Genomic DNA, 53,571 nt, shown 5'->3' on the forward strand with positions numbered 1-53,571 from the left:
GATTGATCCCGAGCGATTCGTAACAGCCACCGACGGGGGGCGGCTCCTCGCCGTTCGACACGACGACGGTCAGGGTTCCGCCGCGCGACGAGAGCTCGGTCAGGTTCGTGGTCCGGCACGTCGGATCGCCGATCCCGGCGGTCCGCCCGGAGACCGTTAGTTTCGACGCCCCCGTGAAGTCGACCGAAACCGCCTCGTTTTCGTCGTCGGAGGCGGCGTAGCCGTCCGCGTCGGCCGTCAGTTCGGCGTCGACTCCCGCCTCTTCGCACGTGCGGTCCGCGGCCGGCCCGCAGACCGTGAACGTGGACTCGCTCGGCACCTCATCGGTTTTCGGGGTCGCGTTCGCGAGACAGCCGCCGAGGCCCGACGCCGCCCCGAGCGAGACGAACCGACAGTACGTGCGACGTTTCACGCCCACCGGTTCGGCGCGCGGGCACCTCAGGGTTCGGTATACGCAAACGGTCGTTTGTCCCTCGGGGGGTCGCGGCGCTCGTCGGGTGAGAATGCAGGTGATGAACGCTCCCGTGAGCGAACTCGCTCAGCGATGGCTTCTGCGTTCGACGAGGAATCCGCGGATGCGCTGTCGACCACCTTACACGACCGGGGTTACGTCCACTACGTCGACGAGCAGCGCAGGAGTACGTCGATCGTGTACCTGCCTCAGTACTTTCAACGGCAGCGTTATCTCTGAATACAATGAAGTAACCCCAATGGCCTCCGCGAACGGAGATGAGGGTTCTCAGCGAAAGACCGGTACAGGAATGTCGACTGGGCTCGTCCTCGGCGTCGCCATCGGTCTCGCGATGAACGAGTTGGCTATGGGTATCGCTCTCGGCATCGTCCTCGGTGCGGGCATCGAAGCCGGGTGGCCTCGAAGACAGCAGTAGTCGGTGAAGAGTACAGTACCACCAGGCGGATGCCCCACGAACGGTCGTTCGTCCCTCGTTCGAGCGCCGCACGTCCGACTCGTCGCCCGATCGACGTCCCACCCGCTCACTCGGCGTCCGTTCTCGACCGCTCCCCGTCGACCGGCCGACCGCCGAGACCGGCGGACAGGTACAGCGAACAGACGCCGCCGACGAGGACGACCAGCCAGTACGTCGCGACGCGGTACAGCAGCACCGCGGCGGCGACCACGTCGACGGCCGTCCCCGTCAGGAGGACGATCGCGGCGGCCGCGCCGATCTCCGTCCCGCCGAGGCCGCCCGGTGTCGGCAGGAGCGTGGCCAGGCCGGCCGCCGGGACGACGAAGAGCGACAGCGCGAGCGGCGGATGGTGGCCGACGGCGAGAAAGCCGAGGTGCAGCGGCAGGGCGAACAGCAGCCACCCGCACAGCGCGAAGGCCGCGGCCCTGACGACCGTCCGGCGGTCCGCGGTCGCCCGGTCGAACGCCTCGAAGAAGTCCGCCAGCCCGCGGTCGATCGCGTCGGGCGCGAGTCGGCGACCCGCCCGCGGGAGGAGCCGTCCGACGGTCGCGCGACCGACGGCCCCGCCCGCGAGCGCCGACCGGCGGAGCGCCGACCGGCGGTGGCGAAGGCACCCTACCAGCGCGGCGACGACCGCGAGCACGGCCGCGAGGGCGACCGCGACGGTCCCAGTTCCGCCCCCGGCGGCGGGCGCGGCGGTCAGGACGAACCAGCCGAAGCCCGCGACGGCGACGACGAGCGATCCGAGGAAGATGACGAGTTCGCTCGCCGTCACCGCGGCGAACGTCCGGCGGTAGTCGAGTTCGAGATCCTCCGCGAGCACGTACGCGAGGAGCGGCACGCCGCCCGCGTGACCGAGCGGGAGCACCTGCTTCGCGAACGTCCCCGCGAGGTAGCCCACCCGAACGCGGTCCGTCGGAACGGATTCGACGGTCCCGAGGAACGTCGCCGTGACGCTGCTCCACGCCAACTGCGCCAGCAGGCTGGCGAGGAACGCCGCCGCGAGCAGCCGCGGGTCGGCCGCGACCACCTCGGCGGCGATCGCGCTCCAGTCGACGTCGGCGACGACCACGACCGCGAGGAGCGACGCGACGACGCCGAGGCCGAACGCGATCCGCCTTCGGCCGTTCGGCTTGGGTTCGACCGCGTAGCTCGCTTCCATGTTCCCCCAAAATCGATCAGAACCCATTACTGTTGGGATGAGTGAGAGATTCGCTAGCGTCATCGTGACGGGCGTCACCGGATAGCAAGGATCAAACCCGTCGCCGCCGTCGCGGACGACGATGCACGTCGACGCAGACCGCCTTCGGGCGGACATCGAGGCCAACGCGGCGTTCGGGGCGATCGAGACGGACGAGGGGCGCGGTCGAACCGTCCTTGCCGGGACCGACGCGAGTCGACGGGCGCGCGAGTACTTCGTCGAGCGGCTCCGCGACGCCGGACTCTCGGTGACCGTCGACGCCGTCGGCAACGTGTCGGGGACGTGGCTCCCCGAGAGCGCGGATCCGGACGCCGCGCCGGTCGCCGCCGGGAGTCACCTCGACTCGGTTCCCGAGGGCGGCATCTTCGACGGGCCGCTCGGCGTCTACGCCGCGCTGGAGAGCGTCCGGGCGGCGCAGGACGCCGGGCTCGACCCCGACCGTCCGATCTCGGTCGTGTGCTTCTCCGAGGAGGAGGGTCAGCGGTTCTCGAACGGACTGCTCGGCTCGTCGGTCGCGGTCGGCGAGCGGACGGTCGAGGAGGCGCTCGAGCTCGAAGACGACGCGGGCGTCGCCCTCGACGCTGCCCTCGACGAGATCGGTTTCCGGGGCGAAGGCCGCCTCGACGCGGCCGGGTGGGACGCCTGGTTCGAACTCCACGTCGAACAGGACACGCGGCTGGAGCGCGTGGGAGCGACCGAGGGAGCGTCGGCCGCCGAGGCGTCGTCCGACGAGACGACGTCCCCCGTGGGCGTCGTGACGACCATCACCGGCATCACCCACTGCGAGGTGACTGTCCGCGGCGAGGCGAACCACGCCGGCGCGACGCCGATGGACGATCGGACCGACGCCCTCGCCGCCGCGAGCGAGTTCGTCCTCGACGTGGAGGCGGCGGCGAACGACGTCGTCGCGGCGTCGAGCGAGACGGCGGTGGCGACCGTCGGCTCCCTCACCGTCCGGCCGAACGCGACGAACGTCGTCCCCGGGACCGTCGAGATGGGCGTGGACGTTCGGGACGTCTCCGCCGAGTCGATGGAGACGATCGTCGAGGCGGCCCGCGCGAGCCTCGCGCTGCTCGAACGCGGGCGCGGCGTCGAAACCGAGTTCTCGCGACCGTTCGACCTCGAACCGACGCCGATGAGCGACCGCCTTCGCCGGATCGCACACCGCGCGGGCGAGGGGGCGGGCGTCGACACCGTGGACCTCCACTCGGGGGCCGCACACGACACGATGCACGTCGCCGGCGCGACCGACGCCGCCCTGCTCTTCGCGCCCTCCCGCGACGGCGTCTCGCACAACCCCCGCGAGTGGACCGACTGGAGCGACTGCGCGGCCGCCGCGCGGGTGCTCGCCGGGTCGATCGCCGACGCGGCGGGGGCGCTGCCGTAGCCGACGCGGTCTCGGGTCGACTCGTCGTCGCCGCTCGAATCGGAGCCTCGCTCCGGGTGGCTTCAGAACGACAGATCGTCTGCGTAGTGCGGATTCCCCGCCCGATCGTCGTAGAACTTCCGGCCGACGTACGCGTCGGTCACGTGACAGAGGAGGACTTCGTACACGTCCTTCGCCGAGTAGAACCGCGACACCGAACAGCGGTCGACGACCTCGCCGATCGTCTCTTCGTCCCCGTTCGGCGACGCTATCGTCCGATCTCCCAGCTCCTCCGTCAGCCGTTCTGCGACGATGGGGAAGTCGAACGCTCGATCCACCGTCCGGTACGTTTCGCTGAGACGCATCGCCGCGCTCTTTTCGGACGCCCCAAAAAGCGACTCTGACCGAAACGTCGAAACGACGGGGCGCCGGCGAGGTCCGCCCTTAAAAAGCAAGGAGAGTGCCCGTGCCTCGAGGCGTCCTCGGAACGCTTCGCGTTCCGATGTGCGAACGAGACGCGACGCGTCTCGTCAACGCGGTATGGATCCGACAACCAAGAGACGGGCGTTCGCCGTCACGGCGGCCGCGACGGAATCGAAAGCCGAAAAGTCGTCCGACCCGTCGGATTCGCCGATGGAAACCGGCGCGATTCCCCTCGCCGATCTCGACGGCCCGTTCGACCTCCAGGCGACCCTCGAAAGCGGTCAGTCGTACCTCTGGGATCGCCCCGACGGTCGGATGTACGAGTCGACGGACGCCCGCGGCGGCGACGCCTGGTACGAGACGGTCGTTCCGTCGATCGAGGGCGTGACGGAGCGCCGCGAGGTCGTTCGCGTCCGCCAGACCGACGGCGCGCTGGAGTGGGAGTCGACGACCGACGCCGTCCCGATCCTCGCGCACCTGCTCCGGCTCGACGACGACCTCGACGCGATCCGCGCCGCGACGCCCGACGATCCGCTCCTCCGGCGAGCCTTCGAGGCGTACCGCGGGATGCGGCTCGTCCGCGACCCCGCCTTCACGTGTCTCGTCTCTTTCATCTGCTCCGCGCAGATGCGCGTCTCGCGCATCCACGGGATGCAGCGGGCGCTCTCACGGACCTACGGGGACACCGTGGTCGCGGGCGGCCGCGAGTTCCGCGCGTTCCCGTCGCCGGAGCGACTCGCCGCCCGAACGGAAGCCGAGCTCCGCGACCTCAACCTCGGCTACCGCGCGCCGTACGTCCGACGGACCGCGGAGATGGTCGCGGAAGAAGAGGCCGACCCGACGGCCGCCGCCGAACTGCCGTACGAGGACGCGCGCGAGTACCTCACCCGGTTCGTCGGCGTGGGTGACAAGGTGGCCGACTGCGTCCTCCTGTTCTCGCTCGGCTTCCTGGAGGCGGTGCCGCTCGACACGTGGATCAAGAGCGCCATCGCCGACAACTACCCCGACTGCGAGCGGGGAAACTACGCGGCCACCTCTCGGGCCATCCGCGAACGTTTCGGGGGCCGCTACGCCGGCTACGCGCAAACGTACGTGTTCTACTATCTCCGGGGCGGCGGCGCTTGAGACGGGTTTTTTCTTATCGAAGGGCAATTTTATTATCCCGCTCCCCGGGGTATTCAGGCGAAGGTTCATACAGCCGCGTGGACAACTAGCGCCCACAATGGATTGTAGAGTCGTCGTGGAAGCGGCGGTCCCCGTGTACGACGTGGAGACGCCGGACGAGGCGATTCGAATCGCCATCTCGAAGACGGGTGAGATGCTTAATCCGAAGCTCAATTACGTCGAGATAAATATGGGCTCCCGCGAGTCTCCGTCCGGCGACGAGCTTCCGCCGGCGTTCATCGCGGCCGACGAGGCGCTCGTCGCGCTGGAACTCGAAATGACCGTGTTCAACGTCGAACGCGAGGAGCACGCGAGCCGGATCGCCCGCAAGGAGATCGGCCAGCGACTCGCGAACATTCCGCTGAAAATCCTCTCCGTGGAGGAGCTCGAAGAGGACGGGGACGACGACGCCGAGGAGACGGATTCGGAGACCGAGGCGGACGCGGACGCCGACGAGAGCGCCGCGGAGGCCGCCGACGGCGACGATGAAGACGACCTCCTCCCCGAGTTCGAGGAGATGGTCGAGGAAGAGTCCGGCGGATAGCCGCCGCTACTGGCTGTGAGTTCCGGTAGGGGACGAGGACTTCGATTCAGTCGGCCTGTGGAGCGAGCGCTTCCGACTCGGCTTCTCCCATCGACGACGTAATCCCGCGCGCCAGCTCAAAAACGGCCGCCTTGTGGTCGGTCTTTGACTTGTGAATAGATGTCGGTCGTACGCCCAGCGTCTCGTACTCCGACATTTCGAACTCGCGTCCTTCCCATTTTTCGCACTGGTTCTGTACCTCTGCAAGCAGGCCGTGAAGGTGAATGAGCTCCTGCTTCTTCATGAGCAACCCATGCTTGCAACTGGAGGGTTATATTATTATCTTGAGCACCGTTAGCACACTCCTGCCCGCTCGGTGGCATCTGACGGCGGATTTCGCCCCCTCACGGCGGTGCGGTGTGAACGTTTTAGTTTCTTCTTACCCTGATAGTAAACGTCGGTTACTCCATTGTTCACGTCAGTTTCGTCGGTGAACTCACGGTCGAGCCGACGAGTCAGCGGACCACACTCGCCGCCGTCGACCATCGGCAGCGCGGCGCGGTATCCCGCCGCGCGTGATCGATCCGTCAAACCAAAGATGCCTCCGTGCGCCGGTCGGAGCGCGGACTCCCGAAGGCGCATCTCGCGAACGGGAAAACTCTCGTCCTCGCGTGCGGACCCGGGCGCGCACGCCGGGTTCCGGCCGGTGAACGCTACTGAAACTGTTTTACGATTTCGAGGTCGCGCTCGGTCCGCATGAACTCGGTCAGCCGGCGCGTGGCGTGGCAGTTCGGGCAATCGAAGTTGCGTCGCGTCGCCGGCAGATCGCTCGGGTTCGCTTCCCACTCCTTTCCGCACTCGGGGCACAACAGGCGGACGAACGCTTCGACCATGGTCACGACTGTCGCCTGCTACCTCAATAAAAGTTGTTGCGGGTTTCGTCCGTCTCGGGGCCGAACGCCGGTCGAACTCACGCGAACAGTCCGAGTTCCTCGGCTTCGAGGAGCTCCTTGTACCGGTTTCGGATGGTGACTTCGCTGATGTTCGCGACGTCGCTCACCTCGCTCTGGGTCACCTTCTCGTTGGTGAGCAGCGCCGCCGCGTAGACGGCGGCCGCCGCGAGCCCCACCGGACTCTTTCCGCTGTGGATCCCCGCCTCCTTCGCGGTTCGGAGGAGCTGTCGGGCGCGGCGTTCGGTCTCGTCGGAGAGGTCGAGGTCCGACGCGAACCGCGGGACGTACTGCTCGGGGTCCGCGGGCTGGATCTCGAGCTTCAGCTCGCGCACCACGTAGCGGTACGTCCGCGTCAGCTCCATCTTGTCGACGCGAGAGACGCTGGCGATTTCGTCGAGGCTGCGGGGCGTGCCGGCCTGTCGCGCGGCGGCGTACAGCGCGCTGGTGGCGACACCCTCGATCGAGCGTCCCGGGAGCAGATCCTCGCTCAGCGCGCGGCGGTAGATGACGCTGGCGGTCTCGCGGACGTTCTCGGGCAGCCCGAGCGCGCTCGCCATCCGGTCGATCTCCCCCAGCGCCTGCTTCAAGTTCCGCTCCTTCGAGTCGCGCGTGCGGAACCGCTCGTTCCACGTCCGAAGCCGCTGCATCTGCCGTCGCTGGCGGGCCGAGAGCGCCTTTCCGTAGGCGTCCTTGTCCTGCCAGCCGATGTTGGTCGACAGGCCCTTGTCGTGCATCATCTGCGTCGTCGGCGCGCCGACCCGCGACTTCGAGTTCCGCTCTTCGCCGTTGAAGGCGCGCCACTCGGGGCCGCGGTCGACCGAATCCTCCTCGACGACGAGCCCGCAGTCGGTGCAGACGGTTTCGCCGTGCTCCGTGTCGGTCACGAGCCGACCACCGCACTCCGGACACGTGCGGACCGACTCGGAGACCTCCCGCTCCGTGGTCTCTCGCTGCTGTTCACCGTTTTCCGTGTACGTGCGGATTGTCGTATCGCTCATGATCGTGTGGGGGACCCCGCTCTCACCGGTTCGAAGAGACGAAAGAAAACCCGGCGGGCGCGTCCTTACGAGTAGTAAAGGGCCGAAAAGTATATAAATGTTTCGCGGCTGTGCGAGACGAAAATCGACCGACTGGGCCGTCTTCGCCGCGGCGTCGTCCCGTTCTTCCGATGCGCCCTCGATACCCTCACGGTTCTTAACGGTTTCGTCGATTTGGCGGCGTTCCGTACCGTCGTCACCCGCGTCCGAACGCGCGTCAGAGCCACCCCTCGTTTCTGAAGTACGTCAACAGGATCACGGCCACGGCGGCCATCCCGATCATCACCGCCGGGTACCCGAACGTCCAGCGCAGCTCCGGCATGTTGTACGCGCCCTCGCCGAAGTTCATCCCGTACACGCCGACGACGAACGACAGCGGTAAAATGATCGTCGCGACGACTGTCAGCCGCTTCATCACCTCGTTCGTCGACTGCGACAGTGTGTTGAGGTAGATGTCCCGCGCGCCGCTCGCGAGGTCGCGGTACGTCTCCGTGAGGTCGACGAGCTGGACGAGGTGGTCGCCGACGTCGCGGTAGTACTTCTCCGTCGGCTCGCGGATCTCGTCGGGATCGCCCCGCGCGAGCGGGACGATCGCCTCGCGGGTCGGCCACAGGAGCTTTCGGACGGACAGCAGGTCGCGCCGGACGGCGTTGAGCGACCGGAGCACGTCCGGATCCGGCCCGTCGAGGATACCGTCCTCGACCTCCTCGATCGTCCGCTCGATCTCGTCGAGCAGGTCGAAGTAGCCGTCGACGATCCCGTCGAGGATCCGGTACGCGGCGAAGTCCGGACCGGACCGCAACAGGCGCTCGTCGCCCCGTCCGACGGCGTCCCAGGTTCGCTCGACCGGCTCGGGGGCGTGGGTCGACATCGTCACCAGCCAGTCCGAGCCGACGAACAGCCCAACCGGTCGCGTCAAAATTTCGTCCCGGAACGCCGTTTCGCCGCCGCGGAGCGTCGCGGTCTTCGCCAGCACGAACAGGTGCGCGGGGTAATCCTCCGACTTCGGTCGGACGCCCCGCCGGACGTCCTCGACCGACAGCGGGTGGATGCCGAAGACGTCGGCGACCGCCGCCAGTTCGTCGGCGTCCGCGTTCGACGCCCGGACCCACGTCGTTCCCGTCGCGGCCCTCGCGCGCTCGATATCCGCGTACGCCGTGGCTCCGTCGGCGTCGTAGACGACGGCGGAGATCACGATCGCTCCTCCCCGCCGTAGCCGACCGCGAGCAGCGTGACCCCGATCATCACGCCCGTGACGGAGAACGCCCGTCCGGGGTACGGCGCGACGAGGCCCACCGCGTAGCCGACGAGTCCCGCTCCGGTGAGGACGACGCCGGCCGTCAGCGCGCGATCCATATCTCCGGGCTTGCGCGCGCGGGTGAAAAGCGTTGCCGGGCCTCAGGCCGGGTGCTCGATCGCCTCCATCATCGAGACGACGTTCTCCTCCTCGTCCGCGTCCCGCGGGTAGACGCCGAGCGGGACGACGAAGTCGTCGTCCCGCGCCTTCGCGACGTGGACGAACACGTCCACCTCCTGCCCCTCGAAGGTCGCCGTCGCCTCGTACTTGCTCACCGTCTCGTCGCTCCCCAGCACCGTCGCGGACCGTTCGTCCACCTTCTCCGGATCGCTGAGCCCCTCGTAGTTGCTGGTGAGCATCTCGACGAGCTCGTCGTGGTCGTAGTCGCCGATCGGGTTGAACGTCTTCCCCGCCACCTCGACCGCCGGACTGGAGATGACCGCGAACACGCCGAGCTTCGCCTCGCCGACGACCGGGATGCGCATCGTCTTCTCGTAGGTCGCGATCTCGTTCGTCGCCTCCACCGTCCGCGTCTGCCCGGCCGCCGAGAACTCGCGCTCCACCGTCTGCGACTCCTCTTCCTCCAGTTCGTACCCGGCGTCCGACGCGGTCTCCTCGTCGGTCCTCGCCGGCTCCGCTTCGAACGTGAGCGCCTCCTCCCCGGTGACGAAGTCGAGACACCCGCCTCCCAGCGTCAGCGCCGCGAGCGCGCCCGTCGCCACACGTCTGCGTGTGTACATGTTCTCGCCTTTCAGACTCTCACGCCATAAGTTATGTGGCTCTCCCGTCCGGTATTCGGAGGTTCGAACGTCGTCGAAGTGTCTCCAAATGTTGACATCATCGGGACGTTTCCGAGACGCTGGGTGTCACGGTTAGTTGATGACCCTCGGCGACGTACGGTCTCTCACCCGCGGCGTTGACACGGCTGCCACGTGCCTCTGACAGTCACCGTGCCCGTGCCGCGGGGTTTTCAACGACCTCGCCACACCGGCTCGCGGTCCTCCAGAAACGCGTCGATTCCCTCGTCCTTATCTTCGGTAGCGAAGAGGCCGACGAACAGCTCGCGCTCGTAGTCGAGGCCGGCCTCCAGGTCCAGCCGCGAGGCGGCCCGAACGGCTTCCTTCGCCCGCCGGAGCGCCACGGGGCTCTTGTCGGCCATCTTCTGCGCGAGGTCGTTCACGCGATCGTCCAGCGCGTCGGCCGGCACCGCCGCCTCGACGAGGCCGATCTCGGCCGCCTCCGTCGCGTCGATCAGCTCGCCGGAGAGGACGAGCCGCATCGCCTGTCCGGGACCGACGAGCCGCACCAGCCGCTGCGTTCCGCCGCCGCCGGGAACGAGCCCGAGGTTGATCTCGGGCTGGCCGAGCTTCGCGTCGTCGCGGGCGAACCGCACGTCGCACGCCTGCGCGAGTTCGCAGCCGCCGCCGAGCGCGTGGCCGTTGATCCGCGCGATCACCGGCTTCGGACAGTCGGCGACCGTCTCGTACACGCGCGGTCGCTCGCTCGCCTCGCGCTGCTCGACGAGGCTCCGATCTCTGAGTTCCGTCACGTCCGCGCCCGCGACGAACGCTCGCGCCTCCTCCGACCCGGTGAGGACGACGACCCGAACCGCGTCGTCGTCGGCGACGGCCGCGAAGACGGCCTTCAGCTCCCGCCGAACCGCCGCGTTCATCGCGTTGCGCGCGTCCGGTCGGTCGATCGCGACGGTCGCTACCCCCTCGCCGCGCGCGCCGACCTCGGCCTCGACGTGTTCGCAGTCCGCGGCGACGGCGACGACGCTCGCTTCCTTTCCGCCGTCCGCTCTCTCACCGCCGTCACGCATCGTCCACCCCGCTCACGCCCGCGATCTCGCCGTCCTCCCAGACGTAGAACCCCTCGCCGGTCTTCTTGCCCAGCTTCCCGGCGCGTACCTTGTTCCGGAGGATCGTCGGCGGGCGGAACCGCTCGCCGAGTTCCTCGCGCAGGTGTTCGAGGATGCCGAGGCGCACGTCCAGCCCGACCACGTCGCCGAGTTCGATCGGTCCCACCGGGTGGTTGTACCCGAGTTCCATCGCGGCGTCGACGTCCCGCGGCTCCGCGACGCCCTCCTCGACCATCCGCATCGCCTCGACGCCGAGCGCGACGCCGAGCCGCGAGCTGGCGAACCCGGGCGCGTCGTTCACGACGACGGCGGTCTTTCCGATCCCGTCGACGAACGCCTCGGCGAACGCCCGCGTCTCCGCCGACGTCTGCTCCGCGAGGACGACCTCGACCAGCGCCATGATGTGCACCGGGTTGAAAAAGTGCAGTCCGATCGCCCGCGTCGGGTCCGACAGCGCGCTCGCGATGCCCGTCACCGGGAGCGAAGACGTGTTCGTCGCGATCGCGGCGTCGGCGGGCGCGACCTCCTCGACCTCGCCGAGCACCGTCCGCTTCAGTTCCTCGTCCTCCGGGACGGCCTCCACCACGAGATCCGCGTCGGACGCGGCCGCCGCGAGGTCCGTCGTTCCGACGATCCGGTCCAGCGCCTCCCGGGCCGCCTCGGCGGTGACCTTCCCGCGCTCGACCCCGCCGTCGAGGTTCGATTCGATCGCCTCGATCCCCTCGTCGACGATCCCCTCGTCGACGTCCCGGAGCGCCACCTCGTGGCCGGCCATCGCGCTCACCTGGGCGATGCCGTGGCCCATCGTCCCCGCGCCGAGTACACAGACGTTCATGAAGGATTCCGTGACCGGCGGGCGATTAAATCATTCCCTCCCGGCGTTCGCCTCGCTGTTCGGCCCGTAGAGTTACAGTCTCGTGCGGCGGACTTTCCGTCGAACATGTCAGACAAGACGATCACCGAGGAGAAGCTCGCGCGCGAGGAGGCCGCGGAGCGTCTCGAACGATTGGCGGCGGCGCTCCGCGACGGCGACGACGGCTGCGACGTTCGGGTCGGGAACAAGACCGTCAGGCTCCACCCGCCGAAGAGGGTGAACGTGGAGGTCGGCGTCCGCGAGCGCTCGTCGATCCTCCGCGGGAGCCGCGAATCCGTCACCGTCACGATCGACTGGAAGCCGAAGTAGGCGCGCGTCGGATCCGCCGTCCCGCGACCGTCGTCTCAGCGGACGGGTCGCGCCTTTCGCCCGTACCGCGTCACGCCCTCCTGCGTGTAGATCCGCCTGACCACCGCCTCGACGGCGTCGCCGGCTCCCACGCGCTCGGGGTCGGCGTCCGTCACCTGCATCGGCACGCTCGCGCGCCCCTCTTCTTCCTCCCTCTCCGCGTCGAACGCGACGATCGCCGTCGCGAACTCGCCGCCGCGCGCGCCCTGCCGTGCGAACTCCGGCGGCGCGCCCCCCGGGGAGACGGTCGTGACGGTCTCGACCGCTCCGCGCCGGGAGAGTTCGACGCGCTCGAATCCCGAGAGCGCGCCGCAGCTCGGGCACGCGCCCTCGGCGGGGAACGCGAGCGCCTCGCACGCCGGACAGCGACCGGCGACGAGGCGGTACCGCGCCTCGCGGCTCCGCCGCCACGACGGCACCGACACCATCGCGCCGCCGCCGGCCGGCGGGTCGCCGACGATCTCGCCACGCAGGCGGAGGTAGTCGGCGTAGCTCACCGACTCGCCGCCGCCGAGCGCGAGGTCGACCGGGGGCGCGTCGCCCGAAAAGAGGAGTGCGTCGGCGCCCGCGCCGTCGCCGTAGCCGACGACGAGCGTTCGCGTCGCGCCGCCGGCGAGCGCGCGGGCGAGGGAGAGGAGCGGCCCGGCCGCCCCGGCGTCGCCGAGGTCGTGGACGGCCGCGGCGCGACGAACCGCCTCCGGGTCGATATCGAGCGCCTTCGCGGCGCGGTACGGGAGTCTGCCGTCGGGTGCGCCCAGCGCGACCGCCCCCGCGGTCGCGTCCTCCAGCCCTTCGACCGCGCCGCGTACGGCTTCGGTGTACGCCTCGCGGTCGTACGCGGTGACGCCGAGGCCTTCGACGGACTCGCTCCCCGCCCGTCGGAAGCGCGTCCCCGGGTAGTCGACGCCGTACTCGGCGCGGTCTTCGAGTGTCGTCGGCCCGTCGTCGGTCAGGACGAACGCCGCCGCGCCCGCGCCCGCGGCGTGTCCTTCGGGGCTGTCCGGTTCGCCGCGGGGACAGTCGGCGGCGACAACGAGCGCCGGGAATCGACCCGCGTCGACGGCGGCGGCGAACGCCTCCGTCCCCGCCCGCGCGCTCCCGGTCAGGTACCGCCGGACCGCGGTCGCGGGAACCCCGAGGAACTCGCCGAGCCGCGGGGTGAGATCCGTCGCCGCCACCGGCGGCGTCGAGGTCCCGAACGCGAGCGCCTCGATCTCGCCCGCCGCGACCCCGGCGGCGTCGAGCGCGCGCTCCGCCGCCTCCGTCGCCATCGTCAGGGCGTCCTCGTCCGCCGCCGGGACGGCCGACGAGCGGATCCCGGCCGCATCGAACCGTCCCCACGCCTCCCGGACGGTTTCGGCGTCGACGCGGTACCTCGGGGCGTACGCCGCGACCCCGGCGACGCCGACGCGCCCGTCCGCCCGCGGCGCCGGCGGGCGCGGCTCCGCCCTCGTGCGCTCGCCCCTCATGCGCTCGTCCCTCCGTCGGCGGCGGCCGGCGGATCGGCGTCTTCCGTCTCGAACACGTGGACCACCGCCGCGCCGCCGCTGCCGCCGACGTTGTGCGTCAGGCCGCGCTGGGGGGCGGAGAGTTGGCGATCGCCCGCGTCGCCGGTGAGCTGTTCGAACGCCTCGACCGCCTGTCCGGCCCCGGTCGCGCCGATGGGGTGGCCTTTCGATTTCAGCCCGCCGGAGGTGTTGACGGGGAGCCGCCCGTCGATCTCCGTCGCGCCCGAGTCGATCATGCCGACGGCCCCGCCGCGTTCGCAGAGCCCGAGGTCCTCGTAGGCGAGCAGTTCCGCGATGGCGAAGCAGTCGTGGACCTCCGCGAAGTCCAGATCCGTCGGGTCGACGCCGGCCATCCGGTAGGCGGCCGTCGCCGCCCGTCTCGACGCCGGAATCGACGTGTACGTGTCGCGCTGGAACAGCCCGACCCGGTCGGTCGACGCGCCGACGCCCGCGACCCGGACGCGCCGATCGAACGACGCCGCGGCCTCCTCGCTCGCGACGAGCACCGCGGCCGCCCCGTCCGTGGTCGGACAGCAGTGGTACAGCGTGAGCGGGTCGGCGACGACGGGGGCCGATTCGGCGTCCTCCAGCGTGCAGGGGAAGCCGAGGTGGGCGTGTGGGTTCTTCGCACCGTTCGCGTGGTTCTTCACGGCGACCCGCGAGAGCGACTCCCGCGCCGCGCCGTGCTCGCGGAGGTACGCGTCCGCCATCTGCGCGTACACCCCCGAGAACGTCGTGCCGGCCATGCGCTCCCACTCGGTCTCGCCGCTGACGCCGAGCCAGTACCTCGTCGCCTCGCTCGACGCGTCGGTCATCACCTCGAACCCGCCCGCGAGGACGAGGTCGGCCATCCCGCTTTTCACCGCCATCACGGCGGATCGGATCGCGTAGCCGCTCGCCGCGCAGGCGTTCTCGACACGGGTACAGGGGACGCCTCGGAGGCCGACGTGCTCCGTAACCGCCGGTCCGGGGAGTCCCAGTTGCCGCCCTCCGACCCCCAGCGTTCCGACGTACGCCTCGTCCACGTCGCCCGGTTCGAGGCCGCCGGCGCTCTCCGCTGCGTCCTCGTACGCCGCCCGGAACAGCGATCGGTAGCTCTCGTTGGGAAACGACCCGTAGTCCGACTGGCCCGCTCCCACGAGATACGCGTCAGCCATGCCCGAACCATACGGGTCGATCGTGATATACCCCGCGGTGGCGGCGCTCGTCGCCCGCGCCGCCGCGACGCACCGAGGGACCGCAGGGTAACGGTTTTGTGGACTCTCGCCGAGGGTCGTTCATGGTTTACGATGAGGGAGAGTCGATCCCCCGACCCGAACTCCGCGAACTGCAAGGAGAGCGGCTCAGAGAGACCGTCGAGCACGCTTACGAGAACGTCCCGCACTACCGCGCCGCGCTCGACGAGGCGGGCGTGTCGCCCGACGACGTCCGGGGAATCGACGACGTGACGAAGCTCCCCTTCACGACGAAGGACGACTTCCGCGACACATACCCCGACGGCCTCGTCGCGGTCGACCAGTCCGAACTCCGGCGGATCCACGCCTCGTCGGGGACGACGGGAAAGCCGAAGATCGTCGCGTACACGGAGCGCGACCTCGGCGTCTGGTCGGAGGCGATGGCCCGCTCGCTCGTCGCCGCCGGCGTCGAGTCGGGCGATCTCGTCCAGAACGCCTACGGGTACGGCCTCTTCACGGGCGGGCTCGGCGTCCACATGGGCTGCGAGGAACTCGGGGCGAACGTCATCCCCATCGGCGGCGGGCAGACCGGCCGGCAGATCGAACTGCTCTCCGACCTCGGGGCCGACGTGCTGACCTGCACGCCCTCCTACGCGCTCTACCTCGCCGAGGCGGCCGAGGAGCGTGGCGTCGACCCGCGAGCGTGGAACCTCTCGACGGTCATCGTCGGGGCGGAGCCGTGCACGCCGCCGATGCGCCGGGAGATCGAGAAGGCGCTCGACGTGACCGCGCTCGACATCTACGGCCTCTCGGAGATCGTCGGACCGGGCGTCGCCATGGAGGGCGTCGAGAAGGGGGGCCTGTACGTCTGGGAGGACCACTTCTACCCGGAAGTGATCGACCCGGACACCGGCGAGCCGCTGCCCGAGGGCGAGGAGGGGGAACTCGTGTTCACGACCCTGACGAAGGAGGCGGTGCCGGTGCTGCGGTACCGAACCGGCGATCTGACGACGCTCACCCGCGAGCCGTCGGCGTCGGGGCGGACGGTGGCACGGATGGGCCACGTCACCGGGCGGAGCGACGACCTCCTCATCGTCCGCGGGGTGAACCTCTACCCGAGCGAGATCGAATCCGTCGTCGTGGAGTTCGAGGAAGTCGCCCCGCACTACCGGATCGACCTGCGCCGCGACGGACAACTCGACGCGATCGACATCACGGTCGAGCGGGACGACCACTTCGACGGGGACGTCGACGACCTCCGGGAGCGACTCTACGACCGGCTGAAGACCGTCCTCGGGTTCACGCCCGACTCGCTCGCCGTCGTCGATCCCGGCGGCATCGAGCGACAGGAGACCGGGAAGGTAAAGCGCGTGTTCGACCACCGGACGGGTGCCTAACCCTCGCCGTTTCGTTCCGCCCTCGGGTCCTCGATCTCGCCGCGTTCGACGGCGTCGCGGCGCTCGTTCTCCGCCCCGATCAGTCGCCCGCTGCGGAGGTAGTACGCGGGCGCGACGAACGGCAGCACGAGCGCCGCGAGGATCCACAGGTACCGGGTGCGACCCCACCGCAACCCCTGCCTGCGGAGCGAGGCGACGTCGGCGTAGACGAGGAGGGCGAAGAAGCCGTGGCTGCCGACGAGCACGCCGAGCACCGCCCCGATCCCGAGGGAGGACACGAGGAGGAGGATGACGCCGCCGATCACCCAGACGATCGGCAGGATCGACCGGTACCGTCCCTTCACGCGGGGTCGGCGCTTCGTCCGGTGGACCTCTGTGCCGCGTCGGTAGCCGTCCATGCCCGACGTAGGCCGCCGCCGGGTGAAAAGCGGTTCGTCCCGCGGAGGCGATTTCCCTCGCGTCCCCGCTCTTTCGTCGTTCGCCACTCCGTTCTTTCGTCGCTCGCGTCCCCGTTCTCTCGTCGCGTCCGGACGGTGCGACGGTCCCGATTGTCTCCTCGACGCCTGAATATCAAACCCACAGGTATATATGCCTAAACGCCGGAGTAAGTAACGGAGTTATTGCGAATGGCAAAAGGTACTGTCGCTTTCTTCAACGACACTGGCGGTTACGGATTCATCGACACTGAGGACGCGGACGAGGACGTGTTCTTCCACATGGAGGACGTCGGCGGCCCGGACCTCGAAGAGGGTCAGGAGGTCGAGTTCGACATCGAACAGGCCGACAAGGGCCCGCGCGCGAAGAACCTTCAGCGGCTGTAACGACACGAAAGACGGTTTTCAGTATTTTACCGGCCGACCAGCGGCAGTGCCGCCTCGACCGCGCGACGCCGCTCAGCCGAGCGGCTTGACGTCGACCTCGTGCGGCCCGTCCGGCGTTTCGAGCGCGACCGACCGGACGAGGTGTTCGCGCACCGCCGCCCGCCACCGTTCGACGGCCTCGACGTGCCGCGCGCGGTGTTCCTCCGGGGAGTAGTCCATTCTCGCCCCGAGCTCGTCCACCGTCTCGTCGACCTCCGGGTACGGCGGCGCGTCCGCGTCGACGAGGCGGCGCGGGTCGACGTGGATCGGCCGCTCGTCGCCCTCGTACGCTCCCTCGCCCCCTTCGACGTGGATTCGCGCGCGCATCCGCCCGTAGAAGGGCGGGGTGATCCGGAGGACGACCCGCCGGCCGCTCCGCTCGGTCGCTTCGAGCGCGGTCACGACGTCGTCGACCGTCACCGCGATCGACCTGATCGCCGCCGGATCCGCGCCGCCGACCCCGTCGCGTCGTCGGTTCGTTCCGTCGCTCATCCTTCGCTTCGGCTTCGCTTACGACGTCGATCCCTATTGCCCTTTAGCCGGTGCGCCGCCCCCGACGTCGATCGGGCGGCGTCTCCATCCGGGCGTCGCGGGGCGGAGTCCGCCCCCGCACTCCGGGCAGGCGGCGCGGTACGCCGCGGGGCTGACCTTGCAGTCGCAGGCGCGACAGACGTAGGAAGGGTGCTCTGGCATCGGACGGCGGTTCGGCGCGTTGGATGTTAAATGTTATCATGGAACGCTTACTCCGCGACGGAACGTACACAAATTTTTATCATCGTTACGTGAACTGGGGCCATGGCCTACAGCTACGAGCCGCACTACTTCGAGGACTTCGAGGTCGGCCAGGAGTTCCGGAGCGTCGGCCGGACGGTGACCGAGACGGACTTCGTGATGCACTCTGCGCTCTCTGGCGACTGGACGGAGCTTCACACCAACCGCCACTACGCCGAGGACGAGTACTTCGGCGAGCGCGTCGCCCACGGCCCGATGACGTTCGTCCTCGCAACCGGCTTCGTCTACCGCTGTGGCTTTCTAGAACGGACGGTGCTCGCCTTCCTCGGCATGAACTACATGGACATCCCCGCGCCGGTCCGGATGGGAGACTCCGTCTCGCTCGCGATGGAGGTGACCGAAACGAGGCCGTTCTCCAGCCGCGACGACGCCGGCCTCGTCGTCGTCGACACCGAGATGACGAGACAGGACGGCGAGGTCGTGTTCGCAGGCGACATGAAGTTCATGATCAAGACGAGGGGAGCGTAGTCTCCTCCCGGACGATCGCGCGCGAGGAATCCCCGCCCGGATCGTGCACCCGCGAGAGAGACGGCGCTCAGTTCGTCGGCGACGCCCCGATCTCGCCCCTGCCGCTCGCGTACTGACGGAGGAACACGACGGCGATGAGCGCCAGTCCCACGAGGTCGGTCGTCATCCCAGGTGCGATGAGCACGACCGCCCCCGCGACGAGGACGGCCCGTTCGACGACGTGCGTCGGGGCGTACAGGTACCCCTGCGTCCCCGCCGAGAGCGCGACCACCCCGACGAGCGCCGTCGCCGCGCCGACGACGACCTTCGTCGTCGAGCCGATGAGGAGCAGTTCGGGCCCGTACACGAACAGGTAGGGCACGAGAAAGCCCGCGGCGGCGAGGTTCACGGCCGTCAGGCCGGTCTTCCACGGATCGGACTCCGCGATGCTGCTCGTCGTGAACACCGCCAGCATGATCGGCGGCGTGATGGCGCTGATGATGCCGAAGTAGAAGATGAAGAGGTGCGCCGCGAGCGTTTCGACCCCGAGCTGCGTGAGCGCGGGCGCGCCGAGCGCGGCGAGCACGACGTAGGCGGCCGTCGTCGGCAGCCCCATCCCGAGAACGATCGAGGTCACCATCGTCAGCGCGAGCGCGACGATGAGCACGCCGCCGGACGCCGACGCGATGAGCGAGCTGAACTTCAGTCCGAGACCGGTGAGCGTCACCATCCCGACGACGATCCCGGCGGTGGCGCAGGCGACCGCGACCACGACGGTCATCCGCATCCCGCGGTCGAGCGCGCGCACGACGAGGCCGCCGGCGTCGGAGAGCAGCCCCAGCGCGGTCCCGACGTCGCCGTTCACCAGCGCCCCGACGAACCCCCGGACGGCGGAGAGGGGGATCGCGACGACGAGCGTGAGCACGATCCCGACGAACGCCGCGAGCATCGCGGAGTAGCCGAACACCAGCATGGCGACCAGCGCGACGATCGGGATCAGGTAGTGAACGCCGGTCCTGAGCAGGTGCCTCGGATCGGGCAGGTTCGCCCGCTCGATCCCTTCCAGCCCCTGTCGCTTCGCGCGGAAGTGGACCGCCGCGCCGACGCTCAGAAAGTACAGGAGCGCCGGGATCGCGGCCGCGGCGATGATCTCGACGTAGCTGATGCCCGTCCACGCCGACATGATGAACGCGCCCGCGCCCATCACCGGCGGCATGATCTGGCCGCCGCTGGACGCCGCGGACTCGACGGCCGCGGCGTAGCGGTTCTTGAACCCGGTGCGCTTCATCAGCGGGATGGTGAACGCGCCGGTTGTCGCCGCGTTGGCGACGGCGCTCCCGTTGAGGCTCGCGAGGAACCCGCTCGCGAGGACCGACGTCTTCGCCGGGCCGCCGGTGCTGCGCCCGGTCGCCCCGTACGCGAGGTCGATGAACCAGTCGCCGATCCCCGTCTCCTCGAGGAACGCCCCGAGGATGATGAACACGACGACGTACGTCGCGCTCACGTCGAGCGGGATGCCGAAGATCCCTTCCGTCGTCAGGTACGTGTGCGAGACGATCCGCTCGATCGAGTACCCCCGGTGGATGAGCGGCCCCGGCATGAACCGCCCGTAGTAGGCGTACGCGAGGAATCCCCCGGCGATGATGGGGAGCGCCCGGCCGGTCGCGCGGCGCGTTATTTCGAGCACGATCAGGATCGTGACCGCCCCGAACAGCAGGTCCTGCGGCAGCGGCGCGCCGGATCGCTGGGCCAACCCGCCGTACCTGATGGCGTACGCGATGTAGAGGACGCTCGGCACCCCGACCGCGATCAGCAGCCAGTCGTACCACGGGACGCCCTCTCGGTCCGCGGCTCGCGCCGGGAAGTACAGCATCGCCAGCACGGTGATCGCCGCCAGGTGGAGCGACCGGTTGGTGAACGCGCCCGGCGTTCCGAATCCGGCGATGAGCACGTGGTACGTTCCCGCCACGACCGCGACCGCGACCGCCGCGGTTCGGGCCCGCCCGGACAGGGTCCTCCCCGGCTTCGTCTCGGCGTCGCCTTTCGCTTCGTCGGTCAACTCTCCCTCGCTCAGTTCGCCGTCGGTCGGTGTCGTGTTCGTCATACGTGTGCCTCCGCCCGCAACCGGAGATAGTCGAGGTAGCTCACCCGCTGCACCGAGAACCGGATCGAGTCCCACCGATCCGCGTACTCGTACAGCGGCCGCTCTCGCCCGTCGGAGACGAGCGTCTGGTTCGTGTACTTCGCCACGCGGACGGTGAACGAGCCGAGATCGCGGTGCATCCGAAGCACCGTGAAGTTCCCCTCCCGGGTCCGGTTCGCCTCGGTGTATTCGAGGCCGATCGCGTGGTACCGGTACTCCTCGCGGACCTGCACGATCGACGTCCCGCGTACCTCGTACACCTCGTGAATCGGCGTCTCGTCGAACGAGTGGACGTAGTGTATCGCGAACCGATCTCCCTCGTGAACTCGCTCGACGCCGAGCGTCTCGCCGCTCCGCGGGTCCTCCATCGCTAGGACGGTCACGTCCGTCGCCGCGCCGGCAACGAGAAGCAGCGCGAAAACGGCCGCGACGACCCGCCGACCGCGCATCTCAGAGGTCCGCTTCGTCGAAGTACTTCCTCGCGCCCGGGTGCAGGTCGATCGGCGCGTCGCGGGCCGTCTCCTCGAACTGCTCCGCCGCCGGGTGGACCTCGACGAGGGCGTCGACGTTCTCGTAGATCGTCTTCACGACCTCGTACGCGAGGTCCTCGCCCATGTCCTCGCGCGCGACCATCGAGTTCGTCACGTCGGGGACGTTCACGTCCTCGTCCTGGCCCTGATACGTTTCGGCCGGGACGGTGCCCTTCACGTAGTAGTCGAACTCGCTCGTGAGTTCGTCGAGATCCTCCGCCGGGAAGTCGAGCATCCGGATGTTCCGCTGGCTCGCGAGATCCTGGATCGAGGAGGCGGGGTACGCGACGCTCCAGAAGCCGGCGTCGATCTGCCCGTCCTTGAGCGCGCTGGCGGTCTCGCCGAACGAGAGGCGCTGTTCGTCGATGTCGTCGTACGTGAGGTCGTAAAATTCGAGCAGCTCCTTCGCGATCACCTCGGTTCCGCTCCCGGGCGAGCCGACGCTCACCTTCCTGCCCTCCATGTCCGCGATCGACTCGATGTCGGTGTTTTCGAGCGTGATCACCTGCGTCGAGTTCTGGTACGCGCCGAACAGCGCGGCCAGCGGCAGCGGCTCGTCGAAGTCGCCCTCGCCGTCGACGGCGAGGAGCACCGAGTTGCCAAGCGCGAGCGCCATCGTCATCTCCTCGTCGGCGACGAGCCGGCAGTTCTCGACGCTCGCGCCCGTGGACTCGGCCGACGCTTCCACGCCGTCCATGTTCTCGTTGAGAACGTCGGCCATCCCGCCCCCGAGCGGGTAGTACACCCCGCCGGTGCCGCCGGTGCCGATGGTGACGAACTGTTGTCCCCCAGACCCTTCGTCGCCGGCCCCGGCGGGACCGCCGACGCACCCGGCGAGCCCGGCGATCGCGGCCCCCCCAGCTACCTTCGCGAACGTCCGTCTGTCCAGCCTCCGCGTGCCGCTGTCACGAGCCATACGCCCCCGTATCGATCATTGTTAATAAGCGTATTTTCGACGAATTTATTTATTCGCGAGTAAGATAGTTTTCACTCAGAATCCATATCTCGTATGCCGCCGTGCCCCCGCGTCCGCCTCCTCTCGCCTACCGCGGGGCGAACGCTTATGCGGCGGTGCTTCCGACGGTTTCCATGCTCGATCACGCGGACCGCGCGTCGGCGACGTCGATCCGTCGCCCCCTCGTCGAACGCGCCCCGATCGATAGTACCCCGAATCTGACAACACCGCCTTCGTCCCCGACGGATCATGGTCGGTGAGGCGCGCGACCCGTCCGGCGACGAGGGTCCCCTCTCGGGCGTGACCGTCCTCGACGCCTCCCGCGTGCTCGTCGGGCCGTTCTGCACGATGCAGCTCGGCGACCTCGGGGCCGAGGTGATCAAGGTCGAGCGTCCGGACGGCGGCGACCAGACCCGCGGGTGGCACCCGCCGACGTACGGGGACTCCGACGAGAGCGCTTACTACCTCAGCGTCAACCGGAACAAGCGCTCGATCGCGCTCGACCTCGCGTCGGAGGCGGGCAGGGAGGTGTTCCGCGACCTCGCCCGCGACGCCGACGTGCTCGTCCACAACTTCCGCGTCGGAAAGACGGCCGACTGGGGGCTTGACTACGAGCACCTCCGCGAGGAGAATCCGGGGCTCGTCTACTGCGCGCTGTCGGGGTACGGCGAGTGGGGGCCCGCGAAGGACCGTCCGGCGTACGACATCATGATGCAGGCCGAGGGCGGGCTGATGAGCATCACGGGCGAGGAGGGCGGCCCGCCGGTCCGGGTCGGCGTCGCCCTCGCGGACGTCGGCGCGGGGATGTACGCGGCGCAGGCGATCCTCGCGGCGCTGTTCGAGCGCGAACTCGGCGACGGGACCGGTCAGAAGATCGACGTGAGCCTGTTCGACGGGCAGGTCGCGTGGATGACGTACATGGCGTCGTACTACTTCGCCACGGGCGAATCGCCCGGCCGGATGGGGAGCAAACACCCGACCATCGCCCCGTACCAGGCGTTCGAGACGGCCGACGGCTACGTCGTCGTCGCCGTCTCCTCGGAGCACATCTGGCCGCGCTTTTGCGCCGCGATCGGGCGCGAGGCGCTCGCGGACGACCCGCGCTTTGCGGCGAACGCGGACCGCGTCGAGAACCGCACCGCCCTCGACCGCGTCCTCGAACCCGTCTTCGCCGAGCTGACGACGGCGGAGGCGCTCTCCCGCCTCGACGACCACGACGTGCCGGCGAGCGACGTGAAGGACGTGGCGGCCGTCTTCTCGCACCCGCAGGTCGAAGCGCGCGGCATGCTGCGGACGGTCGACCACCCGACGGCCGGCGAGGTGAAGATGCCCGGCAGCCCGATGTTCTTCTCGCGGACGCCGACCGACGTCCGCAGACACCCGCCGCTCCACGGCGAACACACGGCGGAGATCCTCCGCGAACGCGGCTACGACCGGGCGGAGATACGACGACTGCGCGAAGACGGCGTCGTCTGAGTCTCGAAGGCGGTGCAGACGGTTCCCACGCCTACGTTTTTGCCGATCCGCGACGAGGTGTCCGGCATGCTCCCCGACGTTCTCGCCGCCGCCGACGAACCGCGCGCGATCGACACCCACGCCCACCAGCCGACGCGAGAGTTCCTCCGCGACGCCGGCGGCGAGATGATGCGCGACGCCGCCAGCACGTTCGGGACGGAGCTGGAGACGTGGGACTACGACGAGATGCGGGCGGAGTACCGCGAGGCGGGCGTCGCCCGCGCCGTCCTCCTCGGCTGGGACGCCGAGACGAACACCGGCAACCCGCCCGTCCCGAACGACCACGTCGCCGAGGTGCGCGACGAGCACCCGGACTTCTTCGTCGGCTTCGGGAGCGTCGATCCCCTGAAGGAAGACTGCGTCGAGGAGGCCGAACGCTGCGTCGAGGATCTCGACCTCTCGGGGTTCAAGTTCCAGCAGATCGCCCAGGGGTTCGACCCCAGTTCGCCCCGGCACCGCGAGCTGTGGAACGCGATTGAGAGCCTCGGCGTCCCCGTGATCTTCCACGGCGGGAACTCGACGCTCGGCGCGGGCAGCCCGGGCGGTCGCGGCCTGCGCGTGAAGTACGGAAACCCGATGCTGATCGACGACGTGGCCGCCGAGCACCCCGCCCTCCCCATCCTCATCGCGCACCCGGCCTTCCCGTGGGAGAAAGAACAGCTCGCGATCTGCCAGCAGAAGGGCAACGTCCACATGGACCTGTCGGGGTGGCTCCCGAAGTACATCGACGAGCAGGTGCTCCACTACGCCGGGACCGTCCTCCGGGACAAGGTGATGTTCGGCACCGACTACCCGATGATCCGACCCGGACGCTGGCTGGCGCAGTTCGCGGCGCACACGGACTACGACGAGGAAACGCAGCGGAAACTGCTCTGGGAGAACGCGGAGGCGTTCCTCGGGCTGTAGCCGGCTCCGCCTGTCGCTCAGAACTCGGGCTCGCGCTTCTCCAGAAACGCGGAGACGCCCTCCTCGTGCTCGGGCGTGTCGTACGCCTGCGCCTGGAGCATCGCCTCGTAGTCCAGCGCGTCGCGCCAGTGTCGCCCGGCGTTGCCGTGTAGCGCCTGCTTCACGTGTCCGACGGTGCTCGTCGGACGCGCCCGCAGCGTCGCCAGCAGTTCCTCGACGGCCGCGTCCAACTCGTCGGCGTCGACGGCGCGGTTGATCAGCCCCATGTCGACCGCCTCCCTCGCGTCGACGAGCCGCCCGGTGATCGCGAGGTCCTTCGCGGCGCGAAGCCCGACGAGTTGCGGGAGCAGGAACGTCCCGCCGGTGTCGGGGACGAGACCCACTTTGACGAACGCCGCGCCGAACCGCGCGTCGTCGTCGGCGTACGCGAAGTCCGACACCGCGGTCAGCGCGAGCCCCGCGCCCACGGCGTCGCCGTTCACCTTCGCGACGATCGGCACCGACGACTCGATGGCCGCCGCCGCGACCCGCCCGAAGGTGGATCGCATCGTCTCGTACGACTCGCGGTTCGACGCCTCGCGCTCCGCCATCGCCTGCACGTCGCCGCCGGCGGAGAAGGCCCGTCCCTCGCCGGTCAGCACGCACGCGTCCAGTTCGTCGGGGTCGAGCGCCTCGATCGCGTCCGCCAGTTCCGCGGCGATCTCGGCGGTCATCGCGTTCATCGCCTCGGGTCGGTCGAAGGTGATCGTCCGGACGCCGTCCTCGTCGCTCGTTCGCATGGTGAATCTATCGCGGGCGATAACATAAACTCCGGCGGCGGTCGAACTCGTCGACGCGAGCCGCGGGCTCCGCCGGCGGTCGAGAACCCCGAGGTGTTCGAAACGGCCGTCCCCGTTTTGCCGCTGGCGGTCGCAGGTGGTCGTATGCTCGGGTCCCTCGCGGACGCCGCGGGCGTCGGGAGGGCGGTGCTCGCGGAGTTCAAAGCCAAGAACGTGACGTTCATGGCCGGCAGCATCGCCTACAACGCGTTCGTCTCGCTCGCGCCGCTGATCGTCCTCCTCGTGCTCGTCGTGTCGGCGTTCGGGAGCGGCGAGCTGGAAACGCGCGTCATCGCGCTCACGAAGCAGCACCTGACACCATCGGTGGGCGGCTTCGTCGAGAGCGCGCTCGGCGGGGAGAGCGGGCAGGCTGGGGCGTCGGTCGCCGGCCTCGTCGTGCTCGTCTGGGGGACGCTGAAGATCTTCCGCGGCCTCGACACGGCCTTCTCGGATATCTTCGAGTCCGAGGAGGAGAACGCCCTGACGGACCAGCTCCGCGACGGCCTCGTCGTCCTCGTCGCGCTCACGATCGCCATCGCGGCGCTCGTCGCGGCGAGCGCGGCGTTCGCGGCGTTCGATTCGTTGCCGTTCCTCGGGTGGCTGAACCCGATCCTCCTCGTCGTCGGCCTCAGCGTCGCGTTCTTTCCCCTGTACTACGTCTTCCCCGACGTCGACCTCTCGCCGCGGGAGGTCGTCCCCGGCGTCGTCGTCGCCGCGACCGGCTGGGCGGTCCTCCAGGGGCTGTTTCAGGTGTACCTCGAATACACCGGTCAGACCAGCCCGTCGGACGTCCTGAGCGGGATCGTCGTCCTGCTCACGTGGCTCTACTTCAGCGGCCTCGTGCTCCTCTTCGGCGCGGTCGTGAACGCCGTCCTCCACGGCCACGCGACCGCGTCGGACGAGGCCGTCGCGGTCGGCGGAAACGGCGACGGCCGCGCCGAACTGCTCGAAGACGCGCGCATGAACCGCGACGAGGGTGCGGCCTACCTTCGGCGGCTCAGGGAGGATCTCACCGGACGCTACGAGGGGATGCGACCGACGGCGACCGACGGCACGAAGGGCAGACGATCTATGCCCGAAGACAGCCGGCTCGAAGTGACCGAACGATCGTACACCGAAAACGGACGGGAGGTGCAGGAGGTGCGGCTCAGGTGGCCGGCGGAGCCTGACGAGTGAGTCGGGTTCGGGCGCGACGTCGCTGTCGACCGTCGCGCTCGATTATTCGACGCTCGATCGCCCGTCTTCTGCGCCGTCCCGCTGCCTCACCCGAAAGCCTGCGCGAACAGCCCCGCCTGCCCCCGTCGCAGGCGCTCAAGAAACGCCGACTTGCTGATCCCCAGCTCCGCCGCCACGTCGGACGCGGTCGCCCCTCGCGGCACCGCGAAGTAGCCCATCTCCAGCGCGGTCCGCAGCGCGGCTTCCTGCGAAGGCGTCACGTCCCACCGCCCCGACGCGGACGGCTCCCCCTCCGGCCCGACGGGGTAGAGGCGTTCGAGCCTGACGCCGACGGCCTCGCCCGCGGCTTCGAGCACGCCCTGGAGCACCCCGTACCCGACGACCGCGCCCGTGTGACGCTCGACTCCGGCGCGGTAGGTCAGCGTCTCCGCCATGAACCCGACGTTCGTCAATTCGTGGACGACGCAGGGCCGCTTCGAGAGGCAGCGGTAGGTGTCCCGGCCGTCGTCCGTCGTCCGGTGGAGGTAGCGGATGCGGTCGTCGGCGTCGAGCGCGCCGGCGAGGTCGTCGCTTCGCGGCGCGCTGAATCGCAGGAGGGCGTACCCGTCCGCGCGCAGTTGGGGCGGCTCGCACTCGACGTCGACCCCGGTCGTGTCCGAGGCGGCCGCGAGCGGGCAGTCGTCGCCCGTCACGCGGAACTCCACGGCGAGACACTCGTCGATCATCGACTCCACTACGCCGCCGTCGATTTATAAATGCCGTCTATGCGCGGGGTAACGGGTATGCGCCCGAATCTATAACTATCTTCCATGGACCTCGACACCGTCAAAGCGGAGGCCGGGCCGCGGCGGTTCAGCCCAAAGGACGACATGCCGGAGGAGTACCGCAAGGCGGCGACGCGGATGATCCAGTTCCACGCCAACTCGGAGGTGATGGGCGGCTACCTCGACAAGCAGTTCACCCGTCACGCGCCGAGTCTCGACCGGAAGCTCGCCTGCACGGCGAAGGTGCAGGACGAGATCGGGCACGCGCAGTTGCTCTACCGCGCGGCGGAGGCGCTCGGCGTCAAGACGCGCGAGCAGATGCTCGACGAACTCGAATCCGGCGAGGGGAAGTTCCTCAACTGCTTTCACTACCCGGTCGACTCGTGGTACGAAGCGCCGATGATCGACTTCTTCGTCGACGGCGGGGCGATGCGCCGGCAGGCGACGCTCAAGCGCACGAGCTGGGAGCCGTACGCCCACGCGATGGACAAGGTCTGCTTCGAGGAGGGCTTTCACGTCAAACACGGCGAGGACATCCTCCGGGAGCTGATGTCCGGCTCGAAGGCGACGCGGGAGCGGGTGCAGGCGGAGTTCGACGAGTGGTGGCCGCGCATCCTCCAGTTCTTCGGCCCGATGAACGAGGAGAGCACGCACAACGACTTCGCCCAGCAGGTCGGGCTGAAGACCGTGAGCAACAGCGAACTCAGGCAGGCGTTCCTGAACGCCTACGTCCCGAAGGCCGAAAAGCACGGCCTCGAAATCCCCGACGAACCCCGCATCGTCTACCACGAGGACGAGGGCCGCTACGAGGTGATCGAGGAGGACCTCGACTGGGACGAGTTCTGGACCGTCGCGAAAAACGACTACGAGGGGAGCTACGAGCAGATCGGCTCGCGCAGGCGGCGACAGGAGGCGGTCTCGTGGGTCCGAAGCGCCATGGATAGCTGGGAGAACGCGACCGCGGGGGCGGCCCCGCAGGCGGCCGACTGACCATGATCTGGGAAGTGTTCAGACAGGAGAAGCCGGGCGACTACCACAAACACTGCGGCAACGTTCACGCCCCCGACCGCGACATGGCGGAGCTGTTCGCGCAGATCCAGCACGGACGCAGGATGCAGACGCACAGCCTCTGGGTCGTCCCGCAGGGGGAGATCAGCGAGGTCGACGACGAGGAGGCGCGCTTCGGCGGCGCAACCGACAAGGCGTACCGGTGGGCGATGACGTACAACCGCGTCGACGCGAGCTTCGCCCGCGAGGTCGCGGAGTCGGAGCGCGAGCAGCGCGAAGCCGCCCGAAAGCGCACGGAGGCAGAGCCGTGATCGACGGACCGGGCGACCTCGCGGACCGCGAGCGCGAGGCGGTCGAGGAGTTGCTCTTCCGCCTCGCGGACGACGAGTTCGTCCTCGCCGAGCGCTACACGGAGTGGCAGATCTACGCGCCGACGCTCGAATCCGACCTCGCGCTGGCGAACGTCGCGCAGGACGAGTACGGCCACGCCCGCCTGTGGTACGACCTGCTGCAGGAACTCGGCTACGCCGAGGCGGACCTCATCTGGGAGCGCGACCCGGCGACGTGGACCCACTCGACGCTCGCCGAACTCGCCTTCGAGGAGGGCGACTGGGCGGACGCGATGGTCCGGAGCTACCTGTACGACGTGGCCGAACGACTGCGGCTGGAAGCCCTCGTCGACACGAGCTACGCGCCGATCGCCGACCGCGTCGGGAAGGCGCTCGCGGAGGAGGGATACCACCGCGAGCACGCGCAGAGCTGGCTCGATCGACTCGCCGTCGAGCCGGGATCGGAGAGCCACGATCGGGTACGGGCGGCCGTCGAGCGGCTGTTCCCGCACGCGCTGACGCTGTTCGAACCCGGCCCGCGCGAGGACGCGATCGTCGAGTTCGGCCTCCGGACGGAGACGCTCTCGGACCTCCGGACGGCGTGGCTCGAGACGGTGATCCCCTACCTGGAGGCGCTGGACCTCGACGTACCCGACCCGGACGACGCGTCGCTTCCGACGGTCCGCGGTCGCGACGGCTCCCACACCGACGACTGGTTCGACCTGTTCGAGTCGTTCACCGCCACGTACGACGAACTCGGAAGGCGCGAGCCGGCCCGGCTCCGGGGTGAGAACGCGTGAGCGCGGACGACGAGTTCGAACTCGACGCCGGCTCGGACGCGTGCGGGTACACCGACTACGCCGCCGGCGACGCGCCCGACGAGTACCCGAAGACGGGCGAGGGGGCCACCGGCGTCGAGCGCGAGATCTGGGACGCCCTCTACGAGGTCGAAGACCCCGAGATGCCCGTGAGCGTCGTCGACCTCGGGCTGATCTACGGCATCGAGGTGGCGGACGGCCGCGCACTGATCGAGATGACGCTCACCTACACGGGCTGTCCGGCGCGCGACATGCTCACGAACGACGTCCGCTGCGCCGCGATGACGGCGCCGGGGGTCGACGACGCGGAGGTCCGCCTGCGCTACTCGCCGGAGTGGAACGTGAACATGGTGACCGCGCGGGGGAGAGAGAAACTGCGCGACTTCGGGCTGAGCGTCTGATCATGCGGTTCGATCCGAGCACCACCGCGGGGGACGACGATGCGAGCGCGGCCTGCCCCTACTGCGGGTCGACGAACACCGTCCGCGACCACCCGAAGGGTCCCGGCCTCTGCCGGTCGATGCACTACTGCGAGGACTGCGAGCAGCCGTTCGAGAAGTTCGGGTAGGGCCGTTCGCGGGCGCAGACTCCCACGGGCTCGTTCTTTCCCCCCTCCGACGTGCTATGGCTTGTTGGCTCGCCGACACGCTGCCCGACTGAAGCCGGAGATGCTACGATCCGACTTCGCTTCTGCCGTCCTCGAACCACGCCTCAATCATCGCCCGCGCGATGCCCCTCGATACGTTCCCGCCACTCGTCCGGAATCGGGCGCGACTTCCCCGTCTCGCGGTCGAAGACGACTTGCACCGTCTCCGCGATCGCTGCGAGGTCTCCGTCCGCGCGCACCTCGTACTCCATCGGGATGCTCGACGTTCCGAGGTCGGACGCGCTGACGTCGACGGTGACGGACTGTCCGTGCGTGATCGGCGAGCGGTAGTCGATGGAGAGCGAGGCGAGCACCGTGTCGGCGTCGACGAGCGAGCGGTCGAGCACGTCCCGAAAGTACGCCGAGCGAGCTTCTTCGAGGAACGTCGCGTAGACGGCGTTGTTCACGTGGTGCATGGCGTCGATGTCGGCGAACCGGACCTGTACGTCGGCGGTGTACCGCGTCGCGTTCATGCGCCGCGTAGGGTCGCCCCCCACGTGAACGTGTGGTCGACATCGTCGCCGACGTGCAAGGCGCCGCGATCGGCGTCCCTCAGAGGTCGAACAGTTCGGCCGCCTGTTCCATGTCCTTGTCCCCCCGACCGCTCAGGTTCACGACGATCGTGTCGTGCTCGTCCGCGACCCGCTTCGCCAGCGCGACCGCGTGGCTCGATTCGAGCGCCGGAACGATCCCCTCCGTCTCGCTCAGCGTCCGGAAGGCGTCGAGGGCCTCGTCGTCGGTGATCGCGCGGTACTCGCAGCGCCCGACGGCGCGGAACATGGCGTGCTCCGGTCCGACTCCCGGGTAGTCGAGACCCGCCGACACGGAGTGAACTTCCACGTCGTCGTCGATGACGCGCGTCCGCATCCCGTGGAGCACGTCCGACTTGCCGCTCGAAAGCGGCGCGGCGTGCCTGGTCGACGTCGCGCCCTCGCCGCCGCCCTCGCCGCCGTAGAAGGCCACGTCGTCGTCGCGGAAGGCGTGAAACAGGCCGATCGCGTTCGATCCGCCGCCAACGCAGGCGACCGCCGCGTCCGGCAGGCCGCCGGTCTCCTCGACGATCTGCTCTCGCGCCTCCTCGCCGATGACCGACTGGAACTCCCGGACCATGCGCGGGAACGGATCGGGACCCACCGCCGAGCCGACGAGGTAGTGGGTGTCGTCGACGTTCCCGGCGAAGTCTTCGAGCGCGGCGTCGACGGCGTCCGCGAGGCCGGCCCCGCCGCGGGTGACCTCGTTGACCGCCGCGCCCATGAGGCGCATGCGGAAGACGTTCATCCGCTGGCGATCGGCGTCCTTCCTCCCCATGTAGATCTCGGTGTCGAGGTCGAACAGCGCGCCGACCATCGCCGTCGCGGTGCCGTGCTGGCCCGCCCCCGTCTCTGCGATGAGCCGCGTCTTCCCCGCCTTCTTCGCCAGGAGCGCCTGCCCGACCGCGTTGTTGATCTTGTGCGCCCCGCCGTGGAGCAGGTCCTCGCGCTTCAGGTAGACGTCCGCGCCGTACGCCTCGGAGAGTCCCGTCGCGTGGTACAGCGGCGTCGGCCGCCCGGCGTACGCTTCGAGCACGTCGAGAAACGCCGCCCGGAACTCCGGCGTCCGGACGACGTTCTCGTACGCCTCGGCCAGCCGTTCGAGCGGTTCCTCCATGACCTCGGGGACGTGCCGTCCTCCGAACTCGCCGAACGTCCCCGGCGTCGCCTCGTCCTGTCGCGTCATGGTCGATCACGGTCGTTCGGGCACAAGTGCGTGTCGGTGCCGGGATTCGTCGACGCCCGGCCGATCGCCGATCCATCGCGCCGAACGCCGCCGACCTCCGCGCGGAACGCCACACGTTTAATCCCGCGGCCGCGCAACCGACGGCCATGACGACAGACGCGTGGTTCGCCGGGATCGATCCCGACGACGCCGACGCCGCGGCCGAGCGCATTCGGAACGGATCGGCCGACGAACCGGACGACTGGCCCGCCCGGGCCGTCGCGGACGGCTTCGCCGCCGACGAGGGGGCGTACTACGCGGCGCTCCGCGAGGCGACGATCGACGCCGCCCGCGACGCCGCCGCGGAGCGCGAGCGCGCCGACGACAGACAGCTCGTTCACGCCGTCAGAGCCATGGACGACGCGGAGCGAACCGCGAACGAACTCGCCGAGCGACTCTCCGAGTGGGCCGGGACGCTGTATTCGGAGGCGGGCACCGGCGTCGAATACGCGCGGGAGCTCGCCGACCGCGAGCCGGAGGGTCCCGTCGAGGAGCGAGTCGTCTCCCTCGCCCGCCGCGTCGTCGACCTCGCGGACGAACGCGACGCGCTCCGGGCGTTCGTCGAGCGGCGCGCGCCCGACGCCGCCCCGAACCTCGCCGAGATGGCCGGGCCGGTGCTCGCCGCCCGGCTGCTCTCTCTCGCCGGCGGGCTGGACGCGCTGGCGAAGAAGCCGAGCGGGACCGTCCAGGTCCTGGGCGCGGAGGACGCCCTGTTCGCCCACCTCGCCGGGCGCGCGCCGTCGCCGAAGCACGGCGTCATCTTCACCCACGAGTACGTCCGCGGCACCCGGCCGGCGGACCGCGGCTCCGCCGCCCGCGCCCTCGCCGGGAAGCTCACGCTCGCCGCCCGGGTCGACAACTACGGCGGCGAGTTCCGACCCGAACTCCACGAGGACCTGCGCGAGCGGATCGAGACGATCCGGGCACGCGCGGACGAGGCGGAGGACGGCGGCGGAGCCCGCCGCGGAGACGGCGACGCCGGAGGCGACGACCGATGACCCCGCCCCTCCCGGGCGGCGTCGAACGGCGGGCGTTCGACGGTCGCGAGCGTCTCGTCACCCGCGGGCGGCCCGTCTACGGCGAGCCGACGGACGGCGGGTGGCGCGTCTGGGACGCCGGCCGGTCGAAGCTGGGCGCGATGCTCGAACTGGGGATGGACACCGGCCTCGGCGGCGGCGAGTCGGTGCTCTACCTCGGCGCGGCCAGCGGGACGACCGCGAGCCACGTCGCCGACTTCTGCGGCCCGACGTACGCCGTCGAGTTCGCCCCCCGGCCCGTCCGCGACCTCGTCGGCGTCGCGGCGGACCGCGAGAACCTCTTTCCGCTCCTGAAGGACGCCCGGAAACCCCGGACGTACGCGCACGTCGTCGAGTCGAACCTCGACGCCGTCGTCCAGGACGTGGCGACGCGCGGGCAGGCGCGCGTCGCGTCGCGCAACGCCCGGTTCCTCCGCGACGGCGGGCGGCTCCTCGCGGCGATCAAAGCGCGAAGCGAGGACGTGACCGCGGAGCCGGCCGACGTGTTCGACGCCGTCCGCGACGAGCTCTCGGAGACGTTCGAGATCGTCGAGAGCCGGCGGCTGGAGCCGTACCACGACGACCACCTCGGCGTCGTGGCGCGCCTGAAGTAGTCCGAAAACCGGAGTGTACCACTCAGTAGTTGCACTTTTGTCCGTCGCGCGCCGACGGCATCGCATGGCCTTCACGGACGAACTGGCGGCGGACGCGGAGCCGATCTTCGACGCGATCGTCGAGCACCCGATGGTCCGCGGGATCGGCGACGGAACGCTGGACGAGGAGCCGTTCCGGTACTGGGTGAGACAGGACTACGTCTACCTCGTCGACTACAGCAGGGTGTTCGCCCTCGGCGCGGCGAGCGCGCCCACCCTCTCGCGGATGGGCACCTTCGCCGAACTACTCTCCGAGACTGTCAACACGGAGATGGACCTCCACCGGTCGTACGCGGCGGAGTTCGGGATCGACGAGGCGGCGCTGGAGGCGACGGAGCCGGGGCCGACGACGCGCGCGTACACCGACTTTCTCGTCCGGACGGCCGCGACCGGCACTTTCGGCGACCTCGTCGCGGCGCTCCTGCCCTGCATGTGGGGATTCAACGACACCGGAACGCGGCTGGCGGCGGAGGGGCTCCCCGACGACGAGCGCTACGCCGAGTGGATCCGGACGTACGCCGGGGAGGACTTCACGCAACTGACGGAGTGGTGTAAGGGGTTGATGGACGAGGTCGCGGCCGAGTCGACGGTCGCCGACCGCGAGCGCCACCGCGACCTGTTCGTCACGTCGGCGCGGTACGAGTACCGATTCTGGGACGCCGCGTGGCGGCGGGAGGAGTGGTCGGTGTGACGGGGACGTTCGACGACGCCGACGCCGATCGGTTCACCGAGTGGCTCCGACGGCGGTCCGAACCCGACTGGACGGCGGCGACGACCCACCGGTTCACGGAGGAACTCGGCGACGACGCACTCTCCGACGACGCGTTCCGGCGGTACCTCGTCCAGGACTACGCGTTCGTCGACACCCTCGCGAGCGTCGTCGGCTACGGCGTCGCGCAGGCCCCGACGATGGCCGAGAAGCGCCGCCTCGTCGTCTTCCTCGACGCGCTCACCGACGAGGAGGACGACTACTTCGAACGGTCGTTCGACGCCCTCGGCGTGCCCGCGGTCGACCGCGAGAGCCCGGAGCTGACGCCGACGACGCTCGGCTTCGGCGACCTCCTGCTCGCGGCCGCGCGCGGCGGCGACTACGAGGAAACGCTCGCCGTCCTCCTGGCCGCGGAGTGGGTGTACCACGCCTGGGCGGCGCGGGTCGCCGACCGGTCGCCCGATCGGTTCTACCTCCGCGAGTGGATCGCGCTCCACGCGAACCCCGAGTTCGACGACTTCGTCGGCTGGCTCCGCGCGGAGCTGGACGACCGCGGGCCGACCCTCTCCCCGCGCCGACAGCGACGCGTCGCCGACCTGTTCCGCCGCGCGGTCGCCGCCGAGGTCGCGTTCTTCGACGCCGTCTACGACGGCTGAGTCGTTTCGCGTCGCATCGCGAGATTCTCGGGTGGTACCACAACCTTATTCCCACTCGAACCGCGTAGCTCGGATGTGATCGACGACGGAACGCGGTCGGGAGGCGGACGGCGGTGGTGAGCACGACGCTCGCGCTAGGCGTGACCGTCCTCGCGCTGGGTGCGTTCGCCGCCATCGGGATCTGGTACTCGCGGGGGCGCGTCGACTCGGTGGAGGACTTCATCTCGGCGCGCGACAGCACCGGCGAGGGGATGACGACGGCGACGCTCGTCGCGTCGGCGATGGGGGCGTGGATCCTGTTCAGCCCCGCGGAGGCGGGCGCGCGCTTCGGCGGCCTCGCGGCGATCCTCGGCTACGCCGTCGGAAGCGCCGTGCCGATGCTCGTCTACGCCGTCCTCGGCCCTCGTATTCGGCGACTCATCCCCGAGGGGCACACGCTCACGGAGTACGCGTACGCCCGGTACGGTCCGACGATGTACGGGTACGTTCTCCTCGTCAGCGTCGCGTACATGTTCATCTTCCTCGCGGCGGAGATGACGGGAATCGCGGGGGCGCTCTCGCTCGTCGCGGGCGTCCCGGAGTGGCAGACCGCCGCGCTCGTCGGCGGGTTCGTCCTCGCGTACACCGCCTACGGCGGCCTACGGGCGAGCATCCTCACCGACACCGTTCAGACGCTCCTCATCCTCCCGCTCCTCGCGGTGGGGTTCGGCGCGGCCATCCTCTCGCTCGGCGGGACCGACGGAATCTATCGAACCGCCGTCGCCGCGAACCCCGACCTGCTCTCGCTCGGGTTCGTCCCCGGCCTCCAGTTCGGGCTGTACGTCGTCGTCGCGATCCTCGGAGCGGAGCTGCTCAACCAGGCGTGGTGGCAGCGCATCTACGCTGCCCGGGACTCGTCGACCCTCCGGCGATCGTTTCTCCTCACGGCCGTCACGGTCGTTCCGATGGTCCTCCTCGCGGGCCTCTTCGGCGTGGCCGCGGCTGGTCTCGGCCTCGTCGGCGATCCCGGCGACGCCAGCATCGCCTTCTTCCTCGTCGTCGACGAGGCGTTCCCCGGGTGGACGGCGCTCGCCGTGGTCGTCCTCGCGGTGCTCCTCGTGACGAGCACCGCCGACACGCTGTTCAACGCGCTGTCGAGTCTGATCACCGCGGACCTCCCGCGCCTGCTCGACGATCCCGACCGCGGGACGCTGACCGCGGCGGCTCGGGTTCTCACCGCCGTCGTCGCGCTCGCGGCGACGGTCGTCGGGGCGCAGGGGTACAGCGTCCTCGCGATCTTCCTCACCGCCGACCTGCTCGCGTCGGCGACGTTCTTCCCCCTCCTCTACGGCCTCTACTCCGAACGCGCGACCGAACGCGGCGTTCTCCTCGCAGCGCTCGCGGGGCTGGCCGTCGGCCTCGCGTACTTCCCGACCGCGCGCCCCGCCATCGCCGCACTGGCCGGTCTCCCCGAGCCCTCGTTCCTCTACGCCTTCCTGGGCGCGGCGCTCGTCTCCAGCGGGTTGACCGTCCTCTCCGCCCGCATCCTCGGCGGCCGGTTCGACCTCGGCCGCCTGGGACGAGAGATCCGACGCCTCGACGCGCCGTCGGACGGCGACCTCGCCGGGGGTGACGACTGATGGTCGTCGGCCCGACGGCCTTCGCCGCGGTCGTGTGGGGGTCGGTCGCCCTCGTTCTCCTCGTCTTCGCGTACGAAGTGTACGCCGTCGTCCGCGACGTCCGTCGGTGATCCGCCCGCCGCCGCTTCGCCCGCGACTTTTCGCGCCGACCTTCTCGCACCTTCCGCTCCGCCCGCCTCGCGCCGATCGACGTCGGTCCTCTCACTCGCGCATTCCTCGGTGATAACACCGGGTAGAAACCCTTTTGCACCCGGCCCGCGCCCCCTGCGTTATGACCCCGGGAACCGCTCCGGCCGCCGCCGTCGACCGCTTGCGCGACGCGCGTCGTCTGCTCTCGCGGACGGGACCGACGTGGTTGGCGGGGGCGATCGCCGCCGGGCCCGCGACGATGGCGAGCCTGGTCGTCGCCGGGGCGACGTTCGGCTACGCGCTCCTGTGGATCGTCGTCCTCTCCGCCGCGCTGGGCGCGCTCGCGCAGTACCTCGCCGCGCGGCTCTGTCTCCTGACGGAGGCGGGCATCGTCTCGACCGTCGAGACCCACCTCGGCGAGCGGTGGGCGTGGACGCTCGTCGCCGACGCCGTTCTGGCGGCCGGGCTCGCGCAGCTCGTCATCATGAAGACCGTCGCCGACGTGAGCGCGACCGTCACCGGCGTCGACGCCCGCGCGTGGGGCGTCGCGTGGGCGATCGTCCTCGCCCTCGGCCTCGCCGGCGGGGGGTACCGCGTCGCCGAGGTCGGCGCGAAACTCCTCGTCTCCGCGGTGGTCGTCGCGTTCGTCGCCTCGTTGTTCGTCGTTCCGACCGATCTCGGCGCGGCGGCCGGCGGGCTCGTTCCGCGCGTCCCCGCCGGACTCGACGGCGCGCTCGTCGCCGCGGGCGTCCTCGGCGGCGCGGTCCACGTCACGCTCATCACGATGCAGTCGTACACCATGCGCGCCCGCGGGTGGGCGCGCGGTGACGAGGGGCCGGTCCGCCTCGACGTCGGCGCGTCGATGCTCGTCGCCTTCGGCGGCTACAGCCTCGCCGTCTTTCTCGTCGCTGCGAGCGTTCTCCACGGTCCCGACGCGTCTGCGGGCGATCTCACGGCGACGGCGGCTGCCCGGGCGCTCGGGCCGCTGGTCGGTCCCGCCGCGGAGTGGCTGTTCCTCCTCGGCCTCTGGGGGGCCGCCGTCTCGACGCTCGGCGGGAACACGGTCGTCCCGCCGTACCTCGTCGCCGACAAACTCGGCTGGGAGACCGAGGTGAGCGACCGTCGGTACCGCGCGCTCCTCGTCGCCGTCGCCCTCCTGTCGAGCCTCGGCGCGTTCCTCGGCGGCGCGTTCTTCCCGCTCTTGGTACTCGTCCTCGCGTTCGGCCTCGTGGGAACGCCCTTCGCCGTCGCGATCGTCCTCGTTCTCCTGAACGATCCCGAGGCCGTCCCCGAGATCGCGCCCGTCCGGCTCACCTTCGCCGGAGGGATCCTCTTCGCTGTCGCAGCCGTCACGGCCGGTTCGTTCGTCCACGAGCAAGCGGCGGGCGGGCTCGACGATCCGGTCTCGGCGTTCGTCGTCGGATTCGCGGCCGTCCTCGCCGCCGCCACGCTCGTCCTCCTCGGGAAGACGGCTCGATCGTTGACGCGCGGCGGCCGGCGGACCGCCGCCGAGTGAGCGCACCGGTGGCGTTCGGAGCGCGTGGGGTTCGAGGTGCGCGACGTTCGGACCGCAGAGCCAGACGGTCGGAGACGGAGAAAACGTCCCCGTGCGCCGCCGTCGCCGAAGTCCACGAACTATTTAATCCGCGCTCGCAAAGCAGGTGCCGATGGAGCTTGGTTCGCGGGAGTCGTTCGCCGAGATGGGCACCCTCGGCGTCGAGGAGGAGTTCTTCATCGTCGACGCCGAGGGCCGGCCGGCGTCCGGCATCGACGACCTCGTCTACGGCGAGGAGCCGCCCGCGCCGCTCGCGGGACGACTCGACCACGAGCTGTTCGAGTTCACGATCGAGACGCAGACGCCGCTCATCGAACGCCCGGGGGACGCCCGGGATGCCGTCCTCTCGGTCCGGGAGGCGCTCGTCGAACACGCCGAACGACACGGCTACCGAATCGCCGCCGCGGGACTCCACCCGGCGGCGAAGTGGCGAGAGCTCGACCACGCGCAGAAGCCGCGATACCGCGCGCAGCTGGACCGTATTCAGTACCCGCAGCACCGAAACACGACCGCCGGTCTCCACGTCCACGTCGGCGTCGACGACGCCGACAAGGCCGTCTGGATCGCGAACGAACTGCGCTGGTACCTCCCGCCGCTGCTCGCGCTCTCGGTCAACTCGCCGTACTGGGGCGGCTTCGACGCCGGGTTGGCGTCCGCCCGCGCGAAGATCTTCGAAGGACTGCCGAACACGGGAATGCCGACGGCCTTCGCGGACTTCGAGGCGTACCGGCGGTTCGAACGCCGGATGGTCGAGACGGGGTCGATAAACGACCGCGGGGAGCTCTGGTACGACGTGCGGCCGCACACGGGTCACGGAACGGTCGAAGTCCGCACCCCGGACGGCCAGTCCGACCCCGACGTCGTCCTCGCGTTCGTCGAGTACGTCCACGCGCTGGTGCTCGACCTCTCGGAGCGGTACGACGACGGCGAGCCAGGCGTCGATCTCCGTCGCGAACTCCTCGACGAGAACAAGTGGCGCGCGATGCGGTACGGCCGAGACGCGGATTTCATCGCCCGGGACGGGGAGGGGACGGTCGGCCTCGAACGGATCGTCGAACGGGAGTGCGACCGCCTCGGCCTCGGCGGCATCCGCGAGGTGCTCGACCGCGAAAGCGGGGCGGCGCGCCAGCGTCGGCTCCGCGAAACCGAGGGGATGGACGCGCTGTGCGAGTCGATCGTCCTGTGATCCGGACAGTCGACCGCGGAAGCGGTTTCCGGGGGCGTCATCGCGCCCTTCTGGGAGCTGACAAGCAAACGTTTTTCCGCGCGCGGTTCTGACCTTTCGCGCAGAACATATGTCCTCCGACGATCCGACCGACGAGTCCCGAGACGACGCGACCGAGGACGCCGTCGACGACCTCTCGGACGAACTCGACGAGACGGAAGCACAGCGCACGGCCCGAAAACGGCTCGAAGAGGGAGCCGACCGCGCGGTCGAGGAGTTCGACCAGAGCATCGTCGACCTGCTCGCGTGGCTGCTCGACACGGAGACGCGGGCGCGGATCTACGTCTACCTCCGCAAGCACCCGAACAGCACGAGCGAGGAGGTTTCCGAGGGGACCGGGCTCTATCCGAGCACGGTCCGCGAGGCGCTCGCGGAGCTCCACGACGAGAGCGTCGTGACGCGGGGGAAGCGCGAACACGCCGGCGCGGGCAACAACCCCTACGAGTACGAAGCGATCGCGCCGAGCGAACTCGTTCGCGGCGTCGTCGGGCAGCTTCAGCGCGAACTCAACACCGTGTTCAACCTGGACCGACGGCTCGGCGGCGACGAAACCGACGACGAACCGGTGACGATCACCGTCGGAGACTCCGAAGACGACGCGTTCGAGGGCGGCGAATTCGAAGGCGGCGAGTTCGAGACCGAAGAGCGAGAATTCGACGAGTTTGTGGACGACGCGGAGGCTGGCGACCTCGCCGCGTCCGACGCCGACGAGGACACCGACGACGACGACGCGACCGAAGACCGTCCGTAGTCCCCCTCGCGGTCGGCTCCGCGCCGCTTCGACGCTGTCGAGCCGACCTGTTTAAGTGGCGGGGCGTCAACGGCGTGGTATGAACGTCGCGCTGGGCGGGACTTTCGATCCCGTTCACGACGGCCACCGCGCGCTGTTCGAGCGGGCGTTCGAACTCGGCGACGTGACCGTCGGGCTCACGTCCGACGACCTCGCCCCGAAGACGAGACACGTCGACCGGTACGTTCGCCCGTACGAGGCGCGCGAGCGCGACCTCGCGGCCGAACTCGAACCGCTCGCCGAGGAGCACGGCCGCGAGTTCGAGATCCGCGAATTGGAGGTGCCGACGGGGATCGCGACGGAGCCGCGGTTCGACGCGCTCGTCGTCTCCCCCGAGACCGAACGCGGCGGCGAGGAGATCAACCGCATCCGCGAGGAGCGCGGGATCGACCCGCTCCGCATCGAGATCGTCGATCACGTCCCGGCGGAGGACGGCAAACGAATCTCCTCGACCCGAATCGCCCGCGGCGAGATCGACCGCCACGGCAACCTCACGCCCGAGCGAGAGGGCCGGTCCCGGACCGAATAGCTTCTTCGAGCGGCCGCTCGACTCGTAGGGGTCGTCGTAGCAGTTCAAGGATTCGCTCGACGGGGTTCGAAACGCGGTACCGAGTCTCGTCGCCCTCCACGCACGGACGGCGACGATACCCCCTCTCACCACCCCGGCGGCCGGAACCCGGCGCGTTCGAGGATCTCTTTCCACCGCGACTGGACGCTGAGCCGCGTCACGCCCATCGCCTCCGCGACGGCCGTCTGCGAGCGCTCCTCGCCCGCGATGAGCGCGCCGGCGTAGAGGCTCGCCGCCGCGGCCGCGCGCTTCGAACGGTCCGCCGGTGGGACGTCCGAGAGGAAGAGGTCGGCCGCGTTCGAGCGCGCGTCGGAACCGAGGTCGAGGCGGTCGCTGGCGCGGTCGATCTCGGCGAGCCACTCCTCGTTGTCCACGCGGTCGCGGGCGCGGTACATGGAATCGCTTTTGACGCGATCGTATATAAACCGTCGCCGACGGCCCCGGGTAACGACAGTTTCTTACTCGGCTTGGCTGTAGGATCCGGTGCGCGTGGGTAGCCGAGCCAGGCCAAAGGCGCAGCGCTTAGGACGCTGTCCCGTAGGGGTCCGCCGGTTCAAATCCGGTCCCACGCATTTTCTGTCCGAGCGACAGCGAGGACGAAAATCGCAGGACCGGAGGGACCGAGAGAGTAGGGTCGATTCGAATCAGGGAGTGAAGCGAGCGTGAGGAGCGGAACGACCGTGGTTCGAATCCGACCCCACGCATTACGACCTACGCTCACCGACGCGACTCCCCGCACTCGTGACACGCTGCCACCTCTCCGCCCCACCTCCGCCGCAACGCGCACCGTTCGATACACCCGAACACATCGAACAAAAATAACGAAACCGATTGACTCACCCGCACTTCCGCCCCACTCCTGCACCCCATCACAGCCTCCGTACGGATCACTCAGAGAATCATATCGGTTCGCGAGTAAACGTAAGACGACCGCATGACGCCCCCGCAAACCTTTTTCCCGTCGACTGAGTGGTAAGTCGCAATGGGGACCCTAACTGAGTTTCTCGACGAACTCGTGGCGAACGTGGACGGCGTGCTGTTGTTTTCTCCCAGCGGGTCGTACCACGAGCGCCTCGTCGAAGCGGACCCCCAGGAGGACCTCGTCGTCGTCGCCCCCGAGAACGCGGTCGAGGCGGAGACGTTCGTCCAGCTCCCGCTGGAGTTCGACAACGTCCGCGACCGCATCAGGTTCGGCATCGAGGGCGCGATGGAGCGCGAGCTCTTCGAGGAGGGCGACGTCGTGGTCTGTGCGGTCTCGACGTTCGGCGGCGACGTCGACTCCGTGGTCCGCGTCCGCGTCAGCGAGAACATGCGCTCCGGCATCTACGACCTCTTCGTGAACTCGCGCGCGGACCCGAGCGTCATCCGCGACGTGTTCGAGGTCGCCATCGAACTCGGAAAGAAGGGACAGAAGGGCAAGCCCGTCGGGGCGCTGTTCGTCGTCGGCGACGCCGGCAAGGTGATGAACAAGTCGCGGCCGCTGTCGTACAACCCCTTCGAGAAGTCGCACGTCCACGTCGGCGACCCGATCGTGAACGTGATGCTGAAGGAGTTCTCCCGGCTCGACGGCGCGTTCATCGTCTCCGACTCCGGGAAGATCGTCTCGGCGTACCGCTACCTCGAACCGTCGGCCGAGGGCGTCGACATCCCGAAGGGGCTCGGCGCGCGGCACATGGCCGGCGGCGCGATCACCCGGGACACGAACGCGACGGCGATCGTGCTGTCGGAGTCCGACGGCCTCGTCCGCGCGTTCAAAGGCGGGAAACTCATCTTGGAGATCGACCCGGAGGATTACTGACGATGGCGCAGTTCGACGTCTACGCCGGCGCGGTGCCGGTGCGGTGGTGGCTCGCGTTCGGCATCATCCTCCTCGGCGTGATACTGGGACTGCTGGTCAACGTCGTGAACCGGAAGCTCCTGACGCGCGCCGGCGTCCCCGAGGCGATCGAGGGAACGGGCTTCGAGCGGATGGCGCGGGAGATCGGCACCTCCACCGTCGCGATCCTCGCGCGGCTGAGCATGTACTTCGTCGTCGTCCTCGCCGTGCTCGTCGGGCTGACCGTCGCCGAGATCCAGTACACCGAGGTCTTCTGGAGTCAGGTCGTCGAGTTCATCCCGCAGGTGTTCATCGCGCTTCTCATCCTCATCATCGGCATCGTCGTCGGCGAGAAGGTCGAACTGCTCGTCGCCGAGCGACTCCGCGGGGTCAAACTCCCCGAGATCGGATTCATCCCGATGCTCGCGAAGTACAGCGTGTTCTACGTCTTCGTACTCATCGCGCTGAACCAGGTCGGCGTCGCGACGCTCGCGCTCATCGTCCTCCTGGGCGTGTACGCGGTCGCCGTCGTCGGCCTCGCCGCCGTCGCGTTCCACGACATGCTCTCGTCCGGCGCGGCGGGGATCTACCTCCTCCTGAACCAACCCTACGGCATCGGCGACGAGGTGAAGATGGGCGACCGACGCGGCATCGTCCAGGAGATCGACGTGTTCGTCACCCACGTCGAGAGCAACGGCGACGAGTACATCATTCCCAACAACAAGGTGTTCCAGGACGGGATCGTCCGCATCCGGCGGTGACGGAGCGAGCGCCGCGACGGCTGTCAGCGCGATGTCCGCGTTCCTCCTTCGCCGCCCGACTCGCGCCGAACCTCCGTCGCCGGGACGCCAGCCACCGTCGTCCCCGGCGGCACGTCCCTGTCGACGAGCGAGTTCGCCGCGACCTGCGCGTCAGCGCCGATCCGAACGCCCGGGAGGACGACCGCCCCCGCGCCGATCATCGCCCGCTCGCCGACGACGACCCTCCCGGTCCGGTACTCGTCCTGCAGGAACTCGTGGCAGAGGAGCGTCGCGTCGTAGCCGATGATCGCGTCGTCTTCCACCGTGATCAGCTCCGGCCAGAACACGTCCGGCGTCGATTCGAGCCCCCACGAGACCCCCCGGCCGACGTCGACGCCGATGCCGCGAAGGAGCAAGTTCTTCAGCCGCAGGCTCGGCGAGATCCGCGCGAGCACGATCGCGGCGTAGTTCCGCGCGACCGCGATCGGCGACCTCGCTCGCGTCCACGACCACAGGGAGTTCCGCGCGCCGGGCGTCGGGTGCCGAGAGAGCCGATCGTGACGCCTCCCGCCGTCAGCGTCTGTCACGGCCGGACGTTCCCCGCGACCGGTATTAAGTGGGGCGGGTCGGAGGAGCGCCGGGAGGGGGTCAACGCGGGTCGGAGCGACCCGCGGCCTAGATGCTCGTGTCCTGTTCGGCGAACGTGAGCCGCCAGTTCGAGCGATCGGCCAGGAACCGCTCCGCGATCGCCGACTCCCAGTCGTCGTCGGCCGACAGCGACCGGGCGACGACGGGGGTCGGCTCGGTGGCCACCGAGAGGGGTCGCCGATCGTCCCGGAGGAAGCCGAGGCGGGAGAGGGCCCGCGCCGGGAGCGTCCCCTCGGCGGCCTCGAACACGTCCGTCTCGGGGTGGTCGTCGACGACGGCGGCGAGCAACCGCTCGAACGCCGCCGTCTGCTGATCCGCGCCCGCCATGGGGAGGGCGTCCATGATCTTGGTGACTGCTGCCCTGTCGCTCGGCTGCGTGCAGGCGACGAGCCCCGCGACCGTTTGCCCGTCGCGCTCGGCGGTGTACGAAACCGTCTCCCAGTCCGGGTTGGCGAACCGCCACCGGTAGAACTCCCGCTCGCGCGGCGCGTGCAGCGTCTCGGGGGTCGAGAGCGCGTACAGCGATGCGAACCGGTCGACGGGGATCCGATCGTGCCGCGTGACGGCGACGTCGGATCCGCGCCGACTCCGACGCGCGTTGGCGGCGAGGTATCGGCGCATCGCCGTTTTCGCCCCGACGCCGAGTACCTTGCTGTCGGAGCCGAGGAACGCCGACGGGTCCTCGATCCGGTAGGCCCTCGCGACCGTCCCGACGTCCCGCCAGCCGAGCTTCAGGTACGCCGACTTCGCCTGTCGGTTCGGGAAGTTGAACACGAAGTCGGGTTCGCCGTCCGTGTACCGGCGGAGGGCCTTCTTCGTCATCCGGGTGAGGAGCCCGTTGCGCCGGTGGTCGGGGTGGACCATCGCGTCGGCCGGCTGGACCGCCGACGCGGTCGCCTCGCCCGCGCGGACGCGAAAGGAGATGAACGGCTCCGCGCCGACGATTTCGCCGTCCCGTTCGGCGACGAACGCCCGCACCTCGTCGGTGTAGGGGCCGGCGTATCGCCACTCGAACCACTCGGGCGTCCGGCGCTTTTCGAACACCGCCTCGTACAGGGCGAGGATCCCGTCCCTGTCGCCGGGCGCGTACTCGCGGACGACGTACTCGTCCGTCGAACGCGACACCGTTCGATCCGACGTCGCTCGACTCATATCGGGGTAACGTCCGACGAAGGTCGACTTTGTTATGGCCGGTGTACGCGTCGCCGTCGGCATCTCCGTCGCGGTAGGCGGACCTTTCGCGTCCGTCAGTGGTCCCTACTCGCCGCGGAGTTCGCGAACGTGCCGGACGCGTCCCTCGACGAGGTCGGCCGTTCCGATGTCGTGTCGGACGCGAAGCCCCTCGCCGGCCGCGTCGAGGGCGCGTTCCGCGATCTCCTCCGCCGCCTCGATCGTTTCCGCGAGGCCGACGACCGCGACCGACCGCGAGGTCGTCGTGTAGACGCCGTCCTCGCGCTCGTCGACGCTCGCGTAGAACACCAGCGCGTCCCCCGCGCTCGCCTCGTCGATCTCGATCCTCGTCCCCGCGCTCGGATCGTCCGGGTACCCCTCGGGTACGGCGTACTTACAGACGGTCGCCTCGGCCGACACGTCGAGTGCGGGGAGCGACTCGCCCTCCCGCGCGGCGACGAGCACGTCGAGAAACGGCGTCTCCAGCGTGGGAAGCGTGTTCATCGCCTCCGGGTCGCCGAAGCGCGCGTTGAACTCGATCACCTTCGGCCCCTCGGCGGTGAGCATGAACTGGCCGTAGAGGACGCCCTTGTAGTCGGGCAGGGCGTCGACGACCGCCTCCATGATCTCGACGGCGTCGTCGTAGTCCGACCCGGTCATGAAGGGGAGGTGGAAGGCGGCGTCGCTGTAGCTCCCCATGCCGCCCGTGTTCGGCCCCTCGTCGCCCTCGTAGGCGCGCTTGTGATCCTGCACCGCGGGCGTCGTCCGGAGGTCGCCGTTCGCGACGAACCCCTGGACGGTGAACTCCTCGCCGACGAGGCGCTCTTCGAGCACGACCCGGTCGTACCCGGACTCGCGGAGGTACGCCTTCGCCTCCTCCTTCGTCACCTGATCGCCCGTTACCTTGACCCCCTTTCCGCCGGTCAGGCCCGCGGGTTTGACGGCGAGGTCGCCGTCGTACCCGTCGACGTACTCGCAGGCGGCCTCGACGTCGTCGAACGTCTCGAAGTCCGGACAGCCCGGCACGCTCTCGTCGCGCATGAACCGCCGCTGGAACGCCTTGTCGGTCTCGATCCGCGCCTCGGCCTCGCGCGGGCCGAACGTGTAGACCCCCGCGTCGTCGAGCGCGTCCGCGACGCCCGCCGCGAGCGCCTTCTCCGGGCCGACGACGGCGAGCGTCGCGCCGACCGCCTCGGCGTACGCGACGACGCCCGCCGTGTCGGTCTCGTCGACCGTCTCGAAGCCGTCCGCCAGCCCCCTGATACCGGGGTTCCGGTTGCTCGCGCACGCGTAGAGGTCGCAGTCGTCCGCCAGCGCGCGGGCGATGGCGTGTTCGCGCCCGCCGCCGCCGATCAGGAGCACGGTCTCGGTCATGCCCGGAGTGTGTATGCACGCCGGTGTAAACGTTACTCTTGGAATCCCGTCAGTTGTCCACGTACGTGGTCATATTCGGCCCGCGTTGTCGATTCGGTCGCGGCCGACCGCCGTCCTCACGACCGATTCGCGCCCCCATCGTTCGCGCGACGGCGGGTGTTTTACTGGCTGGAGCGCGTACCCCGGGTATGAGCGATCCCGCGGGCCGCAACCGACTGGGCGAGGAGGAGAGCCCGTACCTCAGACAGCACGCGGACAACCCCGTCAACTGGCAGCCGTGGGACGAGGCGGCCCTCGACGCCGCCCGCGATCGGGACGTCCCGATCTTCCTCTCGGTCGGGTACTCGGCGTGTCACTGGTGTCACGTCATGGCCGACGAGAGCTTCGACGACGAGGAGGTCGCCGCGGCGCTGAACGACCGGTTCGTCCCCGTGAAGGTCGACCGCGAGGAGCGCCCCGACCTCGACAGCGTCTACCAGACGATCTGCCAACTGGTGACCGGGCGGGGCGGCTGGCCGCTCTCGGTCTGGCTCACGCCCGAAGGGAAGCCGTTCTACGTCGGCACGTACTTTCCCCGGGAGGGAAAGCAGGGGATGCCGGGCTTTCTCGACCTGCTCGACGGCCTCGCGCACTCGTGGGAGGCCGACCGCGAGGAGATCGAAAACCGCGCCGAACAGTGGACGCGGGCGCTCGCGGACCAGCTGGAGGAGACGCCCGACGCGCCGGGCGACGCGCCCGACGCCGAGGTTCTCGGGACCGCAGCGGAGGCGGCCCTCCGGAGCGCCGACCGCGAGTACGGCGGCTTCGGGCGGGGGGGTCCGAAGTTCCCCCAGCCCGGCCGGATCGAACTCCTGCTCCGCGCGCACCGGCGGACGGGCCGCGAGGAGGCGGTCGCGGTCGCGACGAAGACGCTCGACGCGATGGCGGACGGCGGGCTGTACGACCACGTCGGCGGCGGCTTCCACCGCTACGCGACCGACCGCGAGTGGACGGTGCCCCACTTCGAGAAGATGCTGTACGACAACGCGGCGCTGCCGGCCGTGTACCTCTCGGGCTATCAGGCGACCGGGCGGTCGCGGTACGCGCTCGTCGCGCAGGAGACGTTCGCCTTCGTCGAGCGGGAGCTCACCCACCCCGACGGCGGATTCTACAGCACGCTCGACGCGCAGAGCGAAGTCCCTCCGGATCGCGCCGCCGAGCGCTCGCGCGCCGGCGAGGAGGGGGCGTTCTACGTCTGGACGCCGGAGGAGGTGCGCGACGTCCTCGACGATTCCGACGCCGACCTCTTCTGCGACCGCTACGGCGTCGCCTCGGGCGGGAACTTCGAGGGGGGAACGACCGTGCTCACCGTCTCGACGAGCGTCGCCGACCTGTCGACGGAGTACGGGATGGACGAAGCGACCGTCCGCGAGCGACTCGCGGACGCCCGCGCCGCGGCGTTCGACGCCCGCGAACGCCGGCCCAGGCCCGCCCGCGACGAGAAGGTGCTCGCCGGGTGGAACGGGCTCATGATCTCGTCGTTCGCGGCGGGCGCGCGCGTGCTCGCCCCCGAACTCGCCGGGAACGCGGCCGCGGCGCTCGACTTCGTCAGAGAGCGCCTGTGGGACGAGGACGCGGGGCGACTCAGCCGCAGGGTGATGAACGGCGAGGTGAAGGGAGCGGGGTATCTGGAGGACTACGCCTTCCTCGGCCGCGGCGCGTTCGACCTCTATCAGGCGACCGGGGAGGTCGACCACCTCGCGTTCGCCCTCGACCTCGCGCGCGCCATCGAGTCGGAGTTCTGGGACGAATCGGCGGGTACGCTGTACTTCACGCCCGCGAGCGGCGAGCGGCTGGTCACGCGTCCGCAGGAGTTGCACGATCAGTCCACCCCGTCGAGCGTCGGCGTCGCGGTCGGCCTCCTCTTCGACCTCGCGCACTTCGCGCCCGACGCCGACTTCGAGGCGATCGGCGAGCGCGTCCTCCGGACCCACGGCGACCGAATCCGGGCGAGCCCGCTCGAACACGTCTCGCTCGCGCTCGCGGCCGACGCGCACGCCCGGGGCGCGCTCGAACTCACCGTCGCGGCCGACGAGATGCCGGCCGAGTGGCGCGAGGTGCTCGCCGGCCGCTACCTCCCGGGTGCGATCGTCGCCCGTCGGCCGCCGACCGAGGCGGGCCTCGACGGGTGGCTCGACGAACTCGGCCTGGACGACGCGCCGCCGATCTGGGTCGGTCGCGAGGCGACGGACGACGAGCCGACGGTGTACGCCTGCGAGGCGTTCACGTGCTCGCCGCCGCAGACCGACGTCCGAGCGGCGCTCGACTGGGCGGACGAGAACTGAGTCGCGTCGCGCGCCGTCGCGCCCTCGTTGGTCAGCGATCGCCACCCGTCGATTCGCGATCGTCATCCGACGGTAGGCGGTCCCGCCGCCGAAAGCGTTGAACCGTTCGCACCCGTACGGGTACTGGAGGTAATCTGCGGTCCGACGCGCGCTGCGGACCGTCGCGGGGGTGGTATCATGGATGCGAACGGGTTGACCGACGGTGCGAGCACCGCGAAGCGATCCCCGGAGGAAACCTTCCGGAGAGCGAAGCGCGGGCTCCTCGTCCATCCGCCGCTCGCGGTCGCGCTCTGGCTTTTGGTCGGCGGCGCGACGGACCTCCCCCCCGGCCGCGTCCGGTCCTTCCTCGTGAGCGCGGTGCTCGTCTTCGCCCTCTTTCAGTCGTTCGTCGCGGGCGCGGTCGTCGTCGACTTCGTGAACGCGAGCCGGTACCATCCGACTTACCGGACGTTCTTCGGGGTCGTCGGGCTCCTGCTCGGGTTGCTCCTGCTGACCGCGGGGTTTTACGGGACGTTCTATCCCGACGTCACGGACGACTGGCGCGAGGGGGCGAACGAGCGGGCGGAGCAAACGCGGGTCGCCGTTGCCACCGCGGAAACCGCGGAGGAGGTCAACGAGCGGTTCGACGTCCTGCTCGAGGCCGAGGGGTACGCCTCCGCGATGACCGTGATCGCCGCGGTCGGACCCGTTCTCGTCGGCGCGCTCGGCGCGGTGCTGGCGGCGTTCGGATACCTCGGCGTCAAAACGGGGCCGCCGCGCGAGCACCTCACGTAGCGATCCGTCGGCTCGACCACTCTGTCGCCGGATTCGACGCCGCAGTCGCCGATCGTCGGCCCTCGTCGGCTCCGACGGACGCGGCCGCCGAAGTCCGGCGGCGCTTCAGGCCGACGCGTCGACCCCGTCGATCCGCTCCGCGAGGTACGCCGCGATCGGCACCGGCTCCTCCTCGACGAACCGGGCGATCTCCTCGCCGCCGCGTTCGACCACGACCGTCGGGATGTACTCGACGCCGTACTCCTCGACGCCGGGGCCGACTTTCGTGCCGTCCTCGGCCTTCTCGACGGGGTAGTGTTCGACGCGTTCTCCGGACGCGCCCGCGGCGTCGAGGGCGGCGGCGAAGTCGGGGAGCTGCCGACGGCAGTCCTTGCACCAGTCGCCGGCCCACACCTTGAACACCAGTTCGTCGTCGGAGAGCGCGTCCACGATTTCCTCGTGGGACGCCGCGTCCCACGTCGGATTCGGCTCCATCGTTTCGAGCGTCATTGTCGCGAGGGTAGCGTTCGAGGGGTGTTAAGACCCGCGTTCCCGGCGACCGGTCTCGGTTCGCCGGCGACCCCCCACGATCCGAAGCGCCCTACCGCTGTCGCCAGCGGTTTACGTCGGGACGTCGTACCGACTCGAAAATGGACGCGAATATCCTCGACACCATCGGTTCGCCGCTGGTTCGGGTGAACTCGCCGGCGGGTTCCGTGATCGCGGCCAAGATCGAATCGAAGAACCCGGGCGGCTCGGCCAAGGACCGCCCGGCGCGCTTTATGATCGAGGCGGCGGAGCGCGAGGGGCGGCTCGAACCGGGCGACCGCATCGTCGAGCCGACGAGCGGCAACACGGGCATCGGCATCGCGATGGTCGCGGCGGCGAAGGGCTACGACGCGACCATCGTCATGCCGTCGTCGAAGTCGCCGGAGCGGCGGCGCATCATGCGGGCGTACGGCGCGGCGATCGAACTCGTCGACGGTACCATCACGGACGCGAAGGCGCGCGCGGACGAACTCGAAGCCGAGGAGGGGATGGTCCAGCTCCGGCAGTTCGAGAACGAGGCGAACCCCGAGTCGCACTACCGGACGACCGCCGAGGAGATCGTAGAACAGATCGGCGACCGCGAGGTCGACGCGCTCGTCGCCGGCGTCGGCACCGGCGGGACGATCACCGGCGTCGGCCGCCGGCTCCGAGAGGAGTTCCCGGCGATCGAGATCGTCGCGGTCGAACCCGCGGAGAGCGCCGTCCTCTCGGGCGAGGAGCCGACCGGCGACAGCTTCCAGGGGATGGGGCCGGGCTTCGTCAGTCCGAACCTCGACACCGACCTCCTCGACGACGTGGAGGTCGTGACCATCGAGGAGGCCGAGGCGGAGTGTCGCCGCCTCGCCCGCGAGGAGGGCATCCTTGTCGGCCAATCGAGCGGCGCGTCGAACGTCGCCGCGAACCGCGTCGCGGAGCGGATCGCCCGACCCGGGGCGGACTGCCCGGACGCGCCCGACGAACTCGCCGCCGACGGCTTCGGCGACGACTGCCCCCTGATCGTCACCGTCTTCTGGGACAGCGGCGAGCGGTACATGTCCACCGGCATGTTCGACGACTAGGTACGAGAGCCGGCCGGGGCAGTTCCGTCGCTCACGGCGTCACCCGCTGAACTCCGATTCGGTCACGCGAACGACGACCGTGTCGTCGACCTCCCTGAGGTCGTACGTCGGGATCTCGCCGTCGACGCGCGTGAGGAACATCGGTTCGACGAGCCGGCCGTCGGCGACGCCGTACACCTTCAACAGGTCGTCGGTTTCTGCGGGATCGACCGACCCGTCCCTGACGGCCCTCGCGAGCGGCCGCGAGAGCCACTCCTCGTCGCTGACGCTCGGTTCGAGGACGAGCGCGGCGTCGACGAATCGGACGAGGTACCAGTTCAGGTCGTTCAGGAGCGACACCGCCGCGCCGACGCTGACGGTGTCGGCGGCGATCGCGTTCTCGAACGGCTCGCCGAGGTCGTAGGTCGAAAGCGCCCGCCGGGAGGTCTCTCTGGAGAACAGCTCGTACCGAAGGTTCACGTCCGGCTTTCCGACGAGACAGACGCGCGTCACACCCGACCGAAGTCGGCGCCCGCCTAAAGCGATTCCGATGAGCGGTTCGTCGGGCGAACGCGCCTACGTCCCGCCCGGTACCGTCGCCGCCTCGCGGCGCAGTCGGTGCACGTCGAGGACCTCGGCGTCGACCGCGAGGGCCGCGGCTCGATTGAGCAATCCGTCGGGTTCGGCCGCTTCGACCTCGTCGAGGCTCGCGTTCGTCTCGGGGTACGAGGGGGCGACGCGCTCGCAGCCGACGGGGAGCGTCGAGTCGTCGAACGTCCCGATCCGCCGCGCCCGCTCCGTGACGTCGGTCTTGTCCCGCGTCAAGAGCGGCCGGTGGACCGGCAGCGTCGCCGCCGCGTCGGTGACGGCGAGGTTCGGCCCCGTCTGGCTCGACTTCTGCCCGATCGACTCGCCGGTGACGACCGAGTGCGCGCCGATCTCCCGGGCGATCGCCTCGCCGATGCGGAGCATGGCGCGGCGCAGCGAGAGCATCCGCGTCACGCCGATCTCGGCGGCCATCTCCGCCACGAGATCCCCCGCGGGGACGACGCGGAGCCGCACGTCGTAGTTCGGGGCGTACCGCGCCAGCCGACAGGCCACCGAGACGGCGCGGGCGCGGTGGTCCGGGCCGCCGTAGTCGCCGAGGTCGACGTAGACCAGTTCGACCGCGCAGCCGCGCTTCATCGTCTCCCACGCGGCGACCGGCGAGTCGATGCCGCCGCTGAGGAGGACGACGGCGGTCCCCTGCGTCCCGAGGGGCAGTCCGCCCGGTCCCGGCCGGCGCTCCGTGAACACGAACGCCTCCTCCTCCCGACAGTCGACGCCGTAGGTCACGCTCGGGTCGTCGAGATCGACCGGCGCGCCCGCGACCTCCTGGATCGCCCGACCGCCGTCGCGTTCGACGTCGCCGCTCGTGAAGCCGTGTGCCGCCTTCGGTCCGGCGCGGCGCGCTCGCACCGCGAAGCTCCCCCCGGGGTGAGCCGCGGCGGCCGTCCGGAGCGACTCGCGGATCGCGTCGAGCGTCGGCGGGCAGGTCGCGGCGGGGCTCGCGGAGACGACGCCGAACGCGTCGGCCGCCGCGTCGGCGGCGGCGTCGGGGTCGTCGGTGCGGACGAACAGGCGCGACCAGCGGCGCTCGACGGTTCCCCCTACGTCGCGATCGGCGAGCAGCGCCTCGACGTTGTCGCGGAGCCGCCGCTCCATGTCGGTTCGAACCTTCGCGCTCTTGATCCCGATCTCGCCGTACCGGACGACGACCGTGTCCGCTTCGAGGGTCACTGGGTGAGGGTACGCCGGCGAGGGGATTAAGGGGCTTCGACCGGGCGGTGCGGTCGGAAAACCGGAACGAGTCGACCGAACGACCGGAATCGAGCGATCCCGGCTCAGAACGTCGAGAGGTCGCCCTCGATGGTCTTTCGCGTGACGGACGTCACGTCTGCGAGTTCGCGGTCGACGATCGCGCGCACCTCCGCCTCGATGTCGGAGACTGAGACGCCTTCCTCGGTGACGATCTGGGCGTCCGCGACGTGCGGCTGGTCGATCGGCCGGCCGATCTGGCTCAGGAGGCGGACCTGCAGGTCGCGGATGCCGTCGACCTCGGCGACGACCGTCTCCGCGATCTCCGTCGAGAGGAGGTTGTAGATCTTCCCGATGTGGTTGACGGGGTTCTTCCCGCTCGTCGCCTCCATGCTCATCGGCCGGTTCGGCGTGATCAGCCCGTTCGCGCGGTTGCCGCGACCGACGGAGCCGTCGTCACCCTGCTCCGCGCTCGTGCCGGTCGTCGTGAGGTAGATCGACCCCTCCTCGTAGTTGTCGGCGGTGTTGACCTCGACGCCGACTTCCCGATCCGTGTACTCCCGCGCGAGACCCCACACGAACTCCTGGACGCGCCCGACGGCGGCGTCGTACGCGTCGAGGTCCGCGACGTACCGGTCGATCATCGCGGCGGCGACCGTGATGTCGATGCGGTCGCCCTCGCGCTTGCCCATGATCTTCACGTCGGGACCGAGTTCTGGGTGATCCGCCGCGTACGTCGTGTTGAGCTCGCGTTCGGCGTTGCGGACGATCCGCTCCGTCTCCGTCAGGGGCGCATGACCGACGCCGAAGCTCGTGTCGTTCGCCATCGGAACGGTCGCACCCTCCTCGCCGAACACCTCCTGGAGGTCGCCGCTGCCCTCGCCGAGGCGGACGTCGACGACGATCTCGGTGCCGAACTCCAGCTCGG

The 53,571-nt window shown here is 69.7% G+C and carries 61 protein-coding genes and 1 tRNA gene (2 of these 62 running past the window's edge); 31 read left to right on the forward strand and 31 right to left on the reverse strand.

The annotated features are described in order from the left end of the window. On the reverse strand, positions 1-412 hold the 5' portion of the coding sequence (locus C3L37_RS16165) for a hypothetical protein (protein WP_129115635.1). The gene continues 110 nt to the left of window position 1, outside the view; only the first 412 of its 522 coding nucleotides appear in the window; the start codon lies at positions 410-412; its stop codon lies beyond the left edge, outside the window. 349 nt (positions 413-761) lie between these two features. On the opposite strand from C3L37_RS16165, the gene C3L37_RS25375 reads away from it, so the two are divergent. Next, entirely contained in the window at positions 762-887 is a 126-nt protein-coding gene (locus tag C3L37_RS25375) for a hypothetical protein (protein ID WP_267195332.1), read from the forward strand. A 106-nt stretch (positions 888-993) separates the two neighbouring features. Here the strand turns inward: C3L37_RS25375 and C3L37_RS16170 are convergent, their stop codons facing one another. Next, on the reverse strand, positions 994-2,088 hold the full coding sequence (locus tag C3L37_RS16170; RefSeq protein ID WP_164974777.1) for a lysylphosphatidylglycerol synthase transmembrane domain-containing protein: 1,095 nt from the start codon (positions 2,086-2,088) through the stop codon (positions 994-996). Between the two features lie 121 nt (positions 2,089-2,209). Between C3L37_RS16170 and C3L37_RS16175 the strand changes: the two genes are divergently transcribed. Further along, positions 2,210-3,514 carry a M20 family metallo-hydrolase gene (locus C3L37_RS16175; protein WP_129115637.1) on the forward strand — a complete coding sequence of 435 codons (1,305 nt, stop codon included), beginning with the start codon at positions 2,210-2,212 and terminating at the stop codon, positions 3,512-3,514. Between the two features lie 62 nt (positions 3,515-3,576). Here C3L37_RS16175 and C3L37_RS16180 read toward each other — a convergent pair whose 3' ends face one another. Then, complete coding sequence (locus C3L37_RS16180; protein WP_129115638.1) at positions 3,577-3,858, reverse strand: DUF5789 family protein; 282 nt, start codon at positions 3,856-3,858, stop codon at positions 3,577-3,579. 268 nt (positions 3,859-4,126) lie between these two features. Here C3L37_RS16180 and C3L37_RS16185 point away from each other — a divergent pair, with 268 nt between their 5' ends. Both C3L37_RS16185 and C3L37_RS16190 read left to right on the forward strand, forming a co-directional pair. After that, the gene (locus tag C3L37_RS16185; RefSeq protein WP_129115869.1) at positions 4,127-5,041 is read left to right on the forward strand and encodes a DNA-3-methyladenine glycosylase family protein; all 915 of its coding nucleotides are present in this window, start codon (positions 4,127-4,129) and stop codon (positions 5,039-5,041) included. Between the two features lie 97 nt (positions 5,042-5,138). Then, on the forward strand, positions 5,139-5,624 hold the full coding sequence (locus tag C3L37_RS16190; protein ID WP_129115639.1) for a DUF555 domain-containing protein: 486 nt from the start codon (positions 5,139-5,141) through the stop codon (positions 5,622-5,624). Positions 5,625-5,670: 46 nt separating this feature from the next. Here C3L37_RS16190 and C3L37_RS16195 read toward each other — a convergent pair whose 3' ends face one another. From C3L37_RS16195 to C3L37_RS16225, 8 genes are all read right to left on the reverse strand, one after another. Further along, positions 5,671-5,907, reverse strand: a complete 237-nt coding sequence (locus tag C3L37_RS16195) for a UPF0058 family protein (protein WP_129115640.1) — start codon at positions 5,905-5,907, stop codon at positions 5,671-5,673. A gap of 409 nt (positions 5,908-6,316) precedes the next feature. After that, positions 6,317-6,496: a DUF7836 family putative zinc-binding protein gene (locus C3L37_RS16200; protein ID WP_129115641.1), complete on the reverse strand. Its 180-nt coding sequence runs from the start codon at positions 6,494-6,496 to the stop codon at positions 6,317-6,319. A gap of 77 nt (positions 6,497-6,573) precedes the next feature. Further along, positions 6,574-7,554 carry a transcription initiation factor IIB gene (locus C3L37_RS16205; RefSeq protein WP_129115642.1) on the reverse strand — a complete coding sequence of 327 codons (981 nt, stop codon included), beginning with the start codon at positions 7,552-7,554 and terminating at the stop codon, positions 6,574-6,576. A gap of 256 nt (positions 7,555-7,810) precedes the next feature. Continuing rightward, positions 7,811-8,788, reverse strand: coding sequence for a magnesium/cobalt transporter CorA (gene corA / locus C3L37_RS16210; RefSeq protein WP_129115643.1), 978 nt, complete (start codon positions 8,786-8,788; stop codon positions 7,811-7,813). Beyond that, positions 8,785-8,949, reverse strand: a complete 165-nt coding sequence (locus tag C3L37_RS24445; protein WP_164974778.1) for a hypothetical protein — start codon at positions 8,947-8,949, stop codon at positions 8,785-8,787. Before C3L37_RS24445 ends, corA begins: the two co-directional genes overlap by 4 nt. A gap of 42 nt (positions 8,950-8,991) precedes the next feature. After that, complete coding sequence (locus C3L37_RS16215) at positions 8,992-9,630, reverse strand: DUF6517 family protein (protein ID WP_129115644.1); 639 nt, start codon at positions 9,628-9,630, stop codon at positions 8,992-8,994. A gap of 230 nt (positions 9,631-9,860) precedes the next feature. Next, a complete protein-coding gene (locus C3L37_RS16220; protein WP_129115645.1) occupies positions 9,861-10,712 on the reverse strand; it encodes an enoyl-CoA hydratase/isomerase family protein in 852 nt (283 codons plus the stop codon). After that, entirely contained in the window at positions 10,705-11,586 is an 882-nt protein-coding gene (locus tag C3L37_RS16225) for a 3-hydroxyacyl-CoA dehydrogenase family protein (RefSeq protein WP_129115646.1), read from the reverse strand. The genes C3L37_RS16220 and C3L37_RS16225 overlap by 8 nt, the downstream gene beginning before the upstream one ends. A 105-nt stretch (positions 11,587-11,691) precedes the next feature. On the opposite strand from C3L37_RS16225, the gene C3L37_RS16230 reads away from it, so the two are divergent. Then, positions 11,692-11,934: an amphi-Trp domain-containing protein gene (locus C3L37_RS16230; RefSeq protein WP_129115647.1), complete on the forward strand. Its 243-nt coding sequence runs from the start codon at positions 11,692-11,694 to the stop codon at positions 11,932-11,934. A 35-nt stretch (positions 11,935-11,969) separates the two neighbouring features. On the opposite strand, the gene C3L37_RS16235 is transcribed toward C3L37_RS16230, so the two are convergent. Beyond that, the gene (locus C3L37_RS16235) at positions 11,970-13,442 is read right to left on the reverse strand and encodes a zinc ribbon domain-containing protein (protein ID WP_129115648.1); all 1,473 of its coding nucleotides are present in this window, start codon (positions 13,440-13,442) and stop codon (positions 11,970-11,972) included. Then, positions 13,439-14,638: a thiolase C-terminal domain-containing protein gene (locus C3L37_RS16240; RefSeq protein ID WP_129115649.1), complete on the reverse strand. Its 1,200-nt coding sequence runs from the start codon at positions 14,636-14,638 to the stop codon at positions 13,439-13,441. Before C3L37_RS16240 ends, C3L37_RS16235 begins: the two co-directional genes overlap by 4 nt. Positions 14,639-14,760: 122 nt before the next feature. Here C3L37_RS16240 and paaK point away from each other — a divergent pair, with 122 nt between their 5' ends. Next, positions 14,761-16,053, forward strand: a complete 1,293-nt coding sequence (paaK, locus tag C3L37_RS16245; protein WP_129115650.1) for a phenylacetate--CoA ligase PaaK — start codon at positions 14,761-14,763, stop codon at positions 16,051-16,053. On the opposite strand, the gene C3L37_RS16250 is transcribed toward paaK, so the two are convergent. Beyond that, on the reverse strand, positions 16,050-16,451 hold the full coding sequence (locus tag C3L37_RS16250) for a hypothetical protein (RefSeq protein ID WP_129115651.1): 402 nt from the start codon (positions 16,449-16,451) through the stop codon (positions 16,050-16,052). The two genes, paaK and C3L37_RS16250, sit on opposite strands and share 4 nt — an antisense overlap. Before the next feature lie 228 nt (positions 16,452-16,679). Here C3L37_RS16250 and C3L37_RS16255 point away from each other — a divergent pair, with 228 nt between their 5' ends. Further along, entirely contained in the window at positions 16,680-16,874 is a 195-nt protein-coding gene (locus C3L37_RS16255) for a cold-shock protein (RefSeq protein WP_129115652.1), read from the forward strand. Positions 16,875-16,946: 72 nt separating this feature from the next. Here C3L37_RS16255 and C3L37_RS16260 read toward each other — a convergent pair whose 3' ends face one another. Both C3L37_RS16260 and C3L37_RS24450 read right to left on the reverse strand, forming a co-directional pair. Continuing rightward, complete coding sequence (locus tag C3L37_RS16260; RefSeq protein WP_129115653.1) at positions 16,947-17,405, reverse strand: hypothetical protein; 459 nt, start codon at positions 17,403-17,405, stop codon at positions 16,947-16,949. Between the two features lie 33 nt (positions 17,406-17,438). After that, on the reverse strand, positions 17,439-17,606 hold the full coding sequence (locus C3L37_RS24450; RefSeq protein WP_164974774.1) for a hypothetical protein: 168 nt from the start codon (positions 17,604-17,606) through the stop codon (positions 17,439-17,441). 102 nt (positions 17,607-17,708) lie between these two features. On the opposite strand from C3L37_RS24450, the gene C3L37_RS16265 reads away from it, so the two are divergent. Beyond that, a complete protein-coding gene (locus tag C3L37_RS16265) occupies positions 17,709-18,173 on the forward strand; it encodes a MaoC/PaaZ C-terminal domain-containing protein (RefSeq protein ID WP_129115654.1) in 465 nt (154 codons plus the stop codon). A gap of 67 nt (positions 18,174-18,240) precedes the next feature. Here C3L37_RS16265 and C3L37_RS16270 read toward each other — a convergent pair whose 3' ends face one another. From C3L37_RS16270 to C3L37_RS16280, 3 genes are read right to left on the reverse strand one after another with little or no spacing between them, the layout of a single operon-like run. Further along, positions 18,241-20,256: a TRAP transporter permease gene (locus C3L37_RS16270; protein ID WP_129115655.1), complete on the reverse strand. Its 2,016-nt coding sequence runs from the start codon at positions 20,254-20,256 to the stop codon at positions 18,241-18,243. Continuing rightward, positions 20,253-20,744: a DUF1850 domain-containing protein gene (locus C3L37_RS16275; RefSeq protein WP_129115656.1), complete on the reverse strand. Its 492-nt coding sequence runs from the start codon at positions 20,742-20,744 to the stop codon at positions 20,253-20,255. The genes C3L37_RS16270 and C3L37_RS16275 overlap by 4 nt, the downstream gene beginning before the upstream one ends. Before the next feature lies 1 nt (position 20,745). Then, on the reverse strand, positions 20,746-21,741 hold the full coding sequence (locus tag C3L37_RS16280) for a TAXI family TRAP transporter solute-binding subunit (protein ID WP_228546289.1): 996 nt from the start codon (positions 21,739-21,741) through the stop codon (positions 20,746-20,748). 288 nt (positions 21,742-22,029) lie between these two features. Here C3L37_RS16280 and C3L37_RS16285 point away from each other — a divergent pair, with 288 nt between their 5' ends. Both C3L37_RS16285 and C3L37_RS16290 read left to right on the forward strand, forming a co-directional pair. Beyond that, a complete protein-coding gene (locus C3L37_RS16285) occupies positions 22,030-23,256 on the forward strand; it encodes a CaiB/BaiF CoA transferase family protein (RefSeq protein WP_129115657.1) in 1,227 nt (408 codons plus the stop codon). A gap of 66 nt (positions 23,257-23,322) precedes the next feature. After that, positions 23,323-24,201, forward strand: coding sequence for an amidohydrolase family protein (locus tag C3L37_RS16290; protein WP_129115658.1), 879 nt, complete (start codon positions 23,323-23,325; stop codon positions 24,199-24,201). Positions 24,202-24,218: 17 nt separating this feature from the next. On the opposite strand, the gene C3L37_RS16295 is transcribed toward C3L37_RS16290, so the two are convergent. Further along, complete coding sequence (locus C3L37_RS16295) at positions 24,219-24,980, reverse strand: enoyl-CoA hydratase/isomerase family protein (RefSeq protein ID WP_129115659.1); 762 nt, start codon at positions 24,978-24,980, stop codon at positions 24,219-24,221. A gap of 144 nt (positions 24,981-25,124) precedes the next feature. On the opposite strand from C3L37_RS16295, the gene C3L37_RS16300 reads away from it, so the two are divergent. Further along, positions 25,125-26,195: a YihY/virulence factor BrkB family protein gene (locus C3L37_RS16300; RefSeq protein WP_129115660.1), complete on the forward strand. Its 1,071-nt coding sequence runs from the start codon at positions 25,125-25,127 to the stop codon at positions 26,193-26,195. Positions 26,196-26,281: 86 nt separating this feature from the next. Here C3L37_RS16300 and C3L37_RS16305 read toward each other — a convergent pair whose 3' ends face one another. Next, entirely contained in the window at positions 26,282-26,920 is a 639-nt protein-coding gene (locus C3L37_RS16305) for a helix-turn-helix domain-containing protein (RefSeq protein WP_129115661.1), read from the reverse strand. A gap of 84 nt (positions 26,921-27,004) precedes the next feature. Between C3L37_RS16305 and paaA the strand changes: the two genes are divergently transcribed. From paaA to paaE, 5 genes are read left to right on the forward strand one after another with little or no spacing between them, the layout of a single operon-like run. Beyond that, positions 27,005-27,949, forward strand: coding sequence for a 1,2-phenylacetyl-CoA epoxidase subunit PaaA (paaA, locus tag C3L37_RS16310; RefSeq protein WP_129115662.1), 945 nt, complete (start codon positions 27,005-27,007; stop codon positions 27,947-27,949). Between the two features lie 2 nt (positions 27,950-27,951). Continuing rightward, positions 27,952-28,278, forward strand: a complete 327-nt coding sequence (gene paaB, locus C3L37_RS16315; protein WP_129115663.1) for a 1,2-phenylacetyl-CoA epoxidase subunit PaaB — start codon at positions 27,952-27,954, stop codon at positions 28,276-28,278. Then, the gene (paaC, locus tag C3L37_RS16320; protein WP_129115664.1) at positions 28,275-29,096 is read left to right on the forward strand and encodes a 1,2-phenylacetyl-CoA epoxidase subunit PaaC; all 822 of its coding nucleotides are present in this window, start codon (positions 28,275-28,277) and stop codon (positions 29,094-29,096) included. Before paaB ends, paaC begins: the two co-directional genes overlap by 4 nt. Then, a complete protein-coding gene (gene paaD / locus C3L37_RS16325; protein WP_129115665.1) occupies positions 29,093-29,515 on the forward strand; it encodes a 1,2-phenylacetyl-CoA epoxidase subunit PaaD in 423 nt (140 codons plus the stop codon). Before paaC ends, paaD begins: the two co-directional genes overlap by 4 nt. A gap of 2 nt (positions 29,516-29,517) precedes the next feature. Further along, positions 29,518-29,682, forward strand: coding sequence for a 1,2-phenylacetyl-CoA epoxidase subunit PaaE (gene paaE / locus C3L37_RS24455; protein ID WP_164974779.1), 165 nt, complete (start codon positions 29,518-29,520; stop codon positions 29,680-29,682). A gap of 143 nt (positions 29,683-29,825) precedes the next feature. Here paaE and C3L37_RS16330 read toward each other — a convergent pair whose 3' ends face one another. Beyond that, the gene (locus C3L37_RS16330; RefSeq protein WP_129115666.1) at positions 29,826-30,233 is read right to left on the reverse strand and encodes an acyl-CoA thioesterase; all 408 of its coding nucleotides are present in this window, start codon (positions 30,231-30,233) and stop codon (positions 29,826-29,828) included. Between the two features lie 79 nt (positions 30,234-30,312). After that, positions 30,313-31,476 (reverse strand): tryptophan synthase subunit beta, encoded by a 1,164-nt coding sequence (trpB, locus tag C3L37_RS16335; RefSeq protein ID WP_129115667.1) that lies wholly within the window; start codon positions 31,474-31,476, stop codon positions 30,313-30,315. Positions 31,477-31,622: 146 nt separating this feature from the next. Here trpB and C3L37_RS16340 point away from each other — a divergent pair, with 146 nt between their 5' ends. The 9 genes from C3L37_RS16340 to C3L37_RS16380 all read left to right on the forward strand — a co-directional run bounded on the left by C3L37_RS16340 (position 31,623) and on the right by C3L37_RS16380 (position 40,396). Then, positions 31,623-32,513 (forward strand): NOP5/NOP56 family protein, encoded by an 891-nt coding sequence (locus C3L37_RS16340; RefSeq protein WP_129115668.1) that lies wholly within the window; start codon positions 31,623-31,625, stop codon positions 32,511-32,513. Beyond that, on the forward strand, positions 32,510-33,145 hold the full coding sequence (locus C3L37_RS16345) for a fibrillarin-like rRNA/tRNA 2'-O-methyltransferase (RefSeq protein ID WP_129115669.1): 636 nt from the start codon (positions 32,510-32,512) through the stop codon (positions 33,143-33,145). The genes C3L37_RS16340 and C3L37_RS16345 overlap by 4 nt, the downstream gene beginning before the upstream one ends. A 64-nt stretch (positions 33,146-33,209) precedes the next feature. Then, on the forward strand, positions 33,210-33,875 hold the full coding sequence (tenA, locus tag C3L37_RS16350) for a thiaminase II (protein ID WP_129115670.1): 666 nt from the start codon (positions 33,210-33,212) through the stop codon (positions 33,873-33,875). Continuing rightward, positions 33,872-34,549, forward strand: a complete 678-nt coding sequence (locus C3L37_RS16355; protein WP_228546290.1) for a TenA family protein — start codon at positions 33,872-33,874, stop codon at positions 34,547-34,549. Before tenA ends, C3L37_RS16355 begins: the two co-directional genes overlap by 4 nt. Positions 34,550-34,662: 113 nt before the next feature. Next, the gene (locus tag C3L37_RS16360) at positions 34,663-36,168 is read left to right on the forward strand and encodes a sodium:solute symporter family transporter (protein WP_129115672.1); all 1,506 of its coding nucleotides are present in this window, start codon (positions 34,663-34,665) and stop codon (positions 36,166-36,168) included. Between the two features lie 271 nt (positions 36,169-36,439). Continuing rightward, positions 36,440-37,813 carry an NRAMP family divalent metal transporter gene (locus tag C3L37_RS16365; protein WP_129115673.1) on the forward strand — a complete coding sequence of 458 codons (1,374 nt, stop codon included), beginning with the start codon at positions 36,440-36,442 and terminating at the stop codon, positions 37,811-37,813. A 151-nt stretch (positions 37,814-37,964) separates the two neighbouring features. After that, positions 37,965-39,038, forward strand: a complete 1,074-nt coding sequence (locus C3L37_RS16370) for a glutamate--cysteine ligase (RefSeq protein WP_129115674.1) — start codon at positions 37,965-37,967, stop codon at positions 39,036-39,038. A 109-nt stretch (positions 39,039-39,147) separates the two neighbouring features. Next, positions 39,148-39,828, forward strand: a complete 681-nt coding sequence (locus tag C3L37_RS16375) for a helix-turn-helix domain-containing protein (RefSeq protein ID WP_129115675.1) — start codon at positions 39,148-39,150, stop codon at positions 39,826-39,828. Between the two features lie 79 nt (positions 39,829-39,907). Continuing rightward, positions 39,908-40,396, forward strand: coding sequence for a phosphopantetheine adenylyltransferase (locus C3L37_RS16380; protein ID WP_129115676.1), 489 nt, complete (start codon positions 39,908-39,910; stop codon positions 40,394-40,396). A gap of 125 nt (positions 40,397-40,521) precedes the next feature. On the opposite strand, the gene C3L37_RS16385 is transcribed toward C3L37_RS16380, so the two are convergent. Beyond that, positions 40,522-40,830 (reverse strand): transcription initiation factor IIB family protein, encoded by a 309-nt coding sequence (locus C3L37_RS16385; protein WP_129115677.1) that lies wholly within the window; start codon positions 40,828-40,830, stop codon positions 40,522-40,524. Between the two features lie 92 nt (positions 40,831-40,922). Here C3L37_RS16385 and C3L37_RS16390 point away from each other — a divergent pair. The 3 genes from C3L37_RS16390 (at position 40,923) to C3L37_RS16400 (ending at position 43,012) form a co-directional block, all read left to right on the forward strand. Beyond that, positions 40,923-41,007: transfer RNA gene (locus C3L37_RS16390), tRNA-Leu, on the forward strand. Positions 41,008-41,417: 410 nt separating this feature from the next. After that, complete coding sequence (gene dacZ / locus C3L37_RS16395) at positions 41,418-42,233, forward strand: diadenylate cyclase (protein ID WP_129115678.1); 816 nt, start codon at positions 41,418-41,420, stop codon at positions 42,231-42,233. Positions 42,234-42,235: 2 nt separating this feature from the next. Continuing rightward, entirely contained in the window at positions 42,236-43,012 is a 777-nt protein-coding gene (locus C3L37_RS16400) for a mechanosensitive ion channel domain-containing protein (RefSeq protein ID WP_129115679.1), read from the forward strand. A 23-nt stretch (positions 43,013-43,035) separates the two neighbouring features. On the opposite strand, the gene C3L37_RS16405 is transcribed toward C3L37_RS16400, so the two are convergent. From C3L37_RS16405 to purD, 3 genes are all read right to left on the reverse strand, one after another. Further along, positions 43,036-43,578, reverse strand: coding sequence for an acyltransferase (locus tag C3L37_RS16405; RefSeq protein ID WP_129115680.1), 543 nt, complete (start codon positions 43,576-43,578; stop codon positions 43,036-43,038). A gap of 88 nt (positions 43,579-43,666) precedes the next feature. Continuing rightward, a complete protein-coding gene (locus tag C3L37_RS16410; RefSeq protein ID WP_164974780.1) occupies positions 43,667-44,791 on the reverse strand; it encodes a GNAT family N-acetyltransferase in 1,125 nt (374 codons plus the stop codon). Between the two features lie 105 nt (positions 44,792-44,896). Then, the gene (purD, locus tag C3L37_RS16415) at positions 44,897-46,183 is read right to left on the reverse strand and encodes a phosphoribosylamine--glycine ligase (protein ID WP_129115682.1); all 1,287 of its coding nucleotides are present in this window, start codon (positions 46,181-46,183) and stop codon (positions 44,897-44,899) included. Positions 46,184-46,371: 188 nt separating this feature from the next. Here purD and C3L37_RS16420 point away from each other — a divergent pair, with 188 nt between their 5' ends. Both C3L37_RS16420 and C3L37_RS16425 read left to right on the forward strand, forming a co-directional pair. Beyond that, positions 46,372-48,507, forward strand: coding sequence for a thioredoxin domain-containing protein (locus C3L37_RS16420; protein ID WP_129115683.1), 2,136 nt, complete (start codon positions 46,372-46,374; stop codon positions 48,505-48,507). Positions 48,508-48,684: 177 nt separating this feature from the next. Beyond that, entirely contained in the window at positions 48,685-49,281 is a 597-nt protein-coding gene (locus C3L37_RS16425) for a hypothetical protein (RefSeq protein ID WP_129115684.1), read from the forward strand. Positions 49,282-49,386: 105 nt separating this feature from the next. Here the strand turns inward: C3L37_RS16425 and C3L37_RS16430 are convergent, their stop codons facing one another. Then, the gene (locus C3L37_RS16430) at positions 49,387-49,770 is read right to left on the reverse strand and encodes a thioredoxin family protein (RefSeq protein WP_129115685.1); all 384 of its coding nucleotides are present in this window, start codon (positions 49,768-49,770) and stop codon (positions 49,387-49,389) included. Between the two features lie 140 nt (positions 49,771-49,910). Here C3L37_RS16430 and C3L37_RS16435 point away from each other — a divergent pair, with 140 nt between their 5' ends. Next, complete coding sequence (locus C3L37_RS16435; RefSeq protein WP_129115686.1) at positions 49,911-50,867, forward strand: PLP-dependent cysteine synthase family protein; 957 nt, start codon at positions 49,911-49,913, stop codon at positions 50,865-50,867. A 39-nt stretch (positions 50,868-50,906) separates the two neighbouring features. On the opposite strand, the gene C3L37_RS16440 is transcribed toward C3L37_RS16435, so the two are convergent. The 3 genes from C3L37_RS16440 to C3L37_RS16450 form a co-directional block, all read right to left on the reverse strand. Beyond that, on the reverse strand, positions 50,907-51,359 hold the full coding sequence (locus C3L37_RS16440; RefSeq protein ID WP_129115687.1) for a DUF5804 family protein: 453 nt from the start codon (positions 51,357-51,359) through the stop codon (positions 50,907-50,909). A 63-nt stretch (positions 51,360-51,422) separates the two neighbouring features. Then, positions 51,423-52,625, reverse strand: a complete 1,203-nt coding sequence (locus C3L37_RS16445; protein WP_228546292.1) for a tRNA sulfurtransferase — start codon at positions 52,623-52,625, stop codon at positions 51,423-51,425. 104 nt (positions 52,626-52,729) lie between these two features. Beyond that, positions 52,730-53,571 carry the 3' portion of a methionine adenosyltransferase gene (locus tag C3L37_RS16450; protein ID WP_129115688.1) on the reverse strand. The gene runs 364 nt beyond the window's last position, so 842 of the gene's 1,206 nt are visible here — the last part of the coding sequence; its start codon lies off the right edge, out of view — the gene reads right to left on this strand; the stop codon is at positions 52,730-52,732.

The organism is Halegenticoccus tardaugens, from assembly GCF_004116405.1.
Taxonomy (GTDB): domain Archaea; phylum Halobacteriota; class Halobacteria; order Halobacteriales; family Haloferacaceae; genus Halegenticoccus; species Halegenticoccus tardaugens.

Bases quoted from the DNA above. Each gene is read 5' to 3' on its own strand.
- C3L37_RS16215 (WP_129115644.1), bottom strand. From the start codon at position 9,630: ATGTACACACGCAGACGTGTGGCGACGGGCGCGCTCGCGGCGCTGACG.
- C3L37_RS16305 (WP_129115661.1), bottom strand. From the start codon at position 26,920: ATGATCGACGAGTGTCTCGCCGTGGAGTTCCGCGTGACGGGCGACGAC.
- C3L37_RS16425 (WP_129115684.1), top strand. From the start codon at position 48,685: ATGGATGCGAACGGGTTGACCGACGGTGCGAGCACCGCGAAGCGATCC.
- C3L37_RS16300 (WP_129115660.1), top strand. From the start codon at position 25,125: ATGCTCGGGTCCCTCGCGGACGCCGCGGGCGTCGGGAGGGCGGTGCTC.
- C3L37_RS16180 (WP_129115638.1), bottom strand. From the start codon at position 3,858: ATGCGTCTCAGCGAAACGTACCGGACGGTGGATCGAGCGTTCGACTTC.
- C3L37_RS16385 (WP_129115677.1), bottom strand. From the start codon at position 40,830: ATGTACCGCGCCCGCGACCGCGTGGACAACGAGGAGTGGCTCGCCGAG.
- dacZ (WP_129115678.1), top strand. From the start codon at position 41,418: ATGGGGACCCTAACTGAGTTTCTCGACGAACTCGTGGCGAACGTGGAC.
- C3L37_RS16330 (WP_129115666.1), bottom strand. From the start codon at position 30,233: ATGAACGCGACGCGGTACACCGCCGACGTACAGGTCCGGTTCGCCGAC.
- C3L37_RS24450 (WP_164974774.1), bottom strand. From the start codon at position 17,606: ATGCCAGAGCACCCTTCCTACGTCTGTCGCGCCTGCGACTGCAAGGTC.
- C3L37_RS16195 (WP_129115640.1), bottom strand. From the start codon at position 5,907: ATGAAGAAGCAGGAGCTCATTCACCTTCACGGCCTGCTTGCAGAGGTA.
- purD (WP_129115682.1), bottom strand. From the start codon at position 46,183: ATGACCGAGACCGTGCTCCTGATCGGCGGCGGCGGGCGCGAACACGCC.
- C3L37_RS16255 (WP_129115652.1), top strand. From the start codon at position 16,680: ATGGCAAAAGGTACTGTCGCTTTCTTCAACGACACTGGCGGTTACGGA.
- C3L37_RS16190 (WP_129115639.1), top strand. From the start codon at position 5,139: ATGGATTGTAGAGTCGTCGTGGAAGCGGCGGTCCCCGTGTACGACGTG.
- C3L37_RS16285 (WP_129115657.1), top strand. From the start codon at position 22,030: ATGGTCGGTGAGGCGCGCGACCCGTCCGGCGACGAGGGTCCCCTCTCG.
- trpB (WP_129115667.1), bottom strand. From the start codon at position 31,476: ATGACGCGACAGGACGAGGCGACGCCGGGGACGTTCGGCGAGTTCGGA.
- C3L37_RS16380 (WP_129115676.1), top strand. From the start codon at position 39,908: ATGAACGTCGCGCTGGGCGGGACTTTCGATCCCGTTCACGACGGCCAC.
- C3L37_RS16420 (WP_129115683.1), top strand. From the start codon at position 46,372: ATGAGCGATCCCGCGGGCCGCAACCGACTGGGCGAGGAGGAGAGCCCG.
- paaA (WP_129115662.1), top strand. From the start codon at position 27,005: ATGGACCTCGACACCGTCAAAGCGGAGGCCGGGCCGCGGCGGTTCAGC.
- C3L37_RS24445 (WP_164974778.1), bottom strand. From the start codon at position 8,949: ATGGATCGCGCGCTGACGGCCGGCGTCGTCCTCACCGGAGCGGGACTC.
- C3L37_RS16170 (WP_164974777.1), bottom strand. From the start codon at position 2,088: ATGGAAGCGAGCTACGCGGTCGAACCCAAGCCGAACGGCCGAAGGCGG.
- C3L37_RS16280 (WP_228546289.1), bottom strand. From the start codon at position 21,741: ATGGCTCGTGACAGCGGCACGCGGAGGCTGGACAGACGGACGTTCGCG.
- C3L37_RS16340 (WP_129115668.1), top strand. From the start codon at position 31,623: ATGACGACAGACGCGTGGTTCGCCGGGATCGATCCCGACGACGCCGAC.
- paaK (WP_129115650.1), top strand. From the start codon at position 14,761: ATGGTTTACGATGAGGGAGAGTCGATCCCCCGACCCGAACTCCGCGAA.
- C3L37_RS16430 (WP_129115685.1), bottom strand. From the start codon at position 49,770: ATGACGCTCGAAACGATGGAGCCGAATCCGACGTGGGACGCGGCGTCC.
- C3L37_RS16375 (WP_129115675.1), top strand. From the start codon at position 39,148: ATGTCCTCCGACGATCCGACCGACGAGTCCCGAGACGACGCGACCGAG.
- C3L37_RS16265 (WP_129115654.1), top strand. From the start codon at position 17,709: ATGGCCTACAGCTACGAGCCGCACTACTTCGAGGACTTCGAGGTCGGC.
- C3L37_RS16410 (WP_164974780.1), bottom strand. From the start codon at position 44,791: ATGAGTCGAGCGACGTCGGATCGAACGGTGTCGCGTTCGACGGACGAG.
- C3L37_RS16205 (WP_129115642.1), bottom strand. From the start codon at position 7,554: ATGAGCGATACGACAATCCGCACGTACACGGAAAACGGTGAACAGCAG.
- paaB (WP_129115663.1), top strand. From the start codon at position 27,952: ATGATCTGGGAAGTGTTCAGACAGGAGAAGCCGGGCGACTACCACAAA.
- C3L37_RS16240 (WP_129115649.1), bottom strand. From the start codon at position 14,638: ATGGCTGACGCGTATCTCGTGGGAGCGGGCCAGTCGGACTACGGGTCG.
- C3L37_RS16250 (WP_129115651.1), bottom strand. From the start codon at position 16,451: ATGGACGGCTACCGACGCGGCACAGAGGTCCACCGGACGAAGCGCCGA.
- C3L37_RS16295 (WP_129115659.1), bottom strand. From the start codon at position 24,980: ATGCGAACGAGCGACGAGGACGGCGTCCGGACGATCACCTTCGACCGA.
- C3L37_RS16235 (WP_129115648.1), bottom strand. From the start codon at position 13,442: ATGAGGGGCGAGCGCACGAGGGCGGAGCCGCGCCCGCCGGCGCCGCGG.
- C3L37_RS16175 (WP_129115637.1), top strand. From the start codon at position 2,210: ATGCACGTCGACGCAGACCGCCTTCGGGCGGACATCGAGGCCAACGCG.
- C3L37_RS25375 (WP_267195332.1), top strand. From the start codon at position 762: ATGTCGACTGGGCTCGTCCTCGGCGTCGCCATCGGTCTCGCGATGAAC.
- C3L37_RS16370 (WP_129115674.1), top strand. From the start codon at position 37,965: ATGGAGCTTGGTTCGCGGGAGTCGTTCGCCGAGATGGGCACCCTCGGC.
- C3L37_RS16225 (WP_129115646.1), bottom strand. From the start codon at position 11,586: ATGAACGTCTGTGTACTCGGCGCGGGGACGATGGGCCACGGCATCGCC.
- C3L37_RS16220 (WP_129115645.1), bottom strand. From the start codon at position 10,712: ATGCGTGACGGCGGTGAGAGAGCGGACGGCGGAAAGGAAGCGAGCGTC.
- C3L37_RS16365 (WP_129115673.1), top strand. From the start codon at position 36,440: ATGACCCCGGGAACCGCTCCGGCCGCCGCCGTCGACCGCTTGCGCGAC.
- C3L37_RS16275 (WP_129115656.1), bottom strand. From the start codon at position 20,744: ATGCGCGGTCGGCGGGTCGTCGCGGCCGTTTTCGCGCTGCTTCTCGTT.
- C3L37_RS16185 (WP_129115869.1), top strand. From the start codon at position 4,127: ATGGAAACCGGCGCGATTCCCCTCGCCGATCTCGACGGCCCGTTCGAC.
- C3L37_RS16345 (WP_129115669.1), top strand. From the start codon at position 32,510: ATGACCCCGCCCCTCCCGGGCGGCGTCGAACGGCGGGCGTTCGACGGT.
- C3L37_RS16260 (WP_129115653.1), bottom strand. From the start codon at position 17,405: ATGAGCGACGGAACGAACCGACGACGCGACGGGGTCGGCGGCGCGGAT.
- paaE (WP_164974779.1), top strand. From the start codon at position 29,518: ATGCGGTTCGATCCGAGCACCACCGCGGGGGACGACGATGCGAGCGCG.
- C3L37_RS16230 (WP_129115647.1), top strand. From the start codon at position 11,692: ATGTCAGACAAGACGATCACCGAGGAGAAGCTCGCGCGCGAGGAGGCC.
- tenA (WP_129115670.1), top strand. From the start codon at position 33,210: ATGGCCTTCACGGACGAACTGGCGGCGGACGCGGAGCCGATCTTCGAC.
- C3L37_RS16435 (WP_129115686.1), top strand. From the start codon at position 49,911: ATGGACGCGAATATCCTCGACACCATCGGTTCGCCGCTGGTTCGGGTG.
- C3L37_RS16400 (WP_129115679.1), top strand. From the start codon at position 42,236: ATGGCGCAGTTCGACGTCTACGCCGGCGCGGTGCCGGTGCGGTGGTGG.
- C3L37_RS16200 (WP_129115641.1), bottom strand. From the start codon at position 6,496: ATGGTCGAAGCGTTCGTCCGCCTGTTGTGCCCCGAGTGCGGAAAGGAG.
- C3L37_RS16290 (WP_129115658.1), top strand. From the start codon at position 23,323: ATGCTCCCCGACGTTCTCGCCGCCGCCGACGAACCGCGCGCGATCGAC.
- C3L37_RS16270 (WP_129115655.1), bottom strand. From the start codon at position 20,256: ATGACGAACACGACACCGACCGACGGCGAACTGAGCGAGGGAGAGTTG.